This is a genomic window from Lactobacillus johnsonii (assembly GCF_014058685.1).
GTDB lineage: Bacteria > Bacillota > Bacilli > Lactobacillales > Lactobacillaceae > Lactobacillus.
Genome location: NZ_CP059055.1, coordinates 1,787,817 through 1,845,487 on the forward strand (window position 1 = coordinate 1,787,817; position 57,671 = coordinate 1,845,487).

Genomic DNA, 57,671 nt, shown 5'->3' on the forward strand with positions numbered 1-57,671 from the left:
CAGCATTAAAAGATATGCTAAGACCGTACCCAAAATTACTAAAATTAATGATTGACTAAGAGTAGCACCAATTAAAGTCTTGCTTGGGATACCTTGTGCTCTTAAAACAGCATAATTTGGCATTTTTTGAATAGTTAAAATGTATAAAAATACTGCAATCACAATCAACGAAATTACGAATAGAAAACCAATCATTAATTCAAAAGTTGAGTTTTGGGCTGTATAACCAGGTAATTTATTAACAAAAGTCTGCTTATCATAAGATCTAACATTCTTAGCTTTAAAATCTAAGTTCTTCTTAGAGATAATTCCAGAAGCTTCAACATTCGGAGCCATTGGTCTTAACTTCTTCCAGGTTGCCATCGTACCATAAGCAATTGGCGCAATATTAATCTTGGCATTTTTTAAGAAACCAACAATTTTATACTTTTGATCGCTACCATTTAGGGTTACTTTATCGCCTAAGCGGTAACCTCTATTCCAAAGAATTTGATCAACAGCTATTTCGTCATTGTGCTTTGCTTTACGACCAGAAACTACTTCTAGATTTTTATAGATATATTCATCTTTATTCAATCCAATAAATTGAGCTGAAACTGTTTGATGTTTCTTTTCTTTCATTACAATTGGAACTATCCCGATATAGCTATCATTCTTTGTCTTTTTAAAATCTTTTAGATTTTCTTTGGTTAGCAGAGACTGACTTAAACTTACATTCGAATTGTCATTCAAAACAACCGATTGAGTTTGCCAGCTATTAACTGCTTGTGTATTTTCTGAAGCTAGACCTACTGACAATGATGACAGCATAAAAATTAAATATGCGATTAAAAAAATCATCAATGTAATTAAGCCGTAACGCAGCTTCTCGTATTTTATTTCTTTTAGAGCTAAAAACATTTTTGCCTACTTCCTTTGTAATAAACATAAACTTTCATGGTATCTTTTTAGAATTTTTTCTTTATTCTTTTTATCAAATAGGGCTAAATCTATTGCCTCATGAGTTAAAACCATGGCAGCCCAGACTTGAGAGTCGAGATTAAGAAAAGCATCCTTCTGCTTTTTATCATCTCCAAGAAAAGCTTGATTCTGACTAAGATGTAGTTTGATTAGATCAAAATAGATACTATTCTCAGTCTGATTAATAAAATCAACTGTCATCTTATAAAAAGCTTCAGGGTCAAACTCTCTCAACCTTGCTGGAGGTCCCATATGGACGTCTTTCATCGCAAGACTATAGAGATAAATATATGAATCTTTCAAATCACCAAAATACTTATAAAATGCTCCTCTAGCAATCCCCGCATCCTTTACAATGCGTGCAACTTGCGCTTTAGCTAAGGGATAAGTACTAAATTCTTTTAAAAGCGCTCCTTCAATCTTTTGTTTCTTTTCATCCGAAAGATTTATAAAAGTTTCACTAACCATGCCTTCCCTCCTTGTGACACTGTGTCACTTTCGATGTGTCTTAAGTCTATTCCTAAAGTGACACCGTGTCAACATATAGATATAAAAAATGCTTAATTTCGATAAAATATCAAAATCAAGCCTTAAAATTATTATGCTAAGACGCGGTTATAGTAAACCAAAGTTCCATATTCTTTATTAATGTCTAATTCAGCTAGACCGCAATTCTGCATTTGGTCAAAATACTTAATATCGCCATTAGTTAAAAAATGAGCACAAATCATCCGACTTACTACACCATGACAAACTACCAAAACTGTATCATTAGCATGTTCTTTATATAAATCGTCAAAAAATGCAGCAATTCTTTTTCTAAAATCTTCACGCTTTTCTACATCTGAAGCATACTTATAAATATTATCGTTAATTAGTCCTTTGCTATTAAAAGCATCTGGATGCTTTTTACGATATTCTAAAGAAGATTTTCCATCCCAAGAACCATAACTTAGTTCTTCAATTCGCTTATCGGTTATTATTGGGGTCTTATCCCCCACAAAAATCCTTGCAGTTTGCTGCGCTCTCTTTAATGGACTTGCATATACTGCATCAAATTGACTAGGATCAAAATTCTTAGCAGCTTTTTCTGCGTAAGCGCGCCCTTCTTTACTTAAATCAGGATCAACATTTGATCCTTGAATCATTCCTTGCTTATTTAATTCAGTAGTTCCATGACGTAAAATTACTACTCGCATAACATATCACCTCTTAATTCCGTAATACAAGGGTTCCGTCCGATTAAAGGTCATTAATCTTGGTCGCTCAATATCATTTTTTTCAAAATGAAGCTCAGTAAAACTAACATTTCTTACTGTCATTACATCTTCAATTTTTAGTTTAAACCACCGAGCTATTAAACTCCTAATCACAAATCCGTGACAAACAATCATAATTGTCTTGTCATTAGCATCGGGTTGAATCTCAGATAAAAATTCTTCAACTCGATCTGCTACTTGACTAAAAGTTTCACCATTTTCAGCGTATTCTGCATATTTACTATTAATAGTTCCTAAATCATCGAAGGCATCAGGATATTTTATCTTCAGCTCTTCGGCATGTTGGCCGTCCCAAGAGCCAAAATTCATTTCTCTAAGTCGATCATCAGTAATAATCTCTTTTTGAAAATCAGTTAAAATTTGTGCTGTTCTTTTAGCTCTAATTAATGGGCTTGCATATACTCGATCAAGTTTACTATTGTCAATTAACTTACTTACTTCTTCTACTTGTTTAACACCCGCTTGGCTTAAGTTAGGGTTACTAGTACCGCCGGAGATCACATCTGAAGTATTATGTTCACTAACCCCATGTCTTACTAATAACAGATCCATTTCATCACAATCCTTTATATTTTATCCAAGAAAATATTATACTAAAAATTTATTAAGCTACTAAATTATCTCACATGTCAGACTATAATAAAGTTAGACAAAAAGAAAGTAGGCATTAATATGGCAACAATTACACTTGAGCGTGATGGATTACAATTAGTTGGAACTCGGGAAGAACCTTTCGGAGAAATATATGACATGGCAATCATTTTTCATGGTTTTACCGCTAACCGTAATACTTCTTTGCTAAAAGAAATTGCTAACAGTCTTCGTGATGAAAATATTGCTAGTGTTCGCTTTGATTTTAATGGCCATGGTGATTCAGATGGTAAATTTGAAAATATGACTGTTTTAAATGAAATTGAAGATGCAAATGCCATTTTAAATTACGTTAAAACAGATCCGCATGTACGTAATATTTATCTAGGCGGCCATTCTCAAGGTGGTGTCGTTGCTTCAATGTTAGCTGGGCTTTATCCTGATCTGATAAAAAAGGTAGTACTGCTAGCACCAGCTGCCACTTTAAAAAGTGATGCTCTTGAAGGTAATACACAAGGAGTTACCTATAATCCAGACCATATCCCAGACCGCCTTCCTTTTAAAGATTTAACCCTAGGCGGATTTTATTTACGCATTGCTCAACAATTGCCTATTTATGAAGTATCTGCTCAATTTACTAAACCTGTCTGTTTAATCCACGGTACAGATGATACCGTTGTTTCCCCTAATGCCTCAAAGAAATACGATCAAATTTATCAAAACAGCACTTTACACTTAATCGAAGGTGCAGACCATTGTTTTAGTGATAGCTATCAAAAAAATTCTGTTAATTTAACAACAGATTTTTTACAGAATAATAATGCGTTTTAATTTATATAGAAAAAGAGAAATCGTCTGATTTCTCTTTTTTTCTACAATTTCTTAAATATATAATTTTCCTTTGTGGAATCTGCTGCTGAAAAAACATAGCCAAAATCAGAAAATTCTTTTAAATCTTCCGGTCTATTAATTCCTTCTTTGGCCGCAAAGCGAACCATCTCTCCTCGCGCCATCTTAGCATGTGTAGCACTTTGTCTCCATTTTCCGTTTTTATTTTCCAAAAACTTAATTGTAATCATTTTTTGACTATCCTTTAAATATGGAGAAATCAAACGCGAATATTCTAAAGACGCTAAGTTAATAACTGTATCTGTATCGGCAAAAAGCTCTTGATACGGAAGATCTTTCCAAAAGTTATAGAGACTGTAGTATTTAAAGCCAGTCATTTGAGTTTTTAATTCCAAACGATAGGGAATTATCCCATCAAAAGGTCTCAAAATACCGTAAAAGCCTGACAAAATACGCAAATGATCTTGAAGATAGTCTAATCCTTCTTGCGGTAAAACATCCCCAGCTAAATACTGATATTGAATTCCTGAAAAAGCTAAAAGTGCTGGGGTTAAGTTAGAATCAAGTTCACTTGTTACAAGATTATGTTGATTTGTACGAACAATGTTATCATTCGCCTTCCATAAGTCTTGTAACTGGTTAAAACTTCTTGTTTTTAAAAAGTCTAATAGCTCCTGAGTCTTATCTAAAAAAGCAGGCTCTGATTTAACCAAAAAAGTATCTTGATCAACTCTCATCTTTTTAGCTGGAGCAATAATTATTTTTATATTATTATCTGACATTGGCAACCACGATAAATAAAGCAATCAAGCTAATAACTGCCAAAGCAGCAGAAGCAATTAGCTCTATCTTTCTTTTTTCTTATCCTGCAAGCTAGCGGTAATATATCTAGCACTAGCAGCCACACTAATAAACAAGAACATAATAAATAGCCATAAAAATAGGCCAATAATATTAGGGAGTGCCCAGTAAATTTGTAAAGAAACTAGCACTGCTAAAACAAGCGTACTGATAATTAAGCCACGGAGAAAATTAACATTTTCATGTTTATGATAATGAAGCACAGTTTGGTAACCAAAATAAACAATGAAACCAATGGTAATATATAAAATAATATTAAAAATAATCATTTTTTGTCCCTTCTATAGTCCTCCCTAATTATACGTGAAACCATTTTGCTTTGCTTAAAATTTCTTTTCCACTTATAATCAATCTTGAATATGACATAGAAAGCGAATAGTAAAATGAGTGAAAAAGAAGATTTAAATATTGGACTTGTATTGCAGTATCAAGTTGCTCCAAAAGGTGTAATTGATGCCGATGCTCTTGTACGTCATGCACGAGACTGCGGCTTTAGAGGCGTAAGTATCAAAGACGCTAATGATGAACAAATGGCAGACCTGCAAGCAGCTTGTCAAAAATATACAATTAAATTTTGTCAAAAAAGACCAGCAGAAAAATTAATTTCTCCTGATGTTCTAGCAAAATTAATCGCTGCTAGATTAGACGATATGAATATCTATTTCGAAGTTGAATTAAACGCCGATGGATCAATTAAAGCCGAATCAGATCCTGCAATGAAAACTTTGCGTAATTGGATTAGTCGCTTTGGACATGCTTACTATGAAAGTCGGGCTGACCATGAGATAAAGGCAGATGAAGACAATGTTCATGTCTTTTATAATGCCATTGCTAAATATCAACGCTATGTTTTCATCCATATTCCACTTGAAGAAAGTATCGAATTAAAGCATGTTCCTCACGTTGAAGAGGCAGCTTGGATTGACACTAGAAATGAAGTGGAGTTCGAACAAGATGGAGACCATTTACGTATTAAACTTAACCGCCAAGAAGACGGTGAAGAATTTTCTGTCTACGGCTTGCGTCTACAGCTCCACCGCCCAGAAGATGATTTAGGTAAAACTGAATATTAAAAACAAAGAAGATATCAAAGTAACTTTTGCTAAGATATCTTCTTTTTATATATTATTTATTATCTTTTTACCGATTAATTGAACGTGCCATCCGGGAAATTGTATGATTCATCCCACGAATTGTCTTACTTAATTCGAAAATAGTATCCGTTGGTGGCACTACTCCCCAACCTGCATCTCCAATATGTTGGATATCAATACCGCAAATTTTATTTTGTAAGGCAATATCATGGACTGTTTGAGCTCCAGAACTTTCTTGACTAGTTCCAATCGTGCTCATTACTAGTCCACCATGTTTATGAACAATTTTTACTATATTAATTAATTCTTCACTAGTAAAACCTGGAACTGTTCCAACAGCAGGAACCAAAATAACGTCTGCACCTGCATCCAAAAACTCTTTAACTGATTCTTCACTGGCTACTGGTTCATCCACGCCAGCTCCATGCATTTTTCCAGCAATAATTAAACCTGAAAAATTTTTCTTAGCTGTTTTTACAGCTTTAGCGATCATTCTATTAGTTACACCAGTCCCAGGATTTCCAGTAAAACAAACGAAATTGAATCCTAACTCTTCAGCTGCTCTCATTGATTCAACATTTGCAGTTCTACCAGAAGAAATCTGCAATTTAGTTGATTCCATCTCTGCTTTCTCATCAACTGGCTCCAAGTTTACTCCAATTGGGCGTCCAGTTAATTTTTGAAGTTTTTTAACCGTATTTTCTGGTTTATCCACTTCCAAGCCGCTTACTTTAGGATTTAAGGTATCAAATAGATTTAATAAAATTAAGTCTGCTCCAAAAGCGGCCGCAATTTCTGAAGTAGTTAGATTATCAATTGCTGGCTCAGTAACCACATTTTCACTTAAAACAGTTCGACCTTCACTAGCCTTGATACTTTGTTTTAATTGAGTACCGTCCATTTTTAAAATTTCGCTAGTATTTGCACTAATTATTCTCGTAACCATATTTCTAACCCTTTCTACTTTCTTCAACAATTTGCCGTTTATTTAGAGCACTCATAAATGGTAAGTAAATCAAAATATCAACAATGATATTAAACAGCTGCAAGATTGAGCCGGCAATACTATTAGTTGCCAAAAATCCTGAAATAAGCGGCGGCATTGTCCATGGAATAACCGTTCCGTTACATAGTGGCACCCAGCCCAATTTCATTGCTGTATAAGTAGTAATAGCATTAAACATAGGTGCAATAATAAACGGAATAATTAAGCTTAGGTTCAAAACTACTGGCAAACCAAACATAGTAGGCTCATTAATATTAAAAATTCCTGGAACAATAGTTAATGGAGCCAAAATTTCATTTTGTTTACTTGCACGTTTTTTCCAAACTAAATAACCCACACATAAAACTAATCCTAAAGTAGCACCTGCTCCGCCCATATATACAAAATTATCGATAAATGGCTGAGTAATAATATTACCACCATGGGCTAAATCTAATTTCCCTGATTGATTCAGCACTCTATTAGCATCGGTTTGCATTAACCAGATTGGAGACATAGCCGTATTGACTACGTTTCCTCCATGAATACCGACAAACCAGAATAAACTTACCAAAATAATTGATGCTAAAGTTCCCAGTAAGGTATTACCTAATAATCCTAATGGCTTGGCTAGAATATTCATGATTACATCATGTAAGTTACCCCAGTGGGCCCATGAAAATAGCCAGTAGATACATCCTGCTAAAAAGATACAAACTGTACCTGGAATTAAGGCAGAGAAGCTCTTTGCGACTGCAGGTGGAACTGTATCAGGCATTTTAATCTGAATATTATGATTAATAAACCATTGAAAAATCCAAGCGCTAAGTAAACCTAAAAAGATTGCTACAAACAATCCACGGCTTCCAAGATAAACATATGGAAAGCCTTCAGCAGGAGTCTTTCCTCCACTCATAATACTTGGTGTCACAATAAAGAAAACTGACGCTGAGATAATCCCAGCAGAAACGCCATCCGTTTTATATTGATTAGCATAGCTCCATGCAATTCCAAAAGCTGCAATTAATCCCATAATTCCGAAAGATCCATTGCTTACTTTAACCAGAATCTGTGACAAACTCACTCCATGAACAGCAGTTTTAGTTAAAAAGTTGGTCCATGCGGTGATTGGAAAACCATTAATAACCATAAATAATGAACCTACAATGATCAGTGGCATAGCCATTGCAATTCCATCACGAATGGCAATCAATGGCTTAAAGGCACCAATTTTTGCTGCAATAGGCATTATATTTTTGTTTACCCATGCGTTGACTGCATTTGATCTATCACTCATCTTTATAATCCCCCTTTTATTAATAGTTTTTAACTATTCTTTAATAATTGGTATATACCTATTTTATCATGAAGCGCTTTCTTTATCAAAATATAAGCATTTTCTTCTATGTAAAAAAGCATCCCAGTAAGGGATGCTTTACACTTAATTATTTATTATCATCAGGCAATATTAAAATAAAGTTTAATAGCTTATTAGCGTAACTACGATTATCTTCAAAATCTTTAACTGTCTCATTTAATTCAGCTAGTCGATCGGTGATAATTCCATTGACATTGTCATACATCATCTTCATCATCATTTGTGGACTATTAACTGTCCAAGCATACACCAGCTTATTCTGAAGTTGAGCCTGCCATATAAAATCATTGTTTAGAGTAGAATATTCCATTGAATACCCATCTGCAACACTTTGGGGATAAGTAAAATTATAGGGCTGGATATACAAGACAAATAGCTTAGGGTTAATTTGATGTAATCCTTCAATAACACGATAATCTAATGACTGAACTTGATATTTACGCTTAATAATTAGCTTGCCATATTTTTGATTAAAATTCTGGAGCATTTTTGGAGAATCATTAGGCGTTGTCTTAACTTCGATTAATAATTTTTGATTTAATTTCTTAGCAGCTTTTAGGTATTGATCAAAACTGGCGATTTTAGCTTGGTGCCCATCTTCATGAAGCGTAATTCTGGTCAACTGCTTTAAAGTTAAATCTTTTGGAGTTTTATTAATACCAGCTAACTCTTTCAGATTTTCGTCATGCATAACTACAAACTGATTATCTTTTGTTTCATGCAAGTCTATTTCCACATAATCTGGATGAAGTTTTGCTGTCTTTTCTAGAGCTGGGATAGTATTTTGAACTCCATTTTTATCACTTACTCCTCTGTGTGAAATAGTGACTGGGCGCTGCATATCTGCTCCCTTTAAATACAAGGCACTATTGATTCCTGCAGCTAATACAAAAACGATTATTAAGCAGGAATCTACTATTTTAATTGTCTTTTTACTTTTTACTTTTTTCTGATCTTCCCACTTAAAACTATTTAACGGTGTGACGACAATTAAAATAGAAATAACACTAATCCAAATCGCCATTAATTCACTAATTACTTGGACCAGTAACAGATTAAAGATAGCAAAACTAAAGCTAAGCTTTTCTGGCAAATGATCTAATCCCAATTGACAGAAATAAATTATTAAATTGCAGCTAACTAAAATTACGCTCACACAGATTCCTGCAACTAATAAGCTACTTAAGAGGGTCCACCAATTTTTGTGGCTAGTTAACTTCCAGCTTTCTTTCATCGCAATCCATGTCTTTTTTTCTTGATAAATCATCAAGGGAAGCGTCAGAATCAATCTGATACCAAAAATAAAAGCTAGCAAATAAAAAATTATCAATCCACTAACCAGCCAAATATTTCTAGTCATAAAATCCAAAATAAATTCTGGAATTTGAACTTTGGCTAATAACGGCGTTCGATAAACCATATCTGCAAAAGGTACAATTAATAAGAAATATAGGCCTAGTAATAAGATGGACCCTACTCGAACGGAACGATATGTCTGCCATAATTCTTTAAATAGTAATTTAAGGGAAAATTGATTCTGAGAAATTTCTCTAATTCCCAATAATATTAAGGCAAATACACCATAAATTACTAAAAGCAGGATAACTAATTCCACGATTAGTAGGAGAGCAACTCCAGTATGCGTGGTAATAATGGTAACAATGTTTTGATATGAAACAAACGGAATTGCACTAGCTTTTAAAATTCCAGTTGTTACATACCTGAATAACGGAATGATTAGCATCTGCGTAAAAATATCTATTCCGATAAACAAAGCGACATACTCTAGCCAATGTATTCTAAAATTTTTAGAATACATATCTATTTTTCGAAAAATATTTTTCAAAAATTGTTCCTCCGCTCACTATTTTCTACCCTTGCAATTTAGTTTATAAAAAATAGGAATCCTTATCTATTCTTAGGATTCCTATTTTTCAAAGTCAGCACTTTTCACATGTGAAAAAATCAACTTACTTAATTCTTGGAAGAATAATCTATCCCCTATATTTCTTCCCTCATAACTGCTCAAAACCGTGCAAAATACTGGTGCTTTTTTTGTCATAAAAGCACAAACCTCATGGCATGCCTGACGATCTCGGCCCAATTTATTGTAGGTAAGAAGATTCTCCCCATAAAAAGTTAAATCTGTTGGAATAGTATGATTACTCAATCCTTTACGCACTAAAGCACAGAAGAGATTCTGAGTAGTCATTAAATGTGTAATCAACTTATCAACACTAGCAGCTGTACATTCGTTATCTTGATCGTTAGCCGAATAGCGCATTAACTCTCTTCCCAATCGGATGCCGGGATAATTCTGTTTTAACCACTCATCAATTTCATAAATATCAAATTTCTCAATTAATAGATTAGTAGCTACATTATCTGATAGTGCACTAGTTAAATAAACTAGGTCTCGAACGCTCCAATTAGTACGACGTAAATCACCAATAATACCAGCGCCACGCACACGAGAAAGATCAGTAACTTCCATTTTTTCATCCACAACTTCAGGGGTCTTTTTCCACTGATCTTCAATATATGCAGCAATAGCTAAGTCAATCAAACTTCCTGCTGGAAAAATTTTCTCAGCTTGATGTTGATACATAATTTGATCGCCATACTTAACAATTACACCTGCATCAATATCATACTTTTGGATAATGTCAGTAATTCTACCCTTTAACATAAAGCAATCGCCTTTCTTATTAGAATTAGACAAAACTTAACTTACGTTATCTTATATATTATATCAGTATCTTTTATTATAAAGTTATTTTAAAACTTTTTATTATCCTATATCAAGATAGCTTTTAATTTCAAAAGAAAAAGATGCTTAAGTGCATCTTTTCTAGTAGGTTACGTTCTTTATTTAATTCATTATTAGAATACTACTCATCTAATTTCTTTAATTGATTAGTTACTAGTTCTGTTTCTTTAAACTTTTCTTCTAATCTAGGTAAATCTTGATTAATCGTTGCTAAAAATAAGACACTTGAGACAAATACTTCAGAAAAAAGTGAATTTATCGCACCTACTCTAAGCAGCTTTTCATCTGTTGATACACCTAAAACTACATCACTGACTTCAACCAAGGGAGACTGATGAGAACGAGTCACCGCAATAATCGGAGTATGATTCTTACGTGCTTGTTCAGCAAGTAATAATATTTCTTGAGTCAGGCCACTATAAGAGAAAATAACCAAAACATCTGTCGAATGGGAATAACAAATTCTCTCTAAGGCAATATGAATATCTTGATTAAAAATGACATTTTTATCACTACGAATAAATTTATAGTAAAGATCTTGAGCAGGTAAGCTGGAGGCACCAACACCGGCTAAATAGATTCGATCAGCATTTTTCAAAAAATTGATCGCTTGATTTAAGGCCATTCCATCAATCAAATGAGCTGTTTTTTCAGTATTATGTTCAATACTTGACAGAAATTTTTGTAAAACGATATGTGGATTATCATGATTATCCACAATCGGTTCAATTGTATTTTCACTTTCTTGTGGTGTATCTTGAGCAAGTTGAATTTGAAAATCCTTTAAGCCCTTAAACCCCAATTGTTGACAAAAACGAATCATCGAAGCAGCACTAGTTTTAGTAATTTTTCCCAAGCCTTGTGCATCTTCTTGTAAAAAAGTCTTTGGATGAGCCAATAAATAATCGGCAATCTTTTTAGATGCTCCCTTAAAATTAGGATAATTGTTTAAAACTTTAGTAGATAAATCCATAACGTACCTCTATTTCTATTCAACATTCTAAGGTACTGAAATATTATTTCAAGATTTTTGTACAAAATTTAATAATCTCTTCGCTTCTTTTCTCAAGGTGTTATTATCATTACACTCAGATAATTTATATCCTACAAAATAAGGCGGCGCATAAAAACGTGGGATAATTTTACAACAGATTCCGTCTTTATTGGGATAGAAAAATAGGTTATATGAATCACATTTTCCCCCATACATCTCTTCTAAAGTATAACGGATAGCGTATTGAATCCAATCCGCCCAAAGATTTAAGCCGTTTTTATCTATTAAATTAACATTTAATTCTTGAAAGCCTTGAACTGGATGTGTCGCGAAATTAACTTCCATATTATTTGTCTTAAAAACAGTAATTCCAGTAAAATTATTTTCATGAATATATTTATAGCCATCTTCTTTATACAAACCAACAATTTGCATATGTGGATGAGACAGTGATCCATTAGACTTAGGTCCAAAATTTTTATACCAAAGAACTGATCTGAATTCTCTGTTTTTCCTCATCTTGTCGAAACATTCAAGAGCAAACTTCATTAAGCGGCGATTATATTCTTGTGAATATGTAGCAACATCCCCATGATGTTCATCTGATTCAATTAATACTGTTTGTTTTGTATCTTTTAAAGTTGGAAAACGATTAGCCAGCCAGATCATTGGACCATTGGTTTGATAAATATCCCTTAAATTTTCCACATCACAAAAAGGACAGGTAGTATCCTTACTACCATTAAAACTGGATGGTTTATCTTTAGCTATCGCAAATTCAAATATAAGTGGATCGTTATTCAAATTTATTCCTCATCTCTGAAAAAAACATTTGCACTTCAGCTTACACTCTACTATAATAATCTATGAAGGCGGTTAAAGCGCTTTCATATAACATTTTGTAGCTTTCCTTAACTTTACTCTTTCGGTCACTTTTCCGAAAGAGTTTTTTTATCTAAAAAAGTACCACTTGGACTTCCTTAGATTTTGCATCTTCAATTAAACCTTTTACTCTATCAGAAACGTGCCCTTGCTCGATATCAACAGCATATCCTAATTTAAAATCAATTACGATTTTTACTAAGTTTAAATATGCATCTTCACTATCTAATTCAGTTTTGCCGCCGAATTTTTGGCTACGAAATGTAATTAAAATAGGAATAGTCCCCATCACATTTTTCACTTTTCCTGCCACTTCAAGTAACCTGTTCATTAAAACTACGTCTTTAAAATAATCAATTCTCCACTCCATCATCTCAGGTTGGAGTTTTTTTATTTCCTCTGCTTGCTTTAAAATATCTTTTTCACTTACACCAGTATTAATGGGCATTAAAATCATTTGCTTGTTAATTTCTACTTTTCTTTGATCAAAACTCATCTTTTTTCTCCAAATAAAAAATTGCTACCTAAATTATAGTAGCAATTTTATCTTCATTCATTAAAATTTATCTCGTTTAATGCTGCGAATAATAGCAATTACAAATACTAGAATACTACATCCCATGCCAAAATAGGCCATATAGCCAACACTAAACATTTGACCAATCTGTGCTGGATTAATTTGGTGATTAATGGCAAATTGATATGCCCATCGATTAATCATAGTTGGCGTCAAAACAAATAAAACTGTTGAAATACCTGACCCCACTAGCATAGCTCGACGTGAATACGGTTCTCTAAAGAATTGTGCCAAAACACAAATAGCAGGGGCTACCATTAAAAGGAAGGTCCAAATCATAATCCATCTACCTGCCGGATCATTCATAAATTGACCACTATTTGTCGCATAGCGGTAGGTCCCCCACAAACTACCGCCTAATAAGCTATCCAGTAATCCAACTACATTTGCTCCTTGAGCCGCATAAACATTATTGGTGCTAGCAGCCGCACCTTGGAGCATTTTTAACATATCTTGTGAGCCAGTAGTTTGAAAATTAATAGTAACAACTTGTCGCATATAAGTGGACAAAAACATGATCATTGAAGCTCCTAACTGCAATGCTTTAAGTAAATGAAGTGTCTTATTCCCACCTAATTTAAATTCCAAACTAAGAGTTCTGTCAGGATTTTTACTTTTTACAATGATAAATGCTCCAGCAATTGCAGCAATTATTAAAATTACTAGACCAAGCCACCACTTGGTCATAATAAATAGAATTGCTAGCACAATTAAAGCTACTGAAATGTATGGCCGATTTAAGAATAAGTCCCAAACGTTTACTTTACCATGGCTTGCTAGTCGCTTTCGATACTCTTCTCTAGTTAAAACTTTTTTCTTATCTTTAGAATCTTCCATCTTATTCACTATTCTCTACCTTTACCTTATTGTGCTAATCAATATTAGCATGTTAGAAGACTATCCGCATTACTTTTTTAAGAAAATTAAACAAGTTAATAAGATGAAAATAATTACTTTTAAAACACTGTGCTAAAATAATCCTATTATAAATTAAAAAGTAATTTAGAATTGAGATGACTAGGTGAATAAATCACAAGCCAGCACTTTACCAAATGGTTGGCATAAAACTTTTTATACTCTATGGCTCGGTTGTTTTATTACAGGATTAGGTTATTCAATGACAATGCCATTTATTTCTTTATTTATGGCTGAACTAGGTCATTATAATAAACTACAATTAAACCTTTACTCAGGGTTAGCATTTGCCATGACTTTTATTGCCCAGGCCATTATTTCCCCTTACTGGGGTAATTTAGCCGATCGTAAAGGTAGAAAATTAATGTGCATGCGTGCTGCTGGCGTTATGAGTTTAACGATCTTTATTACAGGCCTAGCTCAAAGTGCACTTTTTATTATCTGTATGCGTTTCTTACAAGGCTTATTTCAGGCTATATTAATAACGCAACGGCGCTCATGGCAGGTGAGACACCGCACCAGCGTAGTGGCTGGGTAATGAGTCAAATGATGACTGCAGGAACTGCGGGTAACTTAGTGGGACCTCTAATTGGTGGTGCCTTATCAAGCGCCTTCGGTTATCGCATCCCCTTCTTTATTACTGGCGGACTAATGTTTTTAACTTTCTTAGGAACATGGTTATTAGTAAAAGAAGACTTCACGCCAGTTTCCCGAGAAAAGATGAAACCAATGGGACAAATACTGCAAGACTTACCTAATGTTAAATTAATTATCATTATGTTTGTGACGACAATGATTGTTCAATCTTCAACTATGTCTATCGATCCCATTGTCTCTCTTTATGTTAAATCTTTAATGCCGCACAGTAATAATATTGCCCTAATCGCCGGGATTGTTGCGGCTACACCCGGTCTTGGTACAATGCTCTCTGCATCACATATTGGTCACTTAATGGATCGTGTTGGTGCTGAAAAAGTTTTGCGATGGGGATTATTAATTGCTACTATTTTATTTATTCCAATGACTTTTATTCCTAATGCCTGGTCATTAGCTTTCTGGCGTTTCTTATTAGGAATTATCAGTGCTGGCTTACTGCCAGCTGCTCAAACAATTCTTACTTTGAATGTTCCACCAGAAGCATTTGGTAGGGTCTTTTCTTACAACCAATCCTTCCAAGCAGTTGGGGCGGTCTTAGGGTCTTTACTAGGTTCAACTATTTCTGGTATGTTTACTTATGAATGGGTATTTGCAGCAACTGGGATTACCCTACTGATTAATTATTTAATCATGCAATTTTCTTCCCAATCTCGCAACGCCTAACTTGTTAAAGGAGTGTTTCTTTATGAAAACTATCGGTATTAGTGCAGGTATTAAAAATAATGAGGTAATTGTTGATCGAAGTGTTGTTGATACTGTTGTAAAACTAGGATTTCTTCCTCTTGTCTTTGCTCCAGTAAGCTTAAAGACGATGCCAGTGCCTAGTGTCAATTTCGATGCTCTGATTCTTAGCGACGGCCCTGACATCACACCAATTTTTTATAATGAAGAGCCACTTCCCGAGCTTAGAGAAACTGATCCACATCGAGATCAATTTGAGCTAAACTTAATCAAAAATGCCCATGATTCCAATTTACCAATTTTAGGAATTGGCCGCGGAATGCAAATGTTAAATGTTGCTTTTAACGGTACACTTTTCCAAGATATTTATGCTCAAAATTCTGGTGCAGGTGTTCAACATATTCAGCCAAATGATCTCTCTTTAGAAAGTCACCACGTTAATGTAACTGATGAAAGTGAACTTGCTAAAGCTGTAGGAACTCATCCCTATGTTAATAGCAACCACCATCAAGCTATTAAGACTATTGCTAACAACTTTAATATTGTTGCAACTGCTCCTGATGGTATTATTGAAGCTATTGAATCAACTGATCAAACAATGTTAGGTATTCAATGGCGACCAGATAAGCTATTGAACGATCCGAAGCAAGAAAAAATTTTTACTAACTTTTTTGCAAAATTAAACTAAAGAAATAAGCTTGAGAGGTATAAAACTTCTCAAGCTTATTTTTTAATTATTTTTGTTTTTACTTCCTTCACTCATGTCTAAGTGAACAATTTTATTAAACATCGCTTTTTCTTTTGGTGAAATTTTGTGAGCAACTTCAATTACTGCAACATCAGGATTTTTCAAAAGAGTTTCATGGATTGCTAGAGACAAGTTCGGATCTAGAGCACTCGTAGCTTCATCAGCTAACAAAATTGGTCGCCCTGACAATAAGGCACGAGCAATTTCAATTCGTTGGATTTGTCCACCTGATAAACCATTGCCAGCTTCGCCAACTTTATGGTCAAGCCCCTCTTTTTTAACTAATTCATCTAAACCAGCTAGATGAATAACTTCCTTTAATTTTTCGTCGCTAACCTTTCTACCTAAGGTAATATTGAACCACAACGTATCATCGAACATAAAAGGTTTTTGATTAACATAAGAGAAATAATTATGAGCTTTTGCCCAGTCCCCAGTTACATTCTTTCCGTTAATCAAAATTTTACCCTTTACTGGCTTCTTTAAACCAAGCATTAGGCGCAGCAAAGTGGTTTTGCCCCAACCACTTGGAGCCATGAGAAGAATCTTTTCTCCAGGTTTAACCTGTAAATTAACATCTGTAAAAATTGTATGCTTATCTGCCTTAGTTTGATACGAAAGATTTTTTACATCTAGTCCTTCAAACTTCTTGGCTTTCTCTGAATTTTCTTTTATTTCATAATTAAGGGCTTTTTGTGTTTTCTTCCACATTGGAACGGTTGATTTAACTTGGTTAAATTCATTAAACAAGGTTACGACTGGCGTAATAAAGTTCATTGCCAAATCTACCATCATAAATAAAGTACCAACACTTAAGCTTCCCTGCATCATCATTATGCCACCAATCGTACATGGAATAATGAAACAGAATAATTCAGCAGCAGAATAAATTAATTCTAAGGCCCAAGCTTGAGTTAAGTTCATATTTCGCAGAGCATTTTCCATATTTTGAGCTGATTTTGTTGCTCTTACTACAATATTGTTTCTAACATTATAGAGTTTAGCTGATTGGGCCCCATTTAATGAATCAGAAACATTTTGAGTATAATTAGCATTTGTTTTAGCCCAAATTTTAGATTTTTTAGTAATGATTCTACTAGTAAAAATTTGTACAACGGCTGGAGCCGCCATCGCAACTACGAAAATAATCGTCATTTGCCAGGAATTATATAAGGCAAAAGCTAATGAGCCAATAAAAGTTAAGCCTTGATAAATCATATCAAGTTGAGCTGTAATTCGATTTGTTTCAATTTGTTTCAAGTCATTCGTCATAAGTGACAAGCCATTTTTTATATCGGTTTCACCTTGATCAACCAAATATTGTAAATTAGCCTGCTTGAAAACCATATTAACATCACGAATGATTCCCATCTTTACACGCTCATAGATGAAATTACTCATCATGAAGCATAGCTGCCCTAAAGCCGTTAAAGCTGCTAAACGCACCAAGTGCATTACATCCTTTGAATGCGATGATGCCACATTCAGCATAATCTTGATCATATAAGCCACAAATAAAATATTACAAGCCTTAATTGCAGCCAAGATAGCAAACCAAATCACCTGACTTCGTTTTGCATATTTTAAACTCATCTAAAACTCCTCACTTTAGTTAAGACGTTAATTTATTATATATGGCTTTATTTTCTGAATCAAATACACAAAAGTAGACTTTAATATTAAATTTTTGTTGTTTAAGCCAATTCTTAGTAGTTTCAACCGCAATTTTTGCAGCAGCTACTTTTGGATACCCATACACACCAGTTGAAATACAAGAAAAAGCAATTGAATGTAAATTATACTTTTTAGCCAGATCAAGACTATTGCGGTAACAATTCGCTAAAAGTTCTGCATCTTTTTGAGCAAAATTCGGATTATAAACTGGTCCTACAGTGTGAATAACATATTTAGCAGGCAAGTTATACCCCTTAGTAATTTTTGCTTCGCCAGTTTCACAACCATGAAGAGTTCTACATTCTGCTAGTAATTCTGGACCAGCTGCACGATGAATTGCCCCATCAACTCCACCGCCACCTAGAAGTGTTCTATTAGCTGCATTAACGATTGCATCAACTTTTAATTTTGTGATATCCGCTTGAATCACTTGAATATCATTCACTAACCCTCACCCTTTCTTTCATACTTATATTTTATCTCAAACAAAAAAATAAGCTCATCCCCAAAGTAGGAAATGAGCTTATTTTGATTTATGATCATGAGTATATATTATAGGCAAATGTATGTAAGATTGATAAAAAATAATTATTAGAATTTACTAATCAAAACTTATTCTTGTGAAATATAAAAATATACCAAAACATATATATAAGAAAAATAATTGATACTATTCCAAATGTTACAGTCATTAGATCATTTATATTTCTAATAATAAGTATAACGATCGGACCTATACAACAAAATAAATAGCTTATTTCTAATATAAGTTTATTAACATTCATTTTTTATTCGTTCCACTAATAGATAAAATATTATTAATTTCAAGGCTTTGAATATATGTATATAATACAAAACTGTTAAAAATCCATCAGCCAAGTGTCTATCATGACACAACTAAAATGCTATATAGGCTGTAATTGACTCCATCCCATGTCTTTCAAAAAAGTCTAAAATCTTTTTTGCTTCTAATTTTTCTTCATTAAAAAGATAACCATAATAATCTGCCATCACTTTAAAAAATATAGTTCTTGGCTCAACCGGTAACTTATACAAGAAATTCCTCAATTTGCTTATCATCTCAAAATTTCTATCATGTTTTAAGAACATTATGTTTAAATAATTAACCATTATTCCTCCAAGTATTTCTTGAATTTTCCTGCTGGCTTTATCTATTTCCTTATACTTTCTTAAAATCATATTTAGTTCATACTCAATCTCTGATTCATCAAACAGAGATATAGCCATAGCAAACAAGCGTAAATTATCTTCTCCCCACTCATCTATATTAAGTATTAGTTTCTTAATCAGTGTTTCTTCTTTATAGGATAACTTCTTCTTTTTAAAAAACTTTTCTAAAAGAATAGCATGAGCATAAACATTTCTGTATTGATAATCTTCAGCACAAATTTTTCTTATTTCTACAATTTTTGAAAGACTTTGTTCATAATATGCATTTCTTAACTGCTCTAAATATTTTTTACTTTTTCCCTTACTTTCTATACTCTGAAAGAAATCGGAAATATTAACTCTATTTCGTTCAAGTATTTCAATTAAATCTTTTGCGTTAATTTCATGTAATCCCCGTTCGATTTTTGAATAGTAGGATTTTGTTAAAATATCTCCTACCATCTCTGTTTGACTTAGTCCTAGTTCTAACCGTAGTTTTTTCAGTTCTTTCCCAATTTGCATTATTTCATCTCTTTTCTAAGTTAATGATATGTAATTATATAATTCTAGTCCTAAATTTAGAACAAAAAATAAGCTCATCCCCAAAGTAGGAAATGAGCTTATTTTGATTTACTTATCAATAATTATCTCTTAGTAACTGCGATTAAGTCGTTACCATGCTTCTTTTCTACGCCATCAATACGTTGAACATTTGCATAGCTAGTAGTGTTAGTAATTACAGTCATGACAGTTGTATCGTATCCTGCTTTCTTTACAGCATCTAAATCAACCGTTCCAAGCTTTTCACCTTTTTCAACATGTTGGCCTTGTTTTACATCAGTAGTAAATCCTTCACCCTTCATGTTAACAGTGTCGATACCAATATGAATTAAAACTTCTGCACCTTCGTCGGATTTAATTCCATAAGCATGTTTAGTTTCATAAGCAACTGTAATTTCACCAGTTACTGGGGAGTAGATAGTACCTTCACTTGGTACCATTGCAGCACCCTTACCCATTGCTTCAGTAGAGAAGACTGGGTCATTTACATCTTTCAAGCTTTCTGCCTTACCTGAAACAGGAGCAGCAATTACTTCATCATGTAATTCTTTATCTTCTTTGATAATTTGTTCAGCTTTTTCTTGTTGTGCTACTTGATCACCAGCAGATTCAACAGTACCGGATTCTTCTACTACGTCTTCCTTAAAGTGACGTTTGCCATATACAAAGGTTAAACCAAAGGCAACAATGAAACTAATTGCTACAGAAAGTGCCCACATTGGAATGCTCTTTGGAACCATTGACAAGAATCCAAGGAAACCAGCTGAACCAAGAGCAGCAGCAGTAACATGCATTAATCCTGCAAAAGCAGCACCAACACCTGCACCAATTAAAGCACAGAAGAATGGGAACTTGTACTTCAAGTTAACACCAAACAAAGCTGGTTCGGTAATACCAAGTAATGCAGAAACACCAGATGAACTGGCTAAACCTTTAACCTTTTCATTCTTAGTTAAGAAGTAAATAGCAAAAGTAGCAGCACCTTGAGCAACGTTAGCCATACATGCGGTAACAAAGATAAAGTCACCGGATCCACGACCACGTGCATATTCAGCTAAAAGTTGAGTTTCAACTGCTGGGAAACTTTGGTGAAGACCAGTAGTAACAATAGCTGAGTAAGATAAACCAAAGATACCCATACCAAAGGCACCAGTAGTATTGTAAAGCCAAACAATAGCAGTAGTTATTGCATCTGACACACCTTTAAAGACTGGTCCAATAATTGTAAAAGTTAAGAAACCAGTAATCATAATTGAAAGAAGTGGTGTGAAAGTAAAGTCAACTGCAGATGGTAGCCACTTGTGGAATCTCTTTTCTAAGAAAGCTAAAAGCCAAACTGCTACTAAAACCGGAATAACTTGGTATTGGTAGTTAGTTTGAGAAACGTGTAAACCAAAGATATCCCAATATTTACCAGCTCCACCTAAAGCTGGAGTGGTCATAATCATACCAATAGTTGCACCCAAGAATTGGTTAGCTCCAAAACGTTTAGCAGCAGACATACCAACTAAGATAGGCATGAAAATAAATGGAGCAGCGGACATTACCTGGATAATTTCAGATAATCCTTTAACGCTAGGTGCCATTTGAACAACTGACTTAGCTCCAAATAAACCTGGAGAAGTTAAGAAGTTGTTCAAAGCCATTAATAAACCACCGGCTACTAAGGCTGGAATAATAGGAACAAAGATGTCAGATAAAAGCTTAATAAAGGCCATTACTGGATTGAACTTTTGATCCTTTTGAGCAACCTTCTTTAAATCATCAGTTGAAAGCTCTGATAGACCTGTCATTTTAATTAATTCATCGTAGACTTTATTAACATCCCCAGGTCCAATAATAATTTGAAACTGACCGTTAGTTTTAAAAGTACCCTTGATATCTGGATCGCTATCAAGCATTTTCATATTTACTTTACTATCGTCTTTTAAGACTAAACGTAGACGCGTAGCACAGTGAGCAGAGGCTACTAAGTTGTCGCGACCAACAGCTTCAATAACTGTTTCAGCAACTTTTTTGTGATCCATGTCTGTCTCCTCCTTGAAAATGTGTAAGCGTTTTAAATATTTACATGTATTATGATAGCGTATTCTAAAATTATGTCAAGCGCTTATCATAAAAAATGCTATTATTTTGCCACATTTTAATTTCTATTTTTTAAAATACTAGTTTAATACTGTTATTCGTTTGACATATAGACCAGCTTTAAGTTAACATTCTTATATAAGAATGCGTTTACATATTCAATGAGGTGAATAAGTTATGGAATGGACAAGAGAACAACGTTATCGCAAATATAAAGATTGGGATGCACAGACTTTATTAAATCTTCAAGCTCAAGCTGCAACGTCTCCCTATCAAATGCACTATCATATCCACCCACTTTCTGGATTAATCAATGATCCTAATGGATTTTCCTATTATAATGGTGAATACCATCTATTTTGTCAGTCTTATCCATTTGGACCAGTTCATGGAGTTAAATCTTGGATTCACTATGCTTCACCAGACTTAGTGCATTGGCATTATCTTGGTTCAGCAATTGATCCAGACAGTGACTTAGATAATGCAGGTGCCTACTCAGGTTCAGCAATGGAACATGATGGAAAACTTCTATTAATGTATACAGGCAATCACCGCGATAAAGATTGGACTAGAATTCCTTATCAAGTAATTGCGGAAATGGATAAAGATAATCATATTACTAAACCTAAGGACCCCGCAATCCTGCCTCCAGACCATGTCAGTGAGCACTTCCGTGATCCACAATTATTTGAGCATGATGGAAAATATTATGTTTTACTTGGGGCTCAAGATGCTAAGACTAAGAAGGGTCACATTGATATCTATGAATCAACTGATCTCAAAAATTGGCATGAAAATGGCTACTTAGACTTAGGCAAAGACGAAATGGGCTATATGATTGAATGTCCTAACCTAGTTTTTGTTAATAATTATCCTGTTTTAATTTTCTGCCCTCAAGGATTAGACAAGTCAGTTGCTGACTACAAAAATATTTATCCAAATATGTACTGGATTGGAAAAGATATTAACTTAAGTGAAGCAAAATTTACCCCCCTTCAAGAAAAACCAGCTAATTTAGATGATGGCTTTGATGTCTATGCCACTCAAGCATTTAATGCACCCGATGGGAATGCTTATGCTATTTCTTGGGTTGGTCTTCCAGACTGTACTTATCCAACCGATAAAGAGAACTGGGCTAATTGCTACAGTCAAGTTAAGCGATTAGAAATTAAAGATGGGGCGTTATATCAACATCCAGTAGACGCAATTAAGAAATTACGTCATAATGAGAAACAGCTCAATAATGAAAAGATAATTAGTCAAGCAGCCGGTAAGCAATATGAACTAAAACTTCACTTACTAGCTGGTCAAAGTGGAAAATTACACTTAGCTTCTAATGAAGATCTATCATCAAGTCTAGTACTTGATTTTAATACAGATAAAAACGCAAAATTAACAATTGATCGGGCTTCAAGTGGTCCAGCTGTTAACCCAGATTATGGAGCAACTAGAACAATTGACCTGAAAGATGATCAAGATCTAGATTTAGATATTTTCATCGATGGCTCATTATGCGAAATTTTCATCAATAATGGTCGTCATGTTGCAACTTTAAGATTCTTTGCACCAACTCCAAACCAAAAAATTGCTTTTGACAAAGATACTAAGTACACGGGACGACTATGGAGCATGAATTCTATATTATAGGAAGATAATAATGGTCAAATTAACCGATGTAGCTGCCAAAGCAGGCTGCTCTGTTACTACAGTTTCACGCGTAATTAATAATTACGGCTATATTAGTCAAAAAACACGTAAAAAAGTTCATGAAGCAATGAAAGAGTTGAATTATCAACCTAATTCAGTTGCTCGATCTCTGCAAGGCAAGAAAACCAAATTAATTGGTTTAATTTTTCCTGATGTTTCTAATCCTTTTTTTGGAGAATTAGTTTCTAAAATAGAAGATCAACTTTTTAAACACGGCTATAAAACAATTCTTTGTAACGCAGGCAATGACAAAGAAAAAGAGCGTACTTACCTGCAAATGTTAATGGCTAACCAAGTTGATGGTATTATCGCTGGTGCACATAACTTAGGAATTGAAGAATATCAAAGAACTGGCTTACCAATTGTATCTTTTGATCGAAAACTATCGGATAATATTCCAATCGTTAGTGCCGATAACTTTAAAGGTGGTAGTTTAGCTACTCAAGAGCTTTATAATCATGGTGCACGTCACATTTACTTTGTAGGAAACCCCACTTTAGATGGACACCCTACTCAAAAGCGGCTCCTGGGCTATAAAGAAACAATTAAGGAGCTTAAGTTAACAGAACACATCCATCCAGTGATCTTTAACGAAACCCTCGCCTTAAAAGAAATGGCAATTAGAGATTTGCTAGAAAATCATAAGGTAGATGGAATCGTCGCGTCGGATGACCTCACTGCTCTTCTTATTTTAAATCCTTAGGTATTCATATTCCTAAGGATTTAAAAATTATTGGCTTTGATGGTAGTAAAATTGTCCGTGATTTCGAGCCACGTTTATCTACAATTGTTCAACCTATTCCCTCAATTGCACAATTACTTGTTAAACTTTTAGAAAAAAGAATCGATAATCCAACTGAAGAACTGGATAACTATACCTACTATTTACCTGTAGAACTACTTAAACGTGAATCTAGTGGAAACTAAAAAACATTAGGCACTTCAATGTGTCTAATGTTTTTTGTTACTCTAAATACATTTTCCTAAAATCTTTTAGATCTTGCCTTGAAAAACCAAGTTCTTTAGTAAAGTAATTTTCAAAACCGCCATATCCAATATCGATTGTCTGAGTAATTCCTTCAATAGCGGTACCTTCACCTTCAGTAATATTCATGCGATTAACCATTTTAATCATTTCAGAATCACTTGGAAGTTGCTTTTTAAGACCAAAAGTATACAGCTCATTTGTTAATAAATAGTCACGGGCAATTGTATGCTCATCAACACCCAGGCCCTTTAAAATTAATGCTGTGGTCATTCCAGTTCTATCTTTACCAGCACTGCAGTGATATACTAACGCTTCATCCTCCGGTAAGGTAAGTAGGGACGCAAACACACGGGCAAAAGCCTTTTGACTAGCGGGACTTAAAATTACATTTTGATAAATTTCGCCTAAATAACTATTAACTTTAGGAATATGATGTAAAAAGCGATATAGTTTATGACTGTCATTAACAAAATTACCGCTGCTATCCTCTGCGTAGACATGACAATCGAGAACTTCTACCCCATTCCATTGTCGGTCCGGAGCCATTAATTGTTCATTACTTGTGCGTAAATCACAATCTACTGTGACTTTCATTTCTTCTAACTTTTCCTCATCGCGTTTAGTTAGACTACTTAAGGAATCAGAACGATAAATTTTATTCCACTTAACATGTTTACCTTCATTATTTTCATAGCCACCAATATCGCGAAAATTAACAGTACCATCAAAGGTAACTAAACGATTATGTTCCATACTTTTCATCCTTTATTATCCATATTATCTCTCAGTTTATATTCTAGACTATTTTCTACAGTAATTAAGTATTTGAGATTTAAGTTCAGGAAAAGTTTTTCCCTTCTGCCTTGCGTACAGAACACTTTCACTTTGTTAGTTTATTTTTTATAATTGATAGTAATAATTTACCGAAAATAAATTTTAGGAGGGACGGCACAATATGTCAAAAGAACACATCGAAGTTTTAACAATTGCAGGTCATGATAGCGACGGAAGTGCTGGAATGCCAGCAGATTTACATGCTTTTTATGCACGTGGCGTTTATGGAATGGGGCTTTTAACAGCTGCTGTCGCAGGAAATTCTCAAGGTATTTTTGCACAACAATTAATGCCATTAGATTTTATTCAAAAGCAATTTGATGTTTTAAATGAAGACTTTAAAATAAAAGCCGTTAAAACAGGAATGCTAGCTAATAAAGAAATTATTGATGTAGTTGCTAAAAACTTAAAACATTATCAAATGCAAAATATTGTGCTTGATCCAGTAATCATCACTAAGCATGGAGCTACACTTTTAGCAGATGATGCCTATCAAGCTTTTCTTGACGAATTAGTTCCCCTTGCAACAATTATTACACCGAACTTTTTTGAAGCTCAGAAATTGACTGAACTTGAACTAAAGAATGAAGATGAAATTAAACAAGGCGCAAGAAAGCTACAAAAAATGGGCGTTAAAAATGTTTTAATTAAGGGCAGTCACCACAATAGCAATCAAACTGAAGTTAAGGACTACCTTTTATTAGCAGATGGTTCAGAAGAATGGTTAACTAAGCCATATTTCAAAACAGATCGAGTTAACGGAACTGGTGATACTTTATCAGCAGTAATTACAGCTGAATTAGCTAAAGGGACTGATCTCAAAACGGCTGTTAAAATTGCTAAGGATTTTACTTATGAAGCCATTTCACATCCAATAAATGTTGGCTCTAAATATGGCCCAATCAACCATCTAGCCGCTCAAGAAGAAATGAACTAATATTTTTTACTAACTAGGATTTAAGACAATTTTAAGTTATACTTTGAACATACAATTTAAATAAGGATGATAATTATGGCAGATAAAACAATAAAAATTGCATACTTATACGAAAATTTAATGAATACTTACGGAGATTCTGGCGATGTTAAAGTAATTCGTTACCTATTGGATAAGCAAGGCTATCAAACTGAAGTTGATAACATTTCATTAGACGATAGTTTTGATGCTAATGACTACGACTTTTTATTCTTTGGTGGTGGTCAAGACTTTGAACAAACTGTTGTAGCTAAAGATCTGCCACGTCATAAAGAAACAATTGAAAACTATATCAAAGCCGGTAATCCAATGCTTTGTATCTGTGGTGGTTATCAATTGATGGGAGATTATTATAAAACTAACTCTGGCATTACCATCAAAGGATTAGGGATCTTACCTTTACATACAATTTTTAAGGCAGACAAGCGAATGATTGGTGATACCCGCTATATGACTGAATGGGGCGAAGTAAAAGCCTTTGAAAATCATTCAGGACAAACTTACTTTGATAATACTAATATGCTTCATCCCTTTGGTGAAATGATTGAAGGTTACGGCAACAATCCCCAAGATAAAGTTGAAGGTTTACGCTACAAAAACTTTATTGGATCATATTCACACGGACCGCTACTTCGAAACACAAATGTGGCAAACGCGATTGTTAAAATGATTTTAGAACGTCACAAGGAGCGTACTGCTAATGAAGTTGAATCCGTTTAGAAAAGAAAGCCTCAAGCGTTATCTCGGTACTGATAAGCACTTTGTCAAAACGCTCGGGGCTTTTGACTTATTAACCATTGGTATCGGAGCAGTTATTGGGACAGGAATTTTTATTTTACCAGGTACGGTTGCTGCTAAAGAAGCTGGTCCTGGTGTAACACTTTCATTTCTTATTGCTGCTTTAGTTTGTACGCTAGCAAGTATGTGTTATGCCGAACTCTCTTCTAGCATCCCTGTTGCGGGCTCGGCTTATTCCTACGGAAATATCCTTTACGGAGAAGTTATTGGCTGGATTTTAGGTTGGGCATTAATCTTAGAATATATGCTCTCAGTTGCTGCAGTATCAGCTGGATGGGCTTCTTATTTCAACTCCTTACTACACAGCTTTGGCTTACACATCCCGCATCATTTTGAGGGATCATTCGATCCGTTAAATGGTACGTACCTAAATTTATGGGCAGTCATTAGTGTTTTATTAATTGGAATCTTACTTTCTCGTGGAATGAAAGCATCCATGAAATTTAATAATGCTGCTGTTTTAATTAAGATAGCACTCATATTTATTTTTATTGGTGTTGGTTTATTTTTTATTAAGCCTAAAAACTATCAACCTTTCACGCCATATGGAACTACAGGCGTTTTACGTGGAGCTACAACAGTCTTTTTTGCGTTTTTAGGTTTTGACGTTGTTTCATCTTCAGCAGCTGAAGTTAAAAATCCTAAAAAAAATATGCCTATTGGAATCATCGGTACTCTAATCGTAGCAGCTCTTCTCTATATGGGAGTTTCAGTAGTTTTAACTGGGATGGTAAATTATAAACAACTAGATGTAGCTAATCCGGTTGCCTACGCTCTAAAGGTCGTTAACCAAGGTTGGGTAGCAGATTTATTATCGATTGGTGCTATTGTCGGAATGAGTACAATGATGTTAACTATGATTTACTCAAGTTCACGTCTAATTTATTCTATTGGACGCGATGGACTCCTACCTAGCTTTTTAGGAAAAATTGACAAACATGGTCTTCCAGAAAATGCCCTCTGGATCGTAACTATTGTGATTGCAATTATGGGTGGTCTCTTTTCTCTTGAAGAACTTACTAGCTTAGTTTCAATTGGGACATTGCTTGCCTTCACTTTTGTTTCATTTGGAGTTATCTTATTACGCAGAAGAAAAGATATTCCTGAAGGTGACTTCAAGGTTCCATTCTATCCAGTAATTCCAATTCTTTCTGGACTTGCCTGCATTGGCATGATGTGTTTTTTATCTGTTAAAACTTATATTTTTGCTAGTGTTTGGTTCTTATTTGGACTATTTATTTACTGTGTCTATGGATATAAACATAGTAAAATCAGCAAAAGAAATGCTTAATTACAAAAAAGAGTAGTTACTCGGGAGTTTTGAGTAACTACTCTTTTTTATTACGACTTTTCGGTTCCCAATTAAGTGCTAATACTGCACAAATGATCATTATTGAACCAATCCAATCAATTGGAGCCATCACTAATCCAAAAATAATTACTGACCCAATCGTTGCGGAAACCGGCTCAAAAGCATCTAATAAACTAGCAGTTGATGGTTTAATATAACGAAGTGATCCCATCATCCATTGAAATGGAATTAGAGTTCCAATCACGATTACACCAGCCATTAGCCAAAAAACATTAATATTATTCGGAATCTTTGGCCATACCGGATGTACTATTACCAAAGCAATCCCTGAAAAAAGCAAGCCCCATCCAGTTACTACTAAACTAGAAGTATGATCAAGTAATCGACGTGGAATAAGAGTATTGGTAGCTACACCTACTGCCGAAATTAGACCCCAAAATAAAACTGAAGGAGTTAGGGACAATTGATTAAAGTGCCCATGTGTAGCTAAAAAGAAAACTCCTATAAAAGCAACAATAGCAGCAATTACATCTACTGCACGTAATACCTGATGCTCAAATACTACCATATAAAATAAGACAAAAAATGGTCCAATAAACTGTAATACAGTAGCAATGGAGGCATTTGCTTGTTGAACAACAATGAAGTAACAATATTGCACGGGTAATAACCCCAACAAACCGTACGCAATGACAGTAATTGCATCTTTTTTATCAGTCATAGTTTTAAGTGGTCTTTTGCCAGTAATTTGAGCAAAAATCAATAATAATACTCCGCTTACTACCATTCGAACTTGTGAAATCCAAATCGGCGTTATACTTGAGCTGATATTAAATAATCCCTTAGCAAATAACCCTGAAATGCCCCAAAAAACACAGGCTAATGCTGCCAAGCACGTCCACAATCTCTTTTTTGTCATATTTTTCCAACTTTCCTAATCTTATGCAAGATTCATCATAACATACTAGAAAAAAATTATCTTTTTACCTCTTGCTTTTTCAACGCAAATCGAGTTAAATATACTTAATATAAAAATTAAAAAGCAATGAAGAGACGAGTAGATAATTTTATTCTTTCAGTGAATTAGCGTTAGTGAGAAGCTAGTAGACCCTGAATTATCGAATAACACTTTTCCGCTGTGCTGCTAGCCTAAATTAAAGTAAGCTACGCCGTCATCGGTACGTTATCAAGCCGAAGAGCATGATTGTGTTCTATTAAGCTGGTCTATTTTTAGACAATTTAGGTGGTACCGCGGAAAAAAGCCTTTCGTCCTGAGAAACTCAGGAGTGAAGGGCTTTTTTCTTTACTCTTAAAATTTTTCTAAGGAGTACAGATAATTATGACATTAATATTACCTAAGGACTACCATCCAAGTTTAACCATTCGTGATACTGAAGCCGCAATTGTTTTCATTAGAGAAAATTTTCAAGATAAAATTGCTGACAAATTAAACCTTCAAAGAATGTCAGCACCAATGTTTGTTGAAAAATCTACTGGATTAAATGATAACTTAAATGGGATTGAACGTCCGGTTGCTTTTGATATGAAGGCTATGCCAGATGATACAATCGAAGTTGTACACTCATTAGCAAAATGGAAACGTCTAGCACTTAAGCGTTATGGTTTTGGAATGCATGAAGGTCTTTATACTAACATGAACGCAATTCGGCGTGATGAAGATTTAGATAATTTTCACTCAATCTACGTAGATCAATGGGACTGGGAAAAGATTATTGCTAAAGAAGAAAGAAATATTGAGACTCTTAAAACTACTGTCAAACAAATTTTTAAAGCAATTAAAGAAACTGAAAAAGAGCTCCGCGCACGCTATCCGGGTTCTACTTACCGCTTACCTAGCGATATTACTTTTATTACTACACAAGAACTGGAAGACCGCTGGCCAGATTTAGCACCAGAAGAACGTGAAGATAAAATAGCTAAAGAGAAAAAAGCAGTATTCTTAATGAAAATTGGCGATAAATTAAAGCGTAGTGGTAAACCACACGATGGTCGTGCACCAGATTACGATGACTGGCAGTTAAATGGTGACTTACTATTTTGGTATGAACCTTTACAACGTAAAATAGAAATTTCTTCAATGGGAATTCGAGTTAGCGAAGAATCGCTGAAAGAGCAACTCAAAAAAGCTCATACTGAAGAAAGATCTGATTTACCTTTCCACAAAATGCTTTTAGAAGGTAAACTTCCTTATACAATTGGTGGGGGTATTGGCCAATCTCGTTTATGTATGCTTTTACTTGGAAAAGCTCATATTGGCGAAGTTCAAGCAAGTATTTGGCCTCCCGAAATGATTGAATCATGTGAAACTGCCGACATAAAAATTCTATAGCACAAAAAAAGACTGTCTAAGCCAATCGGCTTAACAGTCTTTTTCGTTATTTACTAGCTTTACGATCTTTTCTAGAGATAATAAACATAATTAGAGGTAAGAGGATAAATCCAAAAATCATCATAGCAATTGCATACCAGTTAATTCCAGTTACTTGTCCTTGGGCATTGACTACCCCAAACTGAGCCTTCCAGTTATATTCTACTAGTAAGAAAATCACTAGAGCAATGGAAAGAATTGGAACGATAATATCAGTCCACACATTCTTTTGCGCATTTAAAACTGGTTCTGCAGTTTTTCCACGATAGAATTGAATAACTGCCAATGGAACTACAATAAAGCCTAAGAAACGTACCATAGCACTTAAAGTAATCAAGTTAACCATATTATATTCAAATGCCATTGGAATTAAAATTGCAAATAATACGGAAATAAAGAAGGTTCTAATTGGGAAATTATTCTTAGTTCTTTTAGTTAAAGCCTTTGAGAATTGATTTTCACGTGCCATAGCTTCTAAAATTCGTGGAGCATTGAAACTAGAAGCAACATTAATACCAAACATTGAAACTAAAGCACCAACTAAGATAACATCCCTTAAAATTTCATTCTTAAAAATAGCCGCAATTGCGACAACTTGCTTAGTTGTCATTAATGCTTTTGGATCGAGCATCATTGCAACAGCAACAACCCCAATATAAATTACCGCGATAACAATAATAGCTAAAGGAATAGCGCGTGGTAAGTTTTTAGCAGGATTCTTCATATCGTCTGAACCAGAAGCAACTGATTCAAATCCAGTAAAGGCATAGAAGGCAGATACGATTGCCATTACAAAACCTGTAGTAGTTAAAGTAGGAACAATCTTTTGACCATTTTGAGTAATTTGATCTACCTGACTTAAATTACTTGAAGCACCACTTACAATTAATAAAACTACCCCTGCAACAATAATTAATACTAGAGCAGCTAACTTACCAATAGTCGCTAAGTTCATAACATACTTAACCACTTTTTGACCAAATAAATTAATTACCGTAATAACAGCCATTAATATCAAAAAACCAATAGTTACACTCATCGTTTCATTTGGGTTACCACCAAAAATAGAAATAGTAGATTTAATAACCCCAACTGCCATTACATCCCAGGCAACACTAGCTGAAAAATAACGTAAAATTCCCATATAGAAACCAACATTATTTCCAAAAGCTGCCTTTGAGTATGCATAAGCTGCTCCAGATTTAGTTACATATTTTGCTGCTGCTGCAAAAGAAATAGCTAAAATAGATGCAAAAATTGCAGCTATAAAATATACAATTAAAGCTTTAGATCCAGCCTGTTGAACTACGCTCCCAGGTGTTAAAAATATTCCTGAGCCAATAATCGAATTAATGGCCAACAAAACAATAGACCAAAAGCCTAATTTACTTGTTTCATTTTCGTTCATCTATTAATAACTTCTTTCTATTTTTTCTTTGCATTATCAATAATATATTTAAACAGATTATTTTGATAAGGAACTACACGATGAAGCATTTCGGGATGCCATTGAACCGCAATAACTGATGCATCTTCGTTTTCAATTGCCTCTACTACCCCATCTACACAACGAGCTGAAACCTTAAAATCATCTGCTACATCCTTAATTAATTGATGGTGGAAAGAATTTGTTTGCATCTCTTTCTTGCCTAACAATTCTGCAATCTTAGTACCTGCTATTGTTTTTACAGTATGAGTAAGCAAAGTTGGGGTCTGACATTGACTATGCTTTAACGTTTTTTCTTTTCTATAACTAAGATCCTGATATAAGGTTCCACCATGATATACATTAATGATTTGTGCTCCACGACAAATTCCTAAAACTGGAATTCCATTTTCTTCAGCTAGTTTTAAGAGGCGCATATCAAATTTATCTCTTTCAGGCCAAATATCTCCCAATTTTTGTTCAGGCTCTTCACCATAGTTATGAGGATCTACATCATGACCACCAGATAAAATTAATCCTTGAACATTTAAAAGTTGTTCTTTCACAACCTCTTCATCTTCATTGAAAGGAATGATATAAGGGATTCCACCATTTTGGATTACAGAATCAATATAATCGTCATTAACATAACTCCGACGATAGCCTGGAAAAATACCGCCATCATCAATAATTATAGAACCAGAAATTCCAATAATTGGTTTCATATTTACTCGCTCCTTTAACTTACTTTTTACCAATTAGACTTAATTATAAATTACATAGTTTAATTCGTAAACACTATAACTTAAAATTAACACCTTTTTCTCATTATAAGCTAATATTATGCCCTAATAAAAAGACCATCCCTAAAGGAATGGTCCAATTAATTACTTTTTATTACGATGTTTAAGCATATACACAAGGCTTGCTAACACTAAAACTCCAGCACCCACACCTACAGAAATTCTTGTCTCTGGATTGATAAACATAAATACAACAATCACTAATAACATTGCAAATGCAAAATAATTTGAATATGGGTAGAGAGGTAACTTAAATGGATGTTCAGCCATTAAATGTGAATTATTTTTTCTGAATTTCAATTCAGCAATCAAAATTACAAACCATGCTACCATTCCTGGTAAAACAGAAGAACTATAGACAACAACGAACAATTCTCCCATTGACTTATTCATGGTTGACATTATCAAATTCAAAATAAAGCCGATTAAAATACCTGAGGTAATTCCAACGATAGCTCTGTCAGGAACAATACGCTTCGATAGTTTTCCAAAGGCCTTTGGCGCTTCTCCCTCATGTGCCAATTTAAATAGCATTCTACTAGATGAATAAATACCGGAATTCGCACCTGACAAGGCTGCGGTTAAAACTACGAAGTTAATAATCCCAGCAGCTGCTGTGATCCCTACCTTAGTAAAGGTCTCTACAAATGGAGAGCCAATATTACTTAATTGATTCCAAGGATAAATTGTAACGATCACAAAGATTGCCCCAACGTAGAAAATCAAGATACGCCATAAAACTGATTTTACGCTTTTTACAATTGCCTCTTGTGGGTTGGCTACTTCTCCAGCAGAAATACCAATTAATTCTATGCCCTCATATGAACCGGCAATAATTGCCATTGAGAAAAAGAATCCTTTTACTCCACCAGTGAAAAAGCCACCATGTGACCATAGATTACTAAAGCCGATTGGTTTTCCGTGATTTCCTACGCCGAGTAAAATCACCAGCAAACCTAAAATAATCATTATTACAATTGTTACTACCTTAATCATCGCAAACCAAAACTCTAGTGTTCCATAAGCTTTAGCACTAGCTAAGTTTGCCAGTAATAAGAAAGCAATAATTATTATTCCAGACCAAAAAACACTAACTTCAGGCCACCAAAACTTTAAATACTCTGTTGCGGCCACAACTTCTGAAATACCAACAACAATATATTGAAAGACATTAGCCCACTCAGCTAAATATCCCGCTAATGGTGAAATATACTCTGTTGCATAATCTGCAAATGATCCTGTTCCAGGACTAACATAGAGCATCTCTCCCAATGCTCGCATTACGATGTATAAAATTAGTCCTACAAACATATAGGCTAATAAAACTGATGGCCCCGTCCATTTAATAGTTGATGTAGATCCCATGAATAATCCAACACCAATGGCTCCACCTAGAGAGATCATCTCCATTTGTCCAGCAGTCATCGATCGCTTTAATTTAGGGGGATGATTCTGTTTATTCTCCATTATTTACACCATCCTTTTTATGTCGAAATAGATAAACAATTGTAGCTATAAGTAAAACAGCAGCTCCCACTAATACAGAAACTCTAGTTTCAGGGTTAATAAGCATAAAGATAACTATAACAATCAGCATCAAAAATGCAAAGTAATTGGAAATAGGGTATAACGGTAACTTGAAAGGATGGTCTACTAGTAAATCTTGATTATTGCGTCTAAATTTTAGTTCAGCAAGTAAGATTACAAACCATGGAATCATACCTGGTAAGACTGAAGACGAGAAAACGACAACGAATAAATCTTGAGTAGATTTATTAATTGTAGCTGCAATCATATTAATAATAAATCCAATTAGTATTCCCCCGGAAATACCTAAAATTGCATGATTAGGAACAATTCGTTTAGAAATATGTCCAAAGGTTTTAGGAGCATCTCCATCATGAGCTAATTTAAAAAGCATTCTACTAGATGAATAAATTCCAGAGTTTGCTCCTGACAAGGCTGCCGTTAAAACCACAAAGTTGATAATACTTGCCGCTGCTGTAATTCCTACCTTTGCAAATGTAGTTACAAATGGAGAGCCAATATTACTTAATTCATTCCATGGATAGATCGTAACAATAACAAAAATTGCTCCAACATAGAAAATTAAGATACGCCACAAAACCGATTTAACACTTTTTACAATGGCTTTTTTAGGATTGGCTACCTCACCAGCAGATATGCCTAGTAACTCGATTCCTTCATATGAACCAACAATAATTGACATTGAGAAGAAGAACCCTTTTACTCCGCCTGTGAAAAAGCCACCATGTGACCATAGATTACTAAACCCAGTTGGCTTTCCGCCGTTCCCTACTCCAAAGAAAATTACAATGAATCCTAAAATAATCATTAAGATAATAGTTACAACTTTAATCATTGCAAACCAAAACTCTAGGGAAGCATATGCTTTGGCACTAGCTAAATTTGCTAACACTAAAAACAAAATAATAATAATTCCTGACCAAAACACATTCACTTTCGGCCACCAAAACTTTAAATATTCAGTTGCTGCAACTACTTCAGACATTCCAACAACTATATATTCAAATACATTGGCCCACTCAGCTAAATATCCCGCTAATGGATGGACATATTCAGTTGCATAATCTGCAAACGATCCTGTTCCTGGATTAACATATAGCATTTCCCCCAATGCCCGCATTACGATGTATAAAATTAAGCCAACGAACATATATGCCAGTAAAACAGATGGGCCTGTCCACTTTATAGTGGAAGTGGATCCCATGAACAATCCAACCCCAATTGCCCCACCTAAAGATATCATTTCCATTTGACCAGCAGTCATGGAACGTTTCAATTTAGGCATTGACTTTTTATTTTCCATTACTTAGTGCCACTCCTATAAAAAAAACTAGCAGTCACTTGAGAGCTAGTTTTAGATATCAAAAATTGATTAATGATATTTTAATACAGGTACGCGTTAATGCCAAGGCCTTTTTAACAAAAAATAAGGAGCTTAGCCTCAGAGCTAAATCTCCTTATATTACTTTTGCTTAAAATTCCGTTTGATTTTTTGCCAAATGGTAAGAGCTTTTCTCATGTTATCTGCTGGTACATGCTTTCGAATAGCGCGTAAAGTTGGCTTTACATGTCTCGCAGCAAAAATAAAACTACCATTTTTTTTAGTACAAATCTTAAACCGAGGAATATATTTTCCACCAAAATATACATCCGCAACTACAACGGTTACTTCATCCCACGGAATCTGTACATAGTCATTTGGATTATTATCACTATAAAACTCAAACCCTTTATCTCCGACTAAAACTTTTCCATAAGTAGGAATTCCTCTAAACCAAGTCGCAGCATCTACATATTCTGATTTTGTATTTAATGATTGAACCATATAAAAAACCTTTTCATATATAAGAAAAACGGTCTAAACAAGACCGTTTCTTATCTGATTAATTGTTATAGTAAGCCAACTACGTGACCTACAATACCAACAACAAAGATACCAATAATGATAACGATTGGTGAAACTTTCTTCTTTAATAACCACATACATAAGAAAGTTAATAGAACTGCAGCAAGACCAGGAATTAAACTATCCAAGTTTTGTTGTAAGGTTGTTTCCTTAATTCTATCTAAGGCCATACCATTACCTAAGTTGTATTCACTCAAAGCTTTGTGAATACCTTCTGCTCCTTTTGGAAGGGTGTTCCAATCAATATAAGCACCCTTTTGAAGCGGAACGCTTGAAACAACTGGTTTGAAGTTAATTGTTACCCAACGCTCAATTAAAGCACCGATAACAAACATACCCATCATAGAAGCTCCACGGGTAATCTTTTGTAATAAACCACCTGAAGCATCTTCTGTAATTTTAGTACCAGCTTTGTAACCCATTTCTTGAGTGTACCATAAGAATGCCATACGAATTACATTCCATAATACAAAGAACAAGATAGGTCCTAAGATGTTACCACTCAAAGCAAGTGAAGCACCTAATGAACCAATAATAGGACGAACAGTGTACCAAAATACCGGGTCACCAACACCGGCTAAAGGTCCCATCATACCAACTTTAACACCTTGAATAGCAGTGTTATCAACATCCGCACCGTTAGCCTTATCCTCTTCCAAAGCAAGAGTAACACCGATAATAGGTGATGCTAAGTATGGGTGTGTATTAAAGAATTCCAAGTGTCTCTTTAATGCAAGGGATAGATCTTTCTTTTCAGGATATAATTTTCTTAATGCTGGGATTAAACTGTAAGCCCAACCACCGTTTTGCATTCTTTCATAGTTCCATGAACCTTGAAGGAAAGTAGAACGCCACCAAACCTTAATACGATCTGATTTACTTAAAGTTAATTTCTTTTGTGCAGTTTCAGTCATTATATAATTAGCCTCCTCTCGCTCAAATTTTAATAATCATCCAGGATGTCGCCCAATGGGTCGCCTGAACCAGAATTAGAGTTATTGTTGTTTCCACCCTTAGAACCTTCAAGAGCAAGGTACATAATAGCAAGGGAAATACCAATACCACCAAGAGCGATCAAAGTTAATTCTTTAACGGCTGCCAAACAGAAACCAATGATGAAGAATGGCCATACTTCACGGCTAGCCATCATATTAATAACCATAGCGTAACCAACGGCAACAACCATACCACCACCGATGGTCATACCTTCGTTTAACCATGCTGGCATTGCATTTAAGCCAGCACGAACAACAGAAGCTGGAATAGCAAGTAATAATGCAGCTGGAATAGCAATTCGTAAACCTTGTAAAGCAACAGCAATCATTTGCCAACGGTCAATAGCTCTCCAGTTAGCTTCTTCTGCTTTTCTATCCATAATATGAACAATGGCAACAGAAATAGTACGAACTAACATAGTTAAGAACAAACCAGCAACGGCTAAAGGAATAGCAATACCAATCGCAGTACCAATACCCTTTTGACCTTGTCCACCTTGAACCAAAATAATAGTTGAAGCAACTGATGCTAAAGCTGCATCTGGAGCAACAGCAGCACCGATATTAGCCCAACCTAAAGCAATCATTTGTAGTGAACCGCCAAGAATAATACCAATAGTTAAGTTACCAGTAACCAAACCAATTAAAGTACATGCCACTAGAGGTTGATGGAATTGAAATTCATCAAGAATTCCTCCCATACCTGCAAAGAAGGCAACGATCACTACCAGAATCATCTGAATAGCATTCATTTAATAAATCCCCCTATAAATTATTTCTTTTCATCAACTAATTTTTGAGCCTTATCCAAAAGTTCATCCATATTTTGTTTACCATCAGAAGGAACTTTACGGACATCAAATTTAACGCCCAAGTCTTTTAATTTCTTATATGTATCAATATCTTTTTGATCCATTGCCAAAACAGTATTGACATTAACTTTACCATCACTATATGCCATGGATCCAACATTCAATTCTTTGATGTCCATTCCACCTTCAATAGCTTTAAGTGCATCTTCCGGATTTTCAAATAAGATTAATGCCTTAGTATTTCCAAAACGTGGGTCTTTTACTACTTCAAGCATCTTATTGATTGGAACAACATTTGCAGGCACACCAGCTGGTGCTGCTTCCTTAATCATTGTTTTACGAATTTTATCTTTCGCAACATTATCTGAAACAACAATGATTCGATTTGGATTCATAGCCTTAGTCCAACCAGTTGCAACTTGTCCATGAAGAAGACGTGAATCAATTCTAGCTAAAACATACTTAATATGACCATCGCCAATGACAGTACCCTCAGGAATAGCACCTTGTGGTTGTGCATTATTACTTGGAGCGGCCTTTGTCTCTTCTTTAGGCATAAGAGATTCAGGTTGTGTTTTAATTCCATCACGACCTGGTTTAACAATAGCTTTGGCAATATCATGCGCATTATCGCTTGCCATTCTTTGGCCCAAAGCTTCAATAACCATAGGTAAATTCATACCTGATACAATAGCCCAAGTATCTTCATGTTCTTTAACAAGATTATTTGCTTGGTTAAATGGTGTACCTCCCCATAGATCAATCAAAAACAATACTTGATCTTGATCATCAAAAGAAGCCACAGCTCTTTCCATCTTAGCTCTAATATCATCAGGACCTTCGTCAGGCTTTAAAATTACATGAGCCAGATTCTCTTGCTTACCAAAAATCATTTCAGCAGATTGAAAGATTCCATCAGCAAAGCCACCATGACTAGCTAGGACAATTCCTACCATTTGATTTCCCCCTTAATCAAAATATCTCCACGAATACTTTATAGCAGAATAAATGTATACGTTTGCTTTTAATATCATAACATTTTTTTATTGAAAATGCTTGCATAAAGTTAAAAAAGTAGAAAAAAAATAATAACTATACAAAAAAGGAAGAACAAAGATAATTCTTCATTCTTCCTTTAACTCATCACTTTACTCCGGCTGTCAGACTCGAACTGACGACAACCTGATTAACAGTCAGGTGCTCTACCAACTGAGCTAAGCCGGAATATTAAAAAAGAGCACGGCGACTGCCTACCCTCGCAGGCAGTTTCCCACCAACTACTCTCGGCGTTAAGAAGCTTAACTTCTGTGTTCGGCATGGGAACAGGTGTATCCTTCTTGCCATCGCCACCGTACTCTTTCTGAGCTTTTACACTCAAAACTGAATATAATCTCTAGCCTTTAAACCTTTGAGCTTTGGTCAAGTGCTCGACTGATTAGTACTAGTCCGCTCCACATATCGCTATGCTTCCACTCCTAGCCTATCTACCTCATCGTCTTTAAGGTGTCTTACTGCTTTCGCATCGGAAATCTCATCTTGAGGGGGGCTTCGCACTTAGATGCTTTCAGCGCTTATCCCTTCCATACATAGCTACCCAGCGATGCCTTTGGCAAGACAACTGGTACACCAGCGGTATGTCCATCCCGGTCCTCTCGTACTAAGGACAGCTCCTCTCAAATTTCCTACGCCCACGACGGATAGGGACCGAACTGTCTCACGACGTTCTGAACCCAGCTCGCGTGCCGCTTTAATGGGCGAACAGCCCAACCCTTGGGACCGACTTCAGCCCCAGGATGCGACGAGCCGACATCGAGGTGCCAAACCTCCCCGTCGATGTGAACTCTTGGGGGAGATAAGCCTGTTATCCCCAGGGTAGCTTTTATCCGTTGAGTGATGGCCTTTCCATGCAGTACCACCAGATCACTAAGCCCGACTTTCGTCCCTGCTCGAGTTGTAGCTCTCGCAGTCAAGCTCCCTTATACCTTTACACTCTGCGAATGATTTCCAACCATTCTGAGGGAACCTTTGGGCGCCTCCGTTACACTTTAGGAGGCGACCGCCCCAGTCAAACTGCCCACCTGACACTGTCCTCCAGAACGCTCAGCTCTGTGAGTTAGAGGATCCATCAAACAAGGGTAGTATCCCAACATTGCCTCCGGTAAGACTAGCGTCCTACTTTCTCTGGCTCCTACCTATCCTGTACATGTTTAACAAATACTCAATATCAAGCTACAGTAAAGCTCCATGGGGTCTTTCCGTCCTGTCGCGGGTAACCCGCATCTTCACGGGTATTATAATTTCACCGAGTCTCTCGTTGAGACAGTGCCCAAATCATTACACCTTTCGTGCAGGTCGGAACTTACCCGACAAGGAATTTCGCTACCTTAGGACCGTTATAGTTACGGCCGCCGTTTACTGGGGCTTCAATTCAAACCTTCGCTTACGCTAAGCTCTCCTCTTAACCTTCCAGCACCGGGCAGGTGTCAGCACCTATACGTCATCTTACGATTTTGCAGATACCTGTGTTTTTGATAAACAGTTGTTTGGGCCTATTCACTGCGGCTGATATTTTACTATCAGCACCCCTTCTCCCGAAGTTACGGGGTCATTTTGCCGAGTTCCTTAACGAGAGTTCTCTCGCTCACCTGAGTGTTCTCCACTCGACTACCTGTGTCGGTTTGCGGTACGGGTAAAATTGTTCTGGCTAGAAGCTTTTCTTGGCAGTGTGACATCATGACCTTCGCTACTTTTATTTCGCTCCGCATCACAGCTTGAAATCTAAAGACAAGCATTTGACTCATCTTTTTTCTTACTGCTTGCACATGTATTTCCAGCAACATGCGTCATTAGCCTCCTGCGTCCCTCCTTTGCTCATATCGAACAATTTCAGTACAGGAATTTCTACCTGTTGTCCATCGGCTACGCCTCTCGGCCTTACCTTAGGTCCCGACTTACCCTGGGCGGACGAGCCTGCCCCAGGAAACCTTAGTCTTTCGGCGGATAGGATTCTCACCTATCTTTCGCTACTCATACCGGCATTCTCACTTCTAAGCGCTCCATTAGTCCTCTCGATCTAACTTCGCCGCACTTAGAACGCTCTCCTACCACGCATATAATATATGCATCCACAGTTTCGGTACTATGCTTAGCCCCGGTACATTTTCGGCGCAGCGTCACTCGACTAGTGAGCTATTACGCACTCTTTAAATGGTGGCTGCTTCTAAGCCAACATCCTAGTTGTCTACGCAACTCCACATCCTTTTCCACTTAGCATAGATTTGGGGACCTTAACTGGTGATCTGGGCTGTTTCCCTTTCGACTACGGATCTTATCACTCGCAGTCTGACTCCCGTGCATTGATATCTGGCATTCGGAGTTTATCTGGATTCAGTAACCCCTGACGGGCCCCTAGTCCAAACAGCGCTCTACCTCCATTATCATTCACACGAGGCTAGCCCTAAAGCTATTTCGGAGAGAACCAGCTATCTCCAAGTTCGTTTGGAATTTCACCGCTACCCACAACTCATCCCCGCGATTTTTAACTCACGTGGGTTCGGTCCTCCAGCGTGTTTTACCACGCCTTCAACCTGGTCATGGGTAGGTCACTTGGTTTCGGGTCTACGTCATGATACTCTTTCGCCCTATTCAGACTCGCTTTCGCTCCGGCTCCGTCTTTTCTGACTTAACCTTGCACCATAACGTAACTCGCCGGTTCATTCTACAAAAGGCACGCCATTACACTTTAATGTGCTCTGACTACTTGTAGGCACACGGTTTCAGGTTCTCTTTCACTCCCCTTCCGGGGTTCTTTTCACCTTTCCCTCACGGTACTGGTTCACTATCGGTCACTAGTTAGTATTTAGCCTTGCGAGATGGTCCTCGCGGTTTCAATCGGGATTCCTCGTGTCCCGACCTACTCAGGATCCTGCTAAGTCTCTCCGCAATTTCGCGTACGGGGCTCTCACCCTCTCTGGCTTATCTTTCCAGATAATTCTGCTATCACTTCAAGTACTATATCGCAGTCCTACAACCCCAACTGGCAAGCCAGTTGGTTTGGGCTCTTTCCTGTTCGCTCGCCGCTACTTGGGAAATCGATTTTTCTTTCTCTTCCTGCAGCTACTTAGATGTTTCAGTTCACTGCGTCTTCCTTCATTAACCTTAACAGTTAATGATAATACCTCGCGGTATTGGGTTCCCCCATTCGGATATCTCCGGATCATTGCTTACTTACTGCTCCCCGAAGCCTTTCGTGGTTCGTCACGTCCTTCATCGGCTTCTAGTGCCAAGGCATTCACCATGCGCCCTTTTCTACTTGACCTATTTCAAGTTGAGTTTCTCTCTCTTCTCGGTCGCTCTTCAATCTGTTTTTTCGATTGTCTCGGTTTTTTTGCTTTTGATTATATTCAGTTTTCAATGTACTAACCCTTGAGACTTTATGTCTCAATGGAGGCTAACGGGATCGAACCGATGACCTCCTGCGTGCAAAGCAGGCGCTCTCCCATCTGAGCTAAGCCCCCATCATTGCCTTTTATCAAAGCTTTTTTGCTTTGAATGGGCCTAAATGGACTTGAACCATCGACCTCACGCTTATCAGGCGTGCGCTCTAACCAGCTGAGCTATAGGCCCGATTATGCTTGGCTTGTTATTCAAGTTGTTTGAGGTAATACCCTCAAAACTAAACAAAGTTTCTCAGTGTGCTTCCGCTTGGCTTTCTCGATGACTTCTCTTAGTGCTCTCGCACTCTCCATCATCTTTCGCCTTCCTTAGAAAGGAGGTGATCCAGCCGCAGGTTCTCCTACGGCTACCTTGTTACGACTTCACCCTAATCATCTGTCCTACCTTAGACGGCTGACTCCTATAAAGGTTATCCCACCGGCTTTGGGTGTTACAGACTCTCATGGTGTGACGGGCGGTGTGTACAAGGCCCGGGAACGTATTCACCGCGGCGTGCTGATCCGCGATTACTAGCGATTCCAGCTTCGTGTAGGCGAGTTGCAGCCTACAGTCCGAACTGAGAACGGCTTTAAGAGATCCGCTTGCCTTCGCAGGTTCGCTTCTCGTTGTACCGTCCATTGTAGCACGTGTGTAGCCCAGGTCATAAGGGGCATGATGACTTGACGTCATCCCCACCTTCCTCCGGTTTGTCACCGGCAGTCTCATTAGAGTGCCCAACTTAATGATGGCAACTAATGACAAGGGTTGCGCTCGTTGCGGGACTTAACCCAACATCTCACGACACGAGCTGACGACAGCCATGCACCACCTGTCTCAGCGTCCCCGAAGGGAACACCTAATCTCTTAGGTTTGCACTGGATGTCAAGACCTGGTAAGGTTCTTCGCGTTGCTTCGAATTAAACCACATGCTCCACCGCTTGTGCGGGCCCCCGTCAATTCCTTTGAGTTTCAACCTTGCGGTCGTACTCCCCAGGCGGAGTGCTTAATGCGTTAGCTGCAGCACTGAGAGGCGGAAACCTCCCAACACTTAGCACTCATCGTTTACGGCATGGACTACCAGGGTATCTAATCCTGTTCGCTACCCATGCTTTCGAGCCTCAGCGTCAGTTGCAGACCAGAGAGCCGCCTTCGCCACTGGTGTTCTTCCATATATCTACGCATTCCACCGCTACACATGGAGTTCCACTCTCCTCTTCTGCACTCAAGTTCAACAGTTTCTGATGCAATTCTCCGGTTGAGCCGAAGGCTTTCACATCAGACTTATTGAACCGCCTGCACTCGCTTTACGCCCAATAAATCCGGACAACGCTTGCCACCTACGTATTACCGCGGCTGCTGGCACGTAGTTAGCCGTGACTTTCTAAGTAATTACCGTCAAATAAAGGCCAGTTACTACCTCTATCTTTCTTCACTACCAACAGAGCTTTACGAGCCGAAACCCTTCTTCACTCACGCGGCGTTGCTCCATCAGACTTTCGTCCATTGTGGAAGATTCCCTACTGCTGCCTCCCGTAGGAGTTTGGGCCGTGTCTCAGTCCCAATGTGGCCGATCAGTCTCTCAACTCGGCTATGCATCATTGCCTTGGTAAGCCGTTACCTTACCAACTAGCTAATGCACCGCAGGTCCATCCAAGAGTGATAGCAGAACCATCTTTCAAACTCTAGACATGCGTCTAGTGTTGTTATCCGGTATTAGCATCTGTTTCCAGGTGTTATCCCAGTCTCTTGGGCAGGTTACCCACGTGTTACTCACCCGTCCGCCGCTCGCTTGTATCTAGTTTCATTTAGTGCAAGCACTAAAATCATCTAGGCAAGCTCGCTCGACTTGCATGTATTAGGCACGCCGCCAGCGTTCGTCCTGAGCCAGGATCAAACTCTCATTTTCCTTTTGAAAATGAGCTTTTTATCGTTTAGCTCTAAAACTTTCTTTGAGTTATCTCAAATTTATTGCTTGCGAATTGACTTCGCTTTTGTTTGGGATTTTTATATCCCGCACACTTTCAGCGAAACTTTGTTCAGTTTTCAAGGTACTACCGTTGTCATGTGACAACTTTTATATTATATCATGTCTTTTAAGCTTTGACAAGAACTTTTTTAATTTTCTCATCTCTCTCAAATGACAGCTTTATAATATTATCATCTTTTGCTCGCTTTGGCAAGCTTTTTTTATCATTTTTTTGATAAAAATAGGAGCCTAGTTGACTCCATTGGCTCCGGCTGTCAGACTCGAACTGACGACAACCTGATTAACAGTCAGGTGCTCTACCAACTGAGCTAAGCCGGAATATTAAAAAAGAGCACGGCGACTGCCTACCCTCGCAGGCAGTTTCCCACCAACTACTCTCGGCGTTAAGAAGCTTAACTTCTGTGTTCGGCATGGGAACAGGTGTATCCTTCTTGCCATCGCCACCGTACTCTTTCTGAGCTTTTACACTCAAAACTGAATATAATCTCTAGCCTTTAAACCTTTGAGCTTTGGTCAAGTGCTCGACTGATTAGTACTAGTCCGCTCCACATATCGCTATGCTTCCACTCCTAGCCTATCTACCTCATCGTCTTTAAGGTGTCTTACTGCTTTCGCATCGGAAATCTCATCTTGAGGGGGGCTTCGCACTTAGATGCTTTCAGCGCTTATCCCTTCCATACATAGCTACCCAGCGATGCCTTTGGCAAGACAACTGGTACACCAGCGGTATGTCCATCCCGGTCCTCTCGTACTAAGGACAGCTCCTCTCAAATTTCCTACGCCCACGACGGATAGGGACCGAACTGTCTCACGACGTTCTGAACCCAGCTCGCGTGCCGCTTTAATGGGCGAACAGCCCAACCCTTGGGACCGACTTCAGCCCCAGGATGCGACGAGCCGACATCGAGGTGCCAAACCTCCCCGTCGATGTGAACTCTTGGGGGAGATAAGCCTGTTATCCCCAGGGTAGCTTTTATCCGTTGAGTGATGGCCTTTCCATGCAGTACCACCAGATCACTAAGCCCGACTTTCGTCCCTGCTCGAGTTGTAGCTCTCGCAGTCAAGCTCCCTTATACCTTTACACTCTGCGAATGATTTCCAACCATTCTGAGGGAACCTTTGGGCGCCTCCGTTACACTTTAGGAGGCGACCGCCCCAGTCAAACTGCCCACCTGACACTGTCCTCCAGAACGCTCAGCTCTGTGAGTTAGAGGATCCATCAAACAAGGGTAGTATCCCAACATTGCCTCCGGTAAGACTAGCGTCCTACTTTCTCTGGCTCCTACCTATCCTGTACATGTTTAACAAATACTCAATATCAAGCTACAGTAAAGCTCCATGGGGTCTTTCCGTCCTGTCGCGGGTAACCCGCATCTTCACGGGTATTATAATTTCACCGAGTCTCTCGTTGAGACAGTGCCCAAATCATTACACCTTTCGTGCAGGTCGGAACTTACCCGACAAGGAATTTCGCTACCTTAGGACCGTTATAGTTACGGCCGCCGTTTACTGGGGCTTCAATTCAAACCTTCGCTTACGCTAAGCTCTCCTCTTAACCTTCCAGCACCGGGCAGGTGTCAGCACCTATACGTCATCTTACGATTTTGCAGATACCTGTGTTTTTGATAAACAGTTGTTTGGGCCTATTCACTGCGGCTGATATTTTACTATCAGCACCCCTTCTCCCGAAGTTACGGGGTCATTTTGCCGAGTTCCTTAACGAGAGTTCTCTCGCTCACCTGAGTGTTCTCCACTCGACTACCTGTGTCGGTTTGCGGTACGGGTAAAATTGTTCTGGCTAGAAGCTTTTCTTGGCAGTGTGACATCATGACCTTCGCTACTTTTATTTCGCTCCGCATCACAGCTTGAAATCTAAAGACAAGCATTTGACTCATCTTTTTTCTTACTGCTTGCACATGTATTTCCAGCAACATGCGTCATTAGCCTCCTGCGTCCCTCCTTTGCTCATATCGAACAATTTCAGTACAGGAATTTCTACCTGTTGTCCATCGGCTACGCCTCTCGGCCTTACCTTAGGTCCCGACTTACCCTGGGCGGACGAGCCTGCCCCAGGAAACCTTAGTCTTTCGGCGGATAGGATTCTCACCTATCTTTCGCTACTCATACCGGCATTCTCACTTCTAAGCGCTCCATTAGTCCTCTCGATCTAACTTCGCCGCACTTAGAACGCTCTCCTACCACGCATATAATATATGCATCCACAGTTTCGGTACTATGCTTAGCCCCGGTACATTTTCGGCGCAGCGTCACTCGACTAGTGAGCTATTACGCACTCTTTAAATGGTGGCTGCTTCTAAGCCAACATCCTAGTTGTCTACGCAACTCCACATCCTTTTCCACTTAGCATAGATTTGGGGACCTTAACTGGTGATCTGGGCTGTTTCCCTTTCGACTACGGATCTTATCACTCGCAGTCTGACTCCCGTGCATTGATATCTGGCATTCGGAGTTTATCTGGATTCAGTAACCCCTGACGGGCCCCTAGTCCAAACAGCGCTCTACCTCCATTATCATTCACACGAGGCTAGCCCTAAAGCTATTTCGGAGAGAACCAGCTATCTCCAAGTTCGTTTGGAATTTCACCGCTACCCACAACTCATCCCCGCGATTTTTAACTCACGTGGGTTCGGTCCTCCAGCGTGTTTTACCACGCCTTCAACCTGGTCATGGGTAGGTCACTTGGTTTCGGGTCTACGTCATGATACTCTTTCGCCCTATTCAGACTCGCTTTCGCTCCGGCTCCGTCTTTTCTGACTTAACCTTGCACCATAACGTAACTCGCCGGTTCATTCTACAAAAGGCACGCCATTACACTTTAATGTGCTCTGACTACTTGTAGGCACACGGTTTCAGGTTCTCTTTCACTCCCCTTCCGGGGTTCTTTTCACCTTTCCCTCACGGTACTGGTTCACTATCGGTCACTAGTTAGTATTTAGCCTTGCGAGATGGTCCTCGCGGTTTCAATCGGGATTCCTCGTGTCCCGACCTACTCAGGATCCTGCTAAGTCTCTCCGCAATTTCGCGTACGGGGCTCTCACCCTCTCTGGCTTATCTTTCCAGATAATTCTGCTATCACTTCAAGTACTATATCGCAGTCCTACAACCCCAACTGGCAAGCCAGTTGGTTTGGGCTCTTTCCTGTTCGCTCGCCGCTACTTGGGAAATCGATTTTTCTTTCTCTTCCTGCAGCTACTTAGATGTTTCAGTTCACTGCGTCTTCCTTCATTAACCTTAACAGTTAATGATAATACCTCGCGGTATTGGGTTCCCCCATTCGGATATCTCCGGATCATTGCTTACTTACTGCTCCCCGAAGCCTTTCGTGGTTCGTCACGTCCTTCATCGGCTTCTAGTGCCAAGGCATTCACCATGCGCCCTTTTCTACTTGACCTATTTCAAGTTGAGTTTCTCTCTCTTCTCGGTCGCTCTTCAATCTGTTTTTTCGATTGTCTCGGTTTTTTTGCTTTTGATTATATTCAGTTTTCAATGTACTAACCCTTGAGACTTTATGTCTCAATGGAGGCTAACGGGATCGAACCGATGACCTCCTGCGTGCAAAGCAGGCGCTCTCCCATCTGAGCTAAGCCCCCATCATTGCCTTTTATCAAAGCTTTTTTGCTTTGAATGGGCCTAAATGGACTTGAACCATCGACCTCACGCTTATCAGGCGTGCGCTCTAACCAGCTGAGCTATAGGCCCGATTATGCTTGGCTTGTTATTCAAGTTGTTTGAGGTAATACCCTCAAAACTAAACAAAGTTTCTCAGTGTGCTTCCGCTTGGCTTTCTCGATGACTTCTCTTAGTGCTCTCGCACTCTCCATCATCTTTCGCCTTCCTTAGAAAGGAGGTGATCCAGCCGCAGGTTCTCCTACGGCTACCTTGTTACGACTTCACCCTAATCATCTGTCCTACCTTAGACGGCTGACTCCTATAAAGGTTATCCCACCGGCTTTGGGTGTTACAGACTCTCATGGTGTGACGGGCGGTGTGTACAAGGCCCGGGAACGTATTCACCGCGGCGTGCTGATCCGCGATTACTAGCGATTCCAGCTTCGTGTAGGCGAGTTGCAGCCTACAGTCCGAACTGAGAACGGCTTTAAGAGATCCGCTTGCCTTCGCAGGTTCGCTTCTCGTTGTACCGTCCATTGTAGCACGTGTGTAGCCCAGGTCATAAGGGGCATGATGACTTGACGTCATCCCCACCTTCCTCCGGTTTGTCACCGGCAGTCTCATTAGAGTGCCCAACTTAATGATGGCAACTAATGACAAGGGTTGCGCTCGTTGCGGGACTTAACCCAACATCTCACGACACGAGCTGACGACAGCCATGCACCACCTGTCTCAGCGTCCCCGAAGGGAACACCTAATCTCTTAGGTTTGCACTGGATGTCAAGACCTGGTAAGGTTCTTCGCGTTGCTTCGAATTAAACCACATGCTCCACCGCTTGTGCGGGCCCCCGTCAATTCCTTTGAGTTTCAACCTTGCGGTCGTACTCCCCAGGCGGAGTGCTTAATGCGTTAGCTGCAGCACTGAGAGGCGGAAACCTCCCAACACTTAGCACTCATCGTTTACGGCATGGACTACCAGGGTATCTAATCCTGTTCGCTACCCATGCTTTCGAGCCTCAGCGTCAGTTGCAGACCAGAGAGCCGCCTTCGCCACTGGTGTTCTTCCATATATCTACGCATTCCACCGCTACACATGGAGTTCCACTCTCCTCTTCTGCACTCAAGTTCAACAGTTTCTGATGCAATTCTCCGGTTGAGCCGAAGGCTTTCACATCAGACTTATTGAACCGCCTGCACTCGCTTTACGCCCAATAAATCCGGACAACGCTTGCCACCTACGTATTACCGCGGCTGCTGGCACGTAGTTAGCCGTGACTTTCTAAGTAATTACCGTCAAATAAAGGCCAGTTACTACCTCTATCTTTCTTCACTACCAACAGAGCTTTACGAGCCGAAACCCTTCTTCACTCACGCGGCGTTGCTCCATCAGACTTTCGTCCATTGTGGAAGATTCCCTACTGCTGCCTCCCGTAGGAGTTTGGGCCGTGTCTCAGTCCCAATGTGGCCGATCAGTCTCTCAACTCGGCTATGCATCATTGCCTTGGTAAGCCGTTACCTTACCAACTAGCTAATGCACCGCAGGTCCATCCAAGAGTGATAGCAGAACCATCTTTCAAACTCTAGACATGCGTCTAGTGTTGTTATCCGGTATTAGCATCTGTTTCCAGGTGTTATCCCAGTCTCTTGGGCAGGTTACCCACGTGTTACTCACCCGTCCGCCGCTCGCTTGTATCTAGTTTCATTTAGTGCAAGCACTAAAATCATCTAGGCAAGCTCGCTCGACTTGCATGTATTAGGCACGCCGCCAGCGTTCGTCCTGAGCCAGGATCAAACTCTCATTTTCCTTTTGAAAATGAGCTTTTTATCGTTTAGCTCTAAAACTTTCTTTGAGTTATCTCAAATTTATTGCTTGCGAATTGACTTCGCTTTTGTTTGGGATTTTTATATCCCGCACACTTTCAGCGAAACTTTGTTCAGTTTTCAAGGTACTACCGTTGTCATGTGACAACTTTTATATTATATCATGTCTTTTAAGCTTTGACAAGAACTTTTTTAATTTTCTCATCTCTCTCAAATGACAGCTTTATAATATTATCATCTTTTGCTCGCTTTGGCAAGCTTTTTTTATCATTTTTTTGATAAAAATAGGAGCCTAGTTGACTCCATTGGCTCCGGCTGTCAGACTCGAACTGACGACAACCTGATTAACAGTCAGGTGCTCTACCAACTGAGCTAAGCCGGAATATTAAAAAAGAGCACGGCGACTGCCTACCCTCGCAGGCAGTTTCCCACCAACTACTCTCGGCGTTAAGAAGCTTAACTTCTGTGTTCGGCATGGGAACAGGTGTATCCTTCTTGCCATCGCCACCGTACTCTTTCTGAGCTTTTACACTCAAAACTGAATATAATCTCTAGCCTTTAAACCTTTGAGCTTTGGTCAAGTGCTCGACTGATTAGTACTAGTCCGCTCCACATATCGCTATGCTTCCACTCCTAGCCTATCTACCTCATCGTCTTTAAGGTGTCTTACTGCTTTCGCATCGGAAATCTCATCTTGAGGGGGGCTTCGCACTTAGATGCTTTCAGCGCTTATCCCTTCCATACATAGCTACCCAGCGATGCCTTTGGCAAGACAACTGGTACACCAGCGGTATGTCCATCCCGGTCCTCTCGTACTAAGGACAGCTCCTCTCAAATTTCCTACGCCCACGACGGATAGGGACCGAACTGTCTCACGACGTTCTGAACCCAGCTCGCGTGCCGCTTTAATGGGCGAACAGCCCAACCCTTGGGACCGACTTCAGCCCCAGGATGCGACGAGCCGACATCGAGGTGCCAAACCTCCCCGTCGATGTGAACTCTTGGGGGAGATAAGCCTGTTATCCCCAGGGTAGCTTTTATCCGTTGAGTGATGGCCTTTCCATGCAGTACCACCAGATCACTAAGCCCGACTTTCGTCCCTGCTCGAGTTGTAGCTCTCGCAGTCAAGCTCCCTTATACCTTTACACTCTGCGAATGATTTCCAACCATTCTGAGGGAACCTTTGGGCGCCTCCGTTACACTTTAGGAGGCGACCGCCCCAGTCAAACTGCCCACCTGACACTGTCCTCCAGAACGCTCAGCTCTGTGAGTTAGAGGATCCATCAAACAAGGGTAGTATCCCAACATTGCCTCCGGTAAGACTAGCGTCCTACTTTCTCTGGCTCCTACCTATCCTGTACATGTTTAACAAATACTCAATATCAAGCTACAGTAAAGCTCCATGGGGTCTTTCCGTCCTGTCGCGGGTAACCCGCATCTTCACGGGTATTATAATTTCACCGAGTCTCTCGTTGAGACAGTGCCCAAATCATTACACCTTTCGTGCAGGTCGGAACTTACCCGACAAGGAATTTCGCTACCTTAGGACCGTTATAGTTACGGCCGCCGTTTACTGGGGCTTCAATTCAAACCTTCGCTTACGCTAAGCTCTCCTCTTAACCTTCCAGCACCGGGCAGGTGTCAGCACCTATACGTCATCTTACGATTTTGCAGATACCTGTGTTTTTGATAAACAGTTGTTTGGGCCTATTCACTGCGGCTGATATTTTACTATCAGCACCCCTTCTCCCGAAGTTACGGGGTCATTTTGCCGAGTTCCTTAACGAGAGTTCTCTCGCTCACCTGAGTGTTCTCCACTCGACTACCTGTGTCGGTTTGCGGTACGGGTAAAATTGTTCTGGCTAGAAGCTTTTCTTGGCAGTGTGACATCATGACCTTCGCTACTTTTATTTCGCTCCGCATCACAGCTTGAAATCTAAAGACAAGCATTTGACTCATCTTTTTTCTTACTGCTTGCACATGTATTTCCAGCAACATGCGTCATTAGCCTCCTGCGTCCCTCCTTTGCTCATATCGAACAATTTCAGTACAGGAATTTCTACCTGTTGTCCATCGGCTACGCCTCTCGGCCTTACCTTAGGTCCCGACTTACCCTGGGCGGACGAGCCTGCCCCAGGAAACCTTAGTCTTTCGGCGGATAGGATTCTCACCTATCTTTCGCTACTCATACCGGCATTCTCACTTCTAAGCGCTCCATTAGTCCTCTCGATCTAACTTCGCCGCACTTAGAACGCTCTCCTACCACGCATATAATATATGCATCCACAGTTTCGGTACTATGCTTAGCCCCGGTACATTTTCGGCGCAGCGTCACTCGACTAGTGAGCTATTACGCACTCTTTAAATGGTGGCTGCTTCTAAGCCAACATCCTAGTTGTCTACGCAACTCCACATCCTTTTCCACTTAGCATAGATTTGGGGACCTTAACTGGTGATCTGGGCTGTTTCCCTTTCGACTACGGATCTTATCACTCGCAGTCTGACTCCCGTGCATTGATATCTGGCATTCGGAGTTTATCTGGATTCAGTAACCCCTGACGGGCCCCTAGTCCAAACAGCGCTCTACCTCCATTATCATTCACACGAGGCTAGCCCTAAAGCTATTTCGGAGAGAACCAGCTATCTCCAAGTTCGTTTGGAATTTCACCGCTACCCACAACTCATCCCCGCGATTTTTAACTCACGTGGGTTCGGTCCTCCAGCGTGTTTTACCACGCCTTCAACCTGGTCATGGGTAGGTCACTTGGTTTCGGGTCTACGTCATGATACTCTTTCGCCCTATTCAGACTCGCTTTCGCTCCGGCTCCGTCTTTTCTGACTTAACCTTGCACCATAACGTAACTCGCCGGTTCATTCTACAAAAGGCACGCCATTACACTTTAATGTGCTCTGACTACTTGTAGGCACACGGTTTCAGGTTCTCTTTCACTCCCCTTCCGGGGTTCTTTTCACCTTTCCCTCACGGTACTGGTTCACTATCGGTCACTAGTTAGTATTTAGCCTTGCGAGATGGTCCTCGCGGTTTCAATCGGGATTCCTCGTGTCCCGACCTACTCAGGATCCTGCTAAGTCTCTCCGCAATTTCGCGTACGGGGCTCTCACCCTCTCTGGCTTATCTTTCCAGATAATTCTGCTATCACTTCAAGTACTATATCGCAGTCCTACAACCCCAACTGGCAAGCCAGTTGGTTTGGGCTCTTTCCTGTTCGCTCGCCGCTACTTGGGAAATCGATTTTTCTTTCTCTTCCTGCAGCTACTTAGATGTTTCAGTTCACTGCGTCTTCCTTCATTAACCTTAACAGTTAATGATAATACCTCGCGGTATTGGGTTCCCCCATTCGGATATCTCCGGATCATTGCTTACTTACTGCTCCCCGAAGCCTTTCGTGGTTCGTCACGTCCTTCATCGGCTTCTAGTGCCAAGGCATTCACCATGCGCCCTTTTCTACTTGACCTATTTCAAGTTGAGTTTCTCTCTCTTCTCGGTCGCTCTTCAATCTGTTTTTTCGATTGTCTCGGTTTTTTTGCTTTTGATTATATTCAGTTTTCAATGTACTAACCCTTGAGACTTTATGTCTCAATGGAGGCTAACGGGATCGAACCGATGACCTCCTGCGTGCAAAGCAGGCGCTCTCCCATCTGAGCTAAGCCCCCATCATTGCCTTTTATCAAAGCTTTTTTGCTTTGAATGGGCCTAAATGGACTTGAACCATCGACCTCACGCTTATCAGGCGTGCGCTCTAACCAGCTGAGCTATAGGCCCGATTATGCTTGGCTTGTTATTCAAGTTGTTTGAGGTAATACCCTCAAAACTAAACAAAGTTTCTCAGTGTGCTTCCGCTTGGCTTTCTCGATGACTTCTCTTAGTGCTCTCGCACTCTCCATCATCTTTCGCCTTCCTTAGAAAGGAGGTGATCCAGCCGCAGGTTCTCCTACGGCTACCTTGTTACGACTTCACCCTAATCATCTGTCCTACCTTAGACGGCTGACTCCTATAAAGGTTATCCCACCGGCTTTGGGTGTTACAGACTCTCATGGTGTGACGGGCGGTGTGTACAAGGCCCGGGAACGTATTCACCGCGGCGTGCTGATCCGCGATTACTAGCGATTCCAGCTTCGTGTAGGCGAGTTGCAGCCTACAGTCCGAACTGAGAACGGCTTTAAGAGATCCGCTTGCCTTCGCAGGTTCGCTTCTCGTTGTACCGTCCATTGTAGCACGTGTGTAGCCCAGGTCATAAGGGGCATGATGACTTGACGTCATCCCCACCTTCCTCCGGTTTGTCACCGGCAGTCTCATTAGAGTGCCCAACTTAATGATGGCAACTAATGACAAGGGTTGCGCTCGTTGCGGGACTTAACCCAACATCTCACGACACGAGCTGACGACAGCCATGCACCACCTGTCTCAGCGTCCCCGAAGGGAACACCTAATCTCTTAGGTTTGCACTGGATGTCAAGACCTGGTAAGGTTCTTCGCGTTGCTTCGAATTAAACCACATGCTCCACCGCTTGTGCGGGCCCCCGTCAATTCCTTTGAGTTTCAACCTTGCGGTCGTACTCCCCAGGCGGAGTGCTTAATGCGTTAGCTGCAGCACTGAGAGGCGGAAACCTCCCAACACTTAGCACTCATCGTTTACGGCATGGACTACCAGGGTATCTAATCCTGTTCGCTACCCATGCTTTCGAGCCTCAGCGTCAGTTGCAGACCAGAGAGCCGCCTTCGCCACTGGTGTTCTTCCATATATCTACGCATTCCACCGCTACACATGGAGTTCCACTCTCCTCTTCTGCACTCAAGTTCAACAGTTTCTGATGCAATTCTCCGGTTGAGCCGAAGGCTTTCACATCAGACTTATTGAACCGCCTGCACTCGCTTTACGCCCAATAAATCCGGACAACGCTTGCCACCTACGTATTACCGCGGCTGCTGGCACGTAGTTAGCCGTGACTTTCTAAGTAATTACCGTCAAATAAAGGCCAGTTACTACCTCTATCTTTCTTCACTACCAACAGAGCTTTACGAGCCGAAACCCTTCTTCACTCACGCGGCGTTGCTCCATCAGACTTTCGTCCATTGTGGAAGATTCCCTACTGCTGCCTCCCGTAGGAGTTTGGGCCGTGTCTCAGTCCCAATGTGGCCGATCAGTCTCTCAACTCGGCTATGCATCATTGCCTTGGTAAGCCGTTACCTTACCAACTAGCTAATGCACCGCAGGTCCATCCAAGAGTGATAGCAGAACCATCTTTCAAACTCTAGACATGCGTCTAGTGTTGTTATCCGGTATTAGCATCTGTTTCCAGGTGTTATCCCAGTCTCTTGGGCAGGTTACCCACGTGTTACTCACCCGTCCGCCGCTCGCTTGTATCTAGTTTCATTTAGTGCAAGCACTAAAATCATCTAGGCAAGCTCGCTCGACTTGCATGTATTAGGCACGCCGCCAGCGTTCGTCCTGAGCCAGGATCAAACTCTCATTTTCCTTTTGAAAATGAGCTTTTTATCGTTTAGCTCTAAAACTTTCTTTGAGTTATCTCAAATTTATTGCTTGCGAATTGACTTCGCTTTTGTTTGGGATTTTTATATCCCGCACACTTTCAGCGAAACTTTGTTCAGTTTTCAAGGTACTACCGTTGTCATGTGACAACTTTTATATTATATCATGTCTTTTAAGCTTTGACAAGAACTTTTTTAATTTTCTCATCTCTCTCAAATGACAGCTTTATAATATTATCATCTTTTGCTCGCTTTGGCAAGCTTTTTTGAACTTTTTTATTTGCTCTTTTCGCTTGCCTCAAACAGCATGTATTACTTTACAGGCTTTTTCACTTTTCGTCAACCCTTTTTTGCAAAAAATTAGCAATATTTTTTTAGAGTGCTAAAAAAGGCCTCAATTTGAGACCTTTTTGATTAATTCTGTAGTTTAGAATGTTTTATACCGTATGTTGCATACACAATGATTCCCACAATTAACCAGATTCCCACCATAATTTTTGTCGTATTTGGTAACATCCAAATGAAATATACGCTTAGTAATCCAGCAATTACAGGCAGTACCGGATAAAGTGGCATCTTAAATCCATCATTCACAATATCTTTTCGATGCCGTAGAGGAATAATTCCAAATGAAATTAAAGCAAATGCGATTAATGTCCCTGCATTAATTAATGAAGCTAATTCCATTAAAGGAACCAATCCAGCAAAAACAGCTGCTACTATTGTAGAGACAATTACTGCGTGATCAGGAATCATCTTTTTAGCATGCACACTTCCCATGGAATCCGGTAATAATCCATCTCTTCCTAAAGCATAGAGTAATCTTGAGCCGCCCAGCAACATAGTAATCATTGCGGTAAAGATTCCGACTAATGCTCCAACGGTAATCAATTTATTCCACGCAGTTAAGCCAACTACTTTTAGTGCATAAGCTGCTGGATCATCAACATTTAATTGTTTGTAATTAACCATTCCAGTTAAAACTAGAGAAAAACTTACATATAGTAGAACAGCAATAATCACTGTCCCCATGATTCCTTTAACAACGTTTTTTTCAGGATCCTTTGTTTCAGCACTGTTTGCTGCTAAAGCATCAAAACCAATAAATGCAAAGAATACAGTGGCTGCAGCTGTAGATATTCCCCCAATCCCTAATGGTGGTGTTTGGAATTTTTTAGGATAAAATGGGACATAGTTGTCAGCCTTAATATAGAACATCCCAATCACAATAAACAAAATAATAATTGCGACTTTGATAATTACTGCTATATTTTCCACACGTTTAGATAAGTTAGCACCTTGATATAAAATCAAAGCAACGATTAACACAATTAAAACAGCAGAAATATTTATTACTCCACCTTCCATTGGTCCAGCTTCAAGTGCTTTAGGCAAATGAATTCCAATTGGCGCTAAAATATTATTATTAAAATATGAAGCAAAACCAGTCGCTTCAGCAGAAACAGCTAAAAAATATTCTAATAATAATCCCCATCCAATTATCCACCCTACTACTTCTCCATAGATTACTGAACCAAAAGAATAGGCGGAGCCAGCTACTGGCATTGCAGAAGAAAATTCAGCATAAGCCATTCCCACCATACCAGAAACAATTGCTGCTAATAAAAAAGAAATAGCAACTGCTGGACCAGCATGCTGTGCCGCTTCATGACCAGGCAAAATAAAAATTCCTGTTCCAATAACTGCCCCGATTCCCAACGCAACTAAATCACGAGCATTTAAATGTCTAGTTAAGCGAGAATCTGCTTTTAAAAAAGTATTTACTGGAACTTTCTTAAAGAAGTTTTTCATTCCAACTCTCCTTAATTTATTTTTAATTATTATACCTGATTTTATAGCTATTTCTACCCTATAATTAAAATTAATTAAAAAAAGACTACGAATTTAATTCGTAGTCTTTTTTTAAAATATTGCTAACTATTTTTCTTCTTTTTTATCAGCTTTTTCAGCTTCCTTGATGTCTTTCTTTTCTTGTTCACGAGTTTCCTTGTCAAACAATACATCTTCAAGAATTTCACCATTTAAGTACAAATGCTTATCATCAATAGTGAATTTAACTT

Annotated in this window: 38 protein-coding genes, 9 tRNA genes, 9 rRNA genes, 2 pseudogenes and 1 other annotated feature (2 of these 59 cut by a window edge); of the genes and pseudogenes, 10 read left to right on the forward strand and 48 right to left on the reverse strand. The window is 38.6% G+C overall.

Annotation, left to right across the window (positions count from 1 at the left end; all coding sequences use genetic code 11):
* From H0I41_RS08610 to H0I41_RS08625, 4 genes are all read right to left on the reverse strand, one after another.
* Nucleotides 1-900, reverse strand: the 5' portion of a protein-coding gene (locus H0I41_RS08610) for an ABC transporter permease (protein WP_004898046.1). 153 nt of this gene lie to the left of the window's left edge; only the first 900 of its 1,053 coding nucleotides appear in the window; its start codon is at nucleotides 898-900; the stop codon falls past the left edge of the window.
* Nucleotides 901-906: 6 nt separating this feature from the next.
* A complete protein-coding gene (locus H0I41_RS08615; RefSeq protein ID WP_004898047.1) occupies nucleotides 907-1,428 on the reverse strand; it encodes a TetR/AcrR family transcriptional regulator in 522 nt (173 codons plus the stop codon).
* Nucleotides 1,429-1,559: 131 nt separating this feature from the next.
* Nucleotides 1,560-2,159, reverse strand: a complete 600-nt coding sequence (locus H0I41_RS08620; protein ID WP_004898048.1) for a histidine phosphatase family protein — start codon at nucleotides 2,157-2,159, stop codon at nucleotides 1,560-1,562.
* A gap of 6 nt (nucleotides 2,160-2,165) precedes the next feature.
* Complete coding sequence (locus H0I41_RS08625) at nucleotides 2,166-2,792, reverse strand: histidine phosphatase family protein (RefSeq protein ID WP_004898049.1); 627 nt, start codon at nucleotides 2,790-2,792, stop codon at nucleotides 2,166-2,168.
* A 120-nt stretch (nucleotides 2,793-2,912) separates the two neighbouring features.
* Here H0I41_RS08625 and H0I41_RS08630 point away from each other — a divergent pair, with 120 nt between their 5' ends.
* Entirely contained in the window at nucleotides 2,913-3,662 is a 750-nt protein-coding gene (locus H0I41_RS08630) for an alpha/beta hydrolase (RefSeq protein WP_135014209.1), read from the forward strand.
* A 41-nt stretch (nucleotides 3,663-3,703) separates the two neighbouring features.
* On the opposite strand, the gene yaaA is transcribed toward H0I41_RS08630, so the two are convergent.
* Both yaaA and H0I41_RS08640 read right to left on the reverse strand, forming a co-directional pair.
* Nucleotides 3,704-4,462, reverse strand: coding sequence for a peroxide stress protein YaaA (gene yaaA / locus H0I41_RS08635; RefSeq protein ID WP_011162536.1), 759 nt, complete (start codon nucleotides 4,460-4,462; stop codon nucleotides 3,704-3,706).
* A 63-nt stretch (nucleotides 4,463-4,525) separates the two neighbouring features.
* Nucleotides 4,526-4,810 carry a hypothetical protein gene (locus H0I41_RS08640; RefSeq protein ID WP_228099712.1) on the reverse strand — a complete coding sequence of 95 codons (285 nt, stop codon included), beginning with the start codon at nucleotides 4,808-4,810 and terminating at the stop codon, nucleotides 4,526-4,528.
* 114 nt (nucleotides 4,811-4,924) lie between these two features.
* On the opposite strand from H0I41_RS08640, the gene H0I41_RS08645 reads away from it, so the two are divergent.
* Nucleotides 4,925-5,614, forward strand: a complete 690-nt coding sequence (locus tag H0I41_RS08645; protein ID WP_004898054.1) for a hypothetical protein — start codon at nucleotides 4,925-4,927, stop codon at nucleotides 5,612-5,614.
* 67 nt (nucleotides 5,615-5,681) lie between these two features.
* Here the strand turns inward: H0I41_RS08645 and H0I41_RS08650 are convergent, their stop codons facing one another.
* The 8 genes from H0I41_RS08650 to H0I41_RS08685 form a co-directional block, all read right to left on the reverse strand.
* Nucleotides 5,682-6,581: a DUF7916 family protein gene (locus H0I41_RS08650; protein ID WP_004898055.1), complete on the reverse strand. Its 900-nt coding sequence runs from the start codon at nucleotides 6,579-6,581 to the stop codon at nucleotides 5,682-5,684.
* Nucleotides 6,582-6,585: 4 nt separating this feature from the next.
* A complete protein-coding gene (locus H0I41_RS08655; protein ID WP_004898057.1) occupies nucleotides 6,586-7,917 on the reverse strand; it encodes a PTS sugar transporter subunit IIC in 1,332 nt (443 codons plus the stop codon).
* 148 nt (nucleotides 7,918-8,065) lie between these two features.
* A complete protein-coding gene (locus H0I41_RS08660) occupies nucleotides 8,066-9,844 on the reverse strand; it encodes a glycerophosphodiester phosphodiesterase (protein WP_011162537.1) in 1,779 nt (592 codons plus the stop codon).
* A gap of 81 nt (nucleotides 9,845-9,925) precedes the next feature.
* Complete coding sequence (locus H0I41_RS08665; RefSeq protein WP_011162538.1) at nucleotides 9,926-10,687, reverse strand: serine hydrolase; 762 nt, start codon at nucleotides 10,685-10,687, stop codon at nucleotides 9,926-9,928.
* 202 nt (nucleotides 10,688-10,889) lie between these two features.
* Nucleotides 10,890-11,741 carry a MurR/RpiR family transcriptional regulator gene (locus tag H0I41_RS08670; RefSeq protein WP_182094542.1) on the reverse strand — a complete coding sequence of 284 codons (852 nt, stop codon included), beginning with the start codon at nucleotides 11,739-11,741 and terminating at the stop codon, nucleotides 10,890-10,892.
* Between the two features lie 48 nt (nucleotides 11,742-11,789).
* Nucleotides 11,790-12,566, reverse strand: a complete 777-nt coding sequence (locus tag H0I41_RS08675) for a DUF4931 domain-containing protein (RefSeq protein WP_011162539.1) — start codon at nucleotides 12,564-12,566, stop codon at nucleotides 11,790-11,792.
* Nucleotides 12,567-12,717: 151 nt separating this feature from the next.
* Nucleotides 12,718-13,140: a type I 3-dehydroquinate dehydratase gene (locus tag H0I41_RS08680; protein ID WP_011162540.1), complete on the reverse strand. Its 423-nt coding sequence runs from the start codon at nucleotides 13,138-13,140 to the stop codon at nucleotides 12,718-12,720.
* Between the two features lie 60 nt (nucleotides 13,141-13,200).
* On the reverse strand, nucleotides 13,201-14,058 hold the full coding sequence (locus H0I41_RS08685; RefSeq protein WP_044496770.1) for a hypothetical protein: 858 nt from the start codon (nucleotides 14,056-14,058) through the stop codon (nucleotides 13,201-13,203).
* A gap of 184 nt (nucleotides 14,059-14,242) precedes the next feature.
* Here H0I41_RS08685 and H0I41_RS08690 point away from each other — a divergent pair.
* Together H0I41_RS08690 and H0I41_RS08695 are read left to right on the forward strand one after the other, a co-directional pair.
* Nucleotides 14,243-15,456, forward strand: a pseudogene (locus tag H0I41_RS08690) (MFS transporter).
* Between the two features lie 22 nt (nucleotides 15,457-15,478).
* Nucleotides 15,479-16,162, forward strand: coding sequence for a gamma-glutamyl-gamma-aminobutyrate hydrolase family protein (locus H0I41_RS08695; RefSeq protein ID WP_004898075.1), 684 nt, complete (start codon nucleotides 15,479-15,481; stop codon nucleotides 16,160-16,162).
* A 42-nt stretch (nucleotides 16,163-16,204) separates the two neighbouring features.
* Here H0I41_RS08695 and H0I41_RS08700 read toward each other — a convergent pair whose 3' ends face one another.
* The 4 genes from H0I41_RS08700 to H0I41_RS08715 form a co-directional block, all read right to left on the reverse strand.
* Complete coding sequence (locus tag H0I41_RS08700) at nucleotides 16,205-17,815, reverse strand: ATP-binding cassette domain-containing protein (protein WP_135014211.1); 1,611 nt, start codon at nucleotides 17,813-17,815, stop codon at nucleotides 16,205-16,207.
* A gap of 19 nt (nucleotides 17,816-17,834) precedes the next feature.
* Nucleotides 17,835-18,341 (reverse strand): O-acetyl-ADP-ribose deacetylase, encoded by a 507-nt coding sequence (locus H0I41_RS08705; RefSeq protein WP_135014212.1) that lies wholly within the window; start codon nucleotides 18,339-18,341, stop codon nucleotides 17,835-17,837.
* Nucleotides 18,342-18,793: 452 nt separating this feature from the next.
* On the reverse strand, nucleotides 18,794-19,588 hold the full coding sequence (locus H0I41_RS08710; protein WP_135014213.1) for a helix-turn-helix domain-containing protein: 795 nt from the start codon (nucleotides 19,586-19,588) through the stop codon (nucleotides 18,794-18,796).
* Nucleotides 19,589-19,710: 122 nt separating this feature from the next.
* Nucleotides 19,711-21,654 carry a sucrose-specific PTS transporter subunit IIBC gene (locus tag H0I41_RS08715; protein ID WP_182094544.1) on the reverse strand — a complete coding sequence of 648 codons (1,944 nt, stop codon included), beginning with the start codon at nucleotides 21,652-21,654 and terminating at the stop codon, nucleotides 19,711-19,713.
* A gap of 235 nt (nucleotides 21,655-21,889) precedes the next feature.
* Between H0I41_RS08715 and H0I41_RS08720 the strand changes: the two genes are divergently transcribed.
* Both H0I41_RS08720 and H0I41_RS08725 read left to right on the forward strand, forming a co-directional pair.
* A complete protein-coding gene (locus tag H0I41_RS08720; protein WP_127795768.1) occupies nucleotides 21,890-23,359 on the forward strand; it encodes a sucrose-6-phosphate hydrolase in 1,470 nt (489 codons plus the stop codon).
* A 10-nt stretch (nucleotides 23,360-23,369) separates the two neighbouring features.
* Nucleotides 23,370-24,346 (forward strand): annotated as a pseudogene (locus H0I41_RS08725) (LacI family DNA-binding transcriptional regulator).
* A 37-nt stretch (nucleotides 24,347-24,383) separates the two neighbouring features.
* Here H0I41_RS08725 and H0I41_RS08730 read toward each other — a convergent pair.
* Nucleotides 24,384-25,160, reverse strand: coding sequence for a tyrosine-protein phosphatase (locus H0I41_RS08730; protein ID WP_014567893.1), 777 nt, complete (start codon nucleotides 25,158-25,160; stop codon nucleotides 24,384-24,386).
* Nucleotides 25,161-25,362: 202 nt separating this feature from the next.
* Between H0I41_RS08730 and thiD the strand changes: the two genes are divergently transcribed.
* The 3 genes from thiD to H0I41_RS08745 all read left to right on the forward strand — a co-directional run bounded on the left by thiD (nucleotide 25,363) and on the right by H0I41_RS08745 (nucleotide 28,306).
* Complete coding sequence (gene thiD / locus H0I41_RS08735) at nucleotides 25,363-26,178, forward strand: bifunctional hydroxymethylpyrimidine kinase/phosphomethylpyrimidine kinase (RefSeq protein ID WP_011162550.1); 816 nt, start codon at nucleotides 25,363-25,365, stop codon at nucleotides 26,176-26,178.
* 75 nt (nucleotides 26,179-26,253) lie between these two features.
* Nucleotides 26,254-26,937, forward strand: a complete 684-nt coding sequence (locus H0I41_RS08740; protein WP_135014215.1) for a type 1 glutamine amidotransferase — start codon at nucleotides 26,254-26,256, stop codon at nucleotides 26,935-26,937.
* Entirely contained in the window at nucleotides 26,918-28,306 is a 1,389-nt protein-coding gene (locus tag H0I41_RS08745) for an APC family permease (protein WP_135014216.1), read from the forward strand. The genes H0I41_RS08740 and H0I41_RS08745 overlap by 20 nt, the downstream gene beginning before the upstream one ends.
* A 37-nt stretch (nucleotides 28,307-28,343) precedes the next feature.
* Here H0I41_RS08745 and H0I41_RS08750 read toward each other — a convergent pair whose 3' ends face one another.
* A complete protein-coding gene (locus H0I41_RS08750) occupies nucleotides 28,344-29,246 on the reverse strand; it encodes a DMT family transporter (RefSeq protein ID WP_014567896.1) in 903 nt (300 codons plus the stop codon).
* Between the two features lie 117 nt (nucleotides 29,247-29,363).
* Nucleotides 29,364-29,604 (forward strand) — a binding site (T-box leader).
* Nucleotides 29,605-29,666: 62 nt separating this feature from the next.
* Here H0I41_RS08750 and asnA point away from each other — a divergent pair.
* Entirely contained in the window at nucleotides 29,667-30,677 is a 1,011-nt protein-coding gene (asnA, locus tag H0I41_RS08755; RefSeq protein ID WP_086875210.1) for an aspartate--ammonia ligase, read from the forward strand.
* A gap of 46 nt (nucleotides 30,678-30,723) precedes the next feature.
* Here asnA and H0I41_RS08760 read toward each other — a convergent pair whose 3' ends face one another.
* The 28 genes from H0I41_RS08760 to H0I41_RS08895 form a co-directional block, all read right to left on the reverse strand.
* Nucleotides 30,724-32,124 carry an APC family permease gene (locus tag H0I41_RS08760; protein WP_135014217.1) on the reverse strand — a complete coding sequence of 467 codons (1,401 nt, stop codon included), beginning with the start codon at nucleotides 32,122-32,124 and terminating at the stop codon, nucleotides 30,724-30,726.
* Nucleotides 32,125-32,141: 17 nt separating this feature from the next.
* Nucleotides 32,142-32,867 carry a gamma-glutamyl-gamma-aminobutyrate hydrolase family protein gene (locus H0I41_RS08765; RefSeq protein ID WP_011162555.1) on the reverse strand — a complete coding sequence of 242 codons (726 nt, stop codon included), beginning with the start codon at nucleotides 32,865-32,867 and terminating at the stop codon, nucleotides 32,142-32,144.
* Between the two features lie 162 nt (nucleotides 32,868-33,029).
* A complete protein-coding gene (locus H0I41_RS08770; RefSeq protein ID WP_004898102.1) occupies nucleotides 33,030-34,412 on the reverse strand; it encodes an amino acid permease in 1,383 nt (460 codons plus the stop codon).
* Nucleotides 34,402-35,796: an amino acid permease gene (locus H0I41_RS08775; RefSeq protein ID WP_011162556.1), complete on the reverse strand. Its 1,395-nt coding sequence runs from the start codon at nucleotides 35,794-35,796 to the stop codon at nucleotides 34,402-34,404. Before H0I41_RS08775 ends, H0I41_RS08770 begins: the two co-directional genes overlap by 11 nt.
* Nucleotides 35,797-35,955: 159 nt before the next feature.
* On the reverse strand, nucleotides 35,956-36,318 hold the full coding sequence (locus tag H0I41_RS08780; protein ID WP_004898106.1) for a DUF956 family protein: 363 nt from the start codon (nucleotides 36,316-36,318) through the stop codon (nucleotides 35,956-35,958).
* Nucleotides 36,319-36,383: 65 nt separating this feature from the next.
* Entirely contained in the window at nucleotides 36,384-37,313 is a 930-nt protein-coding gene (locus H0I41_RS08785) for a PTS system mannose/fructose/sorbose family transporter subunit IID (RefSeq protein WP_094497881.1), read from the reverse strand.
* 29 nt (nucleotides 37,314-37,342) lie between these two features.
* Nucleotides 37,343-38,146, reverse strand: coding sequence for a PTS mannose/fructose/sorbose transporter subunit IIC (locus H0I41_RS08790; protein ID WP_004898109.1), 804 nt, complete (start codon nucleotides 38,144-38,146; stop codon nucleotides 37,343-37,345).
* Between the two features lie 20 nt (nucleotides 38,147-38,166).
* Nucleotides 38,167-39,162 carry a PTS sugar transporter subunit IIB gene (locus H0I41_RS08795; RefSeq protein WP_086875216.1) on the reverse strand — a complete coding sequence of 332 codons (996 nt, stop codon included), beginning with the start codon at nucleotides 39,160-39,162 and terminating at the stop codon, nucleotides 38,167-38,169.
* Between the two features lie 195 nt (nucleotides 39,163-39,357).
* Nucleotides 39,358-39,430, reverse strand: a tRNA-Asn gene (locus H0I41_RS08800).
* 13 nt (nucleotides 39,431-39,443) lie between these two features.
* A 5S ribosomal RNA gene (gene rrf / locus H0I41_RS08805) occupies nucleotides 39,444-39,560 on the reverse strand.
* Nucleotides 39,561-39,621: 61 nt separating this feature from the next.
* A 23S ribosomal RNA gene (locus H0I41_RS08810) occupies nucleotides 39,622-42,524 on the reverse strand.
* Between the two features lie 126 nt (nucleotides 42,525-42,650).
* Nucleotides 42,651-42,723: transfer RNA gene (locus tag H0I41_RS08815), tRNA-Ala, on the reverse strand.
* A gap of 35 nt (nucleotides 42,724-42,758) precedes the next feature.
* Nucleotides 42,759-42,832: transfer RNA gene (locus H0I41_RS08820), tRNA-Ile, on the reverse strand.
* A 141-nt stretch (nucleotides 42,833-42,973) separates the two neighbouring features.
* Nucleotides 42,974-44,546, reverse strand: a 16S ribosomal RNA gene (locus H0I41_RS08825).
* A gap of 323 nt (nucleotides 44,547-44,869) precedes the next feature.
* Nucleotides 44,870-44,945 (reverse strand) — tRNA-Asn (locus tag H0I41_RS08830).
* A 13-nt stretch (nucleotides 44,946-44,958) separates the two neighbouring features.
* Nucleotides 44,959-45,075: ribosomal RNA gene (gene rrf / locus H0I41_RS08835) — 5S ribosomal RNA — on the reverse strand.
* Nucleotides 45,076-45,136: 61 nt separating this feature from the next.
* Nucleotides 45,137-48,039, reverse strand: a 23S ribosomal RNA gene (locus tag H0I41_RS08840).
* Between the two features lie 126 nt (nucleotides 48,040-48,165).
* A tRNA-Ala gene (locus H0I41_RS08845) sits at nucleotides 48,166-48,238 on the reverse strand.
* A 35-nt stretch (nucleotides 48,239-48,273) separates the two neighbouring features.
* Nucleotides 48,274-48,347, reverse strand: a tRNA-Ile gene (locus H0I41_RS08850).
* Nucleotides 48,348-48,488: 141 nt separating this feature from the next.
* Nucleotides 48,489-50,061 (reverse strand): 16S ribosomal RNA (locus H0I41_RS08855).
* Between the two features lie 323 nt (nucleotides 50,062-50,384).
* Nucleotides 50,385-50,460 (reverse strand) — tRNA-Asn (locus H0I41_RS08860).
* Nucleotides 50,461-50,473: 13 nt separating this feature from the next.
* Nucleotides 50,474-50,590, reverse strand: a 5S ribosomal RNA gene (rrf, locus tag H0I41_RS08865).
* A gap of 61 nt (nucleotides 50,591-50,651) precedes the next feature.
* A 23S ribosomal RNA gene (locus tag H0I41_RS08870) occupies nucleotides 50,652-53,554 on the reverse strand.
* Between the two features lie 126 nt (nucleotides 53,555-53,680).
* Nucleotides 53,681-53,753, reverse strand: a tRNA-Ala gene (locus tag H0I41_RS08875).
* A 35-nt stretch (nucleotides 53,754-53,788) separates the two neighbouring features.
* Nucleotides 53,789-53,862 (reverse strand) — tRNA-Ile (locus H0I41_RS08880).
* A 141-nt stretch (nucleotides 53,863-54,003) separates the two neighbouring features.
* A 16S ribosomal RNA gene (locus H0I41_RS08885) occupies nucleotides 54,004-55,576 on the reverse strand.
* Together the 16S, 23S and 5S rRNA genes with 9 tRNA genes alongside form the textbook arrangement of a ribosomal RNA operon.
* A gap of 428 nt (nucleotides 55,577-56,004) precedes the next feature.
* Nucleotides 56,005-57,402, reverse strand: a complete 1,398-nt coding sequence (locus H0I41_RS08890) for an APC family permease (protein ID WP_011162559.1) — start codon at nucleotides 57,400-57,402, stop codon at nucleotides 56,005-56,007.
* A gap of 126 nt (nucleotides 57,403-57,528) precedes the next feature.
* On the reverse strand, nucleotides 57,529-57,671 hold the 3' end of the coding sequence (locus tag H0I41_RS08895) for an ATP-dependent Clp protease ATP-binding subunit (protein ID WP_011162560.1). The gene runs 1,972 nt beyond the window's last position; only the last 143 of its 2,115 coding nucleotides appear in the window; the start codon falls outside the window, past its right edge — the gene reads right to left on this strand; its stop codon occupies nucleotides 57,529-57,531.

Excerpts from the sequence above, each read along its gene's own strand:
- H0I41_RS08695 (WP_004898075.1), top strand. The coding sequence starts at position 15,479 with ATGAAAACTATCGGTATTAGTGCAGGTATTAAAAATAATGAGGTAATT.
- yaaA (WP_011162536.1), bottom strand. The coding sequence starts at position 4,462 with ATGTCAGATAATAATATAAAAATAATTATTGCTCCAGCTAAAAAGATG.
- H0I41_RS08620 (WP_004898048.1), bottom strand. The coding sequence starts at position 2,159 with ATGCGAGTAGTAATTTTACGTCATGGAACTACTGAATTAAATAAGCAA.
- H0I41_RS08775 (WP_011162556.1), bottom strand. The coding sequence starts at position 35,796 with ATGGAAAATAAAAAGTCAATGCCTAAATTGAAACGTTCCATGACTGCT.
- H0I41_RS08790 (WP_004898109.1), bottom strand. The coding sequence starts at position 38,146 with ATGAATGCTATTCAGATGATTCTGGTAGTGATCGTTGCCTTCTTTGCA.
- H0I41_RS08795 (WP_086875216.1), bottom strand. The coding sequence starts at position 39,162 with ATGGTAGGAATTGTCCTAGCTAGTCATGGTGGCTTTGCTGATGGAATC.
- H0I41_RS08785 (WP_094497881.1), bottom strand. The coding sequence starts at position 37,313 with ATGACTGAAACTGCACAAAAGAAATTAACTTTAAGTAAATCAGATCGT.
- H0I41_RS08700 (WP_135014211.1), bottom strand. The coding sequence starts at position 17,815 with ATGAGTTTAAAATATGCAAAACGAAGTCAGGTGATTTGGTTTGCTATC.
- H0I41_RS08765 (WP_011162555.1), bottom strand. The coding sequence starts at position 32,867 with ATGAAACCAATTATTGGAATTTCTGGTTCTATAATTATTGATGATGGC.
- H0I41_RS08640 (WP_228099712.1), bottom strand. The coding sequence starts at position 4,810 with ATGATTATTTTTAATATTATTTTATATATTACCATTGGTTTCATTGTT.
- H0I41_RS08630 (WP_135014209.1), top strand. The coding sequence starts at position 2,913 with ATGGCAACAATTACACTTGAGCGTGATGGATTACAATTAGTTGGAACT.
- H0I41_RS08730 (WP_014567893.1), bottom strand. The coding sequence starts at position 25,160 with ATGGAACATAATCGTTTAGTTACCTTTGATGGTACTGTTAATTTTCGC.
- H0I41_RS08655 (WP_004898057.1), bottom strand. The coding sequence starts at position 7,917 with ATGAGTGATAGATCAAATGCAGTCAACGCATGGGTAAACAAAAATATA.
- H0I41_RS08745 (WP_135014216.1), top strand. The coding sequence starts at position 26,918 with ATGAAGTTGAATCCGTTTAGAAAAGAAAGCCTCAAGCGTTATCTCGGT.
- H0I41_RS08615 (WP_004898047.1), bottom strand. The coding sequence starts at position 1,428 with ATGGTTAGTGAAACTTTTATAAATCTTTCGGATGAAAAGAAACAAAAG.
- H0I41_RS08770 (WP_004898102.1), bottom strand. The coding sequence starts at position 34,412 with ATGGAGAATAAACAGAATCATCCCCCTAAATTAAAGCGATCGATGACT.
- H0I41_RS08665 (WP_011162538.1), bottom strand. The coding sequence starts at position 10,687 with ATGTTAAAGGGTAGAATTACTGACATTATCCAAAAGTATGATATTGAT.
- H0I41_RS08720 (WP_127795768.1), top strand. The coding sequence starts at position 21,890 with ATGGAATGGACAAGAGAACAACGTTATCGCAAATATAAAGATTGGGAT.
- asnA (WP_086875210.1), top strand. The coding sequence starts at position 29,667 with ATGACATTAATATTACCTAAGGACTACCATCCAAGTTTAACCATTCGT.
- H0I41_RS08680 (WP_011162540.1), bottom strand. The coding sequence starts at position 13,140 with ATGAGTTTTGATCAAAGAAAAGTAGAAATTAACAAGCAAATGATTTTA.
- H0I41_RS08715 (WP_182094544.1), bottom strand. The coding sequence starts at position 21,654 with ATGGATCACAAAAAAGTTGCTGAAACAGTTATTGAAGCTGTTGGTCGC.
- H0I41_RS08750 (WP_014567896.1), bottom strand. The coding sequence starts at position 29,246 with ATGACAAAAAAGAGATTGTGGACGTGCTTGGCAGCATTAGCCTGTGTT.
- H0I41_RS08670 (WP_182094542.1), bottom strand. The coding sequence starts at position 11,741 with ATGGATTTATCTACTAAAGTTTTAAACAATTATCCTAATTTTAAGGGA.
- thiD (WP_011162550.1), top strand. The coding sequence starts at position 25,363 with ATGTCAAAAGAACACATCGAAGTTTTAACAATTGCAGGTCATGATAGC.
- H0I41_RS08780 (WP_004898106.1), bottom strand. The coding sequence starts at position 36,318 with ATGGTTCAATCATTAAATACAAAATCAGAATATGTAGATGCTGCGACT.
- H0I41_RS08625 (WP_004898049.1), bottom strand. The coding sequence starts at position 2,792 with ATGGATCTGTTATTAGTAAGACATGGGGTTAGTGAACATAATACTTCA.
- H0I41_RS08645 (WP_004898054.1), top strand. The coding sequence starts at position 4,925 with ATGAGTGAAAAAGAAGATTTAAATATTGGACTTGTATTGCAGTATCAA.
- H0I41_RS08760 (WP_135014217.1), bottom strand. The coding sequence starts at position 32,124 with ATGAACGAAAATGAAACAAGTAAATTAGGCTTTTGGTCTATTGTTTTG.
- H0I41_RS08740 (WP_135014215.1), top strand. The coding sequence starts at position 26,254 with ATGGCAGATAAAACAATAAAAATTGCATACTTATACGAAAATTTAATG.
- H0I41_RS08650 (WP_004898055.1), bottom strand. The coding sequence starts at position 6,581 with ATGGTTACGAGAATAATTAGTGCAAATACTAGCGAAATTTTAAAAATG.
- H0I41_RS08685 (WP_044496770.1), bottom strand. The coding sequence starts at position 14,058 with ATGGAAGATTCTAAAGATAAGAAAAAAGTTTTAACTAGAGAAGAGTAT.
- H0I41_RS08890 (WP_011162559.1), bottom strand. The coding sequence starts at position 57,402 with ATGAAAAACTTCTTTAAGAAAGTTCCAGTAAATACTTTTTTAAAAGCA.
- H0I41_RS08710 (WP_135014213.1), bottom strand. The coding sequence starts at position 19,588 with ATGCAAATTGGGAAAGAACTGAAAAAACTACGGTTAGAACTAGGACTA.